The following is a 57,671-nucleotide window of genomic DNA, read 5'->3' on the forward strand; positions in this document are numbered from 1 at the left end:
CCGCGCTCTACATGGATCAGCATGCGGTCACTGTCGATGTCCCGCACCTTCAGGTTGGTCACCTCGGAGGCGCGCAATCCCGCGCCATAGCCAATGCCGAGGGCCGCGCGGTATTTAAGGCCAGGCCCAGGAGCCGCAGACAAAACCGCAGAGACTTCCTCAAAGCTGAGCACGATCGGCAACTTCCGCGGCTCCGTGCGGAACTGCATGTACTTCTTCATATCTTCCCGATTGCAGGTCATGCCGAAGAAGAAGCGCAGTGCTGTGATCCGGGCGTTATACACCGACGGCGTCACATCGGTGTCTGTCATATGAAGCTGATAGGCGCGCAGCTCATCTGGGCTGGCAGAATCCGGTGAACGCCCAAGAAAGGCGGTGAAATTCTTTAGCGCCCGGATATGCGCCTGCTGCGACTTCCCCGCCATACCGCGAATACGCATGTCTTCAATCATCCGCGCACGCAGCGGGCTCATCTTCTCATTTGCCATGGGAACCTCCTGTCCGATTGAGAAACCTCAATCTTCAGGCAGGACAGCTACATCGCAAAATACGCCTATATCTTGTTCGGCTCGCTACCTCAGCAACAAGCGCAATTGCCGCGAGAGCGGCTTAGTCCAAGAGCCCACAGCGGAAGTGTTAAATTCGTGCTGCGCGCGCTCACAGCAGCAGAATTGCCGCGACTGCATCATTTTCAGCGCCGCTGCACGGCGTGGAAGCCAGTCGTTCGCCCTGCTTTACCCTCCGGAAGACACGAGGTCTTCCGAAGAGAAAATCAGGGAAGGCTTCGCCATTGGCGGAACAGGAGGCGCGAGCAGGGATGTTGGAGACACGAAGAAGGAAAGGTTTTGCCATCTAGACATCAATAAGCCATTGATTTTATGCCCGTGGAAAGCCCACACTCGCACCAGTCTTTCACTTTTTCGACTCTTATTTTTTCCTCTGGGTAGGGAACTGAGATCGGTCTTGCTCACATCACTTGCAGTTTGTTCAACCACCGCGAGCAAGATCTTTGTGAGCGTGGCTGAGCGGCCAATTGATAGCATCAACAGGCAGGATATTTCTGCAACACCTGTTCAATGACCAGTCTTACACGGTAACAAATGAAACAGCGGCCGTAACCTCCGGTCCAAGATGCGTAGCATTCCGGAACGCAAAGCATGAAACAACTCAAACGCCATTTGCCGCCTCTGACTTCTCTGCTTGCGTTTGAAGCTGCTGCCCGCCTTGGCAGCTTTACCGCTGCGGCGGAAGAGTTGAATGTCTCCCGAGAGGCTGTCAGCCGGCAGATCCGGACACTGGAGAGCCATCTTGGAATTTCTCTGTTTGAGAGGGACGCAAACCGGGCGCTCATGGGAGCGGCCGGAGCACATTTCTTTGCAACAGTGTCACCCAATCTTACCGCCATTGCAGTTGCGGCGAAAGAACTGGCAGGAGAGGTCAGCAATGTTCCTGAATTGGATAGCGCGGCACCTTCGGGAGATGAAGAGGATCTGCCGTCGATCCTTGTAGTTGATGACACACCGCAAAATATTCACCACCTGCACGGCCTGCTAAGGGACGCTTACCGGATTATTCCGCAAACCTCCGGCAAAGCAGCCCTGTCTTTTCTCGCGGGGGAGCTGGCAGACCTGGTCCTGCTGGATATCCGGATGCCGGATATGGATGGCTACGAGGTGTGCCGGCAAATCAAATCCACGGCAAGCCTTGCTGATGTACCGGTGATATTCCTGACCAGTCTTGATGATCCGATGGATGAAACCAAAGGCCTGGAAATGGGCGCCTGCGATTTTATTACCCGGCCGATTGTGCCCGCTGTTCTGCGTGCCCGGATCCGCAGCCATATTGAACTCCGCCAGGCAAAAACGGCCTTGGAAAAACTGCTGGCACGGCGGGCAGACCGGCTCGGGAAAGCTGAGCAGTTACTGGCCCGGATGTGTTCAGACATCGGACAGTTTCAGTCCTCGTGAAGAGAGCCCGCTAGCTGTTCTACAATTTGATCAGCCGTTTCGAAGTCCAGCACTTTCAAAGCCGTCTTAAGGCTTTGAAGTTTCGCCTTGGCAGTTTCCGGAAGTTCCCCTGATCCCGTATTCTGTACTTCTTCAATGGCCTGAATGTCACGCTTGCTGATAAGTGCCCTAATCCTCTCCAACCTGTCCGGGGTGAACGGCAATTCATCTGCAGAAAGAGGGCTGCGGGCGTCGAACTGCTCAAGCAGCTGGGACATGGCTTGTTCCACTGTTTTGATAGAAGTGCTGCCCTTTTCAGCGCCCGCCGCAAGTTCCGCCAGCCTGTCGGCCCCCACCGTGCCGGCCGCCCCTTTGATGACATGAAGGAGATTGGCCTTGACCGGGCCTTCCGGCCTGTCAGTCAGGGCCGCCAGACCTGCGGACCATTCACGCAAACCGGCATGAAACCGGCGCAGGGAAGCTTCATAGTGCTGCCGGTTGCCGCCTGCATAAAACAGCCCCTTTTCTTGATCTACTCCCGGAAGTTGATTGTTGCCGCAAAGGTCGGCAAGAAGACTGCGCAACTGCGATGGGTCGATTGGCTTAGGGATAAAACCGGAAAAACCGGAAAATTTACAACGTTCGGCTTCTTCCTGCGTGGCGTTGGCCGTGGCAGCAACTACAGGTGCCAAACTTCCCTGAAATCTGCCCTGAAGATTCTCCAGGGCGCGATACCCGTCCATTAAGGGCATATGCAGATCCATTAGGATTACGTCCGGCATCGCCGCAGTCGCCTGTTCGAGTGCCTCAATACCGTTCACCGCAGTGCGCACTTTGGCGCCAAGCGCCTCAACCAGCGAAACAAAGACGTACAGGTTGACGGGGTTATCCTCCACCACCAGCACATCACGGCCTGCGAGAAGTTCATCTTTTTGCAGTTTCGGGCCGGTACCTGTTTTTAATTCTGATAGAGCTGCGGAAAACTCCCTATGCGTGATTGGAAGTGCTAGGTGCCTCCTGCTGACCTTGCCGCTGGAAGACCTGAGAGAGAACGCAGCATGTGCCGTTGTGACTGTGACCATGACAGGCGGTATCGGAGCAGTAGTTGTGGCCAATGCCCGATTTGCCATTACCTGAACCTGCCGGACCGGTCCTTCCGCGCCCTCAACCTTGATAATATCAGTAGTTTCATTTTTTGGGGGGATGGGCTGGATTGGCGGGCGTAAGATCAGTGCAAACTCAGACCCTTTTTCAGGTTCACTGTTCACCTGAAGCTCGCCTTGCATCCTGTCTGCAAGCCTTTGTGCAATTGAAAGCCCGAGACCGGTGCCCCCGTACTGGCGGGTGGTTGAGCTATCGGCTTGTCCAAAAGCTTTGAAAATGCCTTCGATCTGTTCTGGAGAGATGCCAATTCCGGTGTCTCTCACGCCAAGGCGCAAAGCGCCGTTCTGAAATCCAGCTTGTATGCAGATCTCGCCCTCGTTTGTGAATTTCACCGCGTTAGAGGCAAAGTTGACCATGATTTGTCGCAGACGCAGAGGGTCCGCGCAAACCTCTTCGGGCAAATCCGCAGCGTAGTCCCAAGTCAGCAGCACCGGTTTGCCTGCCATCAGCGCTCTTGTCTGTAGCAGCACATCGTCCAGAAGGTCATCCAGCCGGAACCACACTTGCTCCAGCACCAACTCTCCGGCCTCAATTTTGGAGAGATCCAAAATGCTGTCGATGTTCTCTGAAAGCTGCGCAGCAGCGGCGCTAAGATCAGTCAGGTTGCGCGTATTGGAGTTGCCTTTACCTTCCCGCAGAAGCATCCCCGACAACCCGATAATCGCATTAAGAGGTGTACGCAGCTCATGGCTCATGTTGGCAAGAAAGATTGATTTTGCCTGGGAGGCTTCAACTGCTTCGTTGCGCGCGACCAGCAGTTCGCGGGTACGTTCGTCCACAAGCTCCTGAAGATTATCACGGCTGGCCTCAAGTTCAGTCACCGTGCGCCGGAATGCACGGGCCAGACGGGAAATCTCGTCCTGCCTTCTTACATCGAACATTCGTTGGTCGCGCCCCTTCAGCCGGAACGAGTGCCCATCCCGCACCCTGAGGGCAGCCGCCTGTAGCCGCGCAAGTGGGCGAATAACAATCAACTGCACAATCAGAAAAATGACCGCAGTCACTAATAGCGTCTGCAGAATGCTTGAGCCAAGCACGACATAGCTGCGGGCAACCATATCCTTTTCGACAGGACGGAAAGAAAGTTCAAGTGCCAGCCGACCGATCTCACTGCCGTCCCGCGGGTTGGTCAATATGTAGGCAGGTTTCTCCGGTTGGCTAGTGGGCTGAAACAGGATGCTCAGCCACGGCGGCGTAGGCGATGGCTGTCGCGATACGGACAGGTCGATCAAGCCGCTGCTGTCGCGCTGCGCGTCGGTCAGAAGCGGGTCGTCAATACGTGCGCTCAGGATCACCGGATCTTCAAGCAGGCCGTTCAAAATGGCACGGACAGCGGGAACGTCCACCTCCCAATACGCCCCGGCAATCTGTGGCAGTGTCGCCCGAATGATACGGTCGGCATTTAGGCGGGCTGCACCAATTCTGAGGGAATGTTCCGCCAAGAGGGTATACAGCCCCAGTAACAGTCCGGACAAAACCCCTAGCAATGCAGCAGCGAGCGCGATTTTACGTGTGATGCCTGCGGGTTTTAGCTTTAGCCTCATCGCGAGAAGTAATAGCGCAGGTATTCAGGTGGGATATGATTGGCCTGCATCCTTTCCAGTTCGATCTGTAGGCGGCGGGCCATATCATCGCCTTTTGGAGAGCGGTGAAAGCCGATATAGCGGGCGTGCTCCGCCAAAGGGGTCGGCAGAAACTTCAACTTGTCCAGCGCATTCAGTTCGCTGGCCACATAATGCAGTGTCTCGTAGCCGCCGACAATCAGATCAGAACGGCCGAGAAGCAGCTTGCGAAGATTAGTGAAATCATCCAGCGAGGCTTCGCGTTGCAGCGGCTGGTAGTGGTCAAAGCGCGCCTCGTATGTGAAGCCTGAAACCACACCTACAACCAGGCCGTCCAGGTCCGAAAGCGTATGGACATCCTGGATCGGGGAATCTTTCAAAGTCACAAAAACTGTACGCGTCCGGCGCAGGGGGCCGACCATGTTCCATTTCTGAAAACGCTCAGGCGTCGGCGCCAGCTGAAAGACGGCATCAAGCTGGCCGGTCTCGAAATCCAGCAAGGCGCGCTTCCAAGGCAACGGCCTGTGGTCCAGCCTAACCCCGATCCGTTCTGCAGCCTCATTCAGGATCTGCACGTCAATGCCCGAATACTCGCCTTCGATTGAGTAGTTGAAGGGCGCAAAGCCTTCCATGGATCCGACCACCCAGGTTTCTGCCCGGACAGGGTGCATCATGATGCCAAGTAGGCAGATAGCCGTCACGATCTGCAAGAGCCGGTTCATCAGTCATCCACCGCTGGTTACGCGCCAGTGCCAGAGTATCCGTGCGCGCATAGGTCAGGCAAGCAGGCAGCCTGTCAAAAAAGTTCCGGTGACAGGGGAACTTTTTCGTCTCTCACGCTGAACAGTTCCTGGCTGTAAACCATCCGGCAGACGAGAAAGGGAGAGAAACATGAAACACTTGATTGCCACCACAGCCCTGGCCAGCTTTGTTCTGGCACCGATCGCATCCGCTGCCGCGGAATGCACCAATGACACTTGGAACCGTATTCAGGAGCGCGGCAAGATCGTTGTCGGCGTCAAGGCAGACTACAAGCCCTGGGGTTTCCGGGACACCGACGGGTCGATTGTCGGCATGGAAATCGACATGGCTCAGGATGTTGCTGAGACACTTGGCGTTGAACTGGAACTGACCCCAGTTGTCGCTTCGAACCGGATGCAGTTTCTGGAGCAGGGTCAGATTGATCTGATGATTGCCACCATGACCGACCGCGCCGACCGCCGCGAAATCGTCGGCATCGTCGGCCCGAACTACTATACGTCCGGTACGAACATCCTGGCCCCGAAGGCATTGGGGTTCACATCCTGGGGTGAACTGAGCGGCAAACCCGTCTGTGGTGTGCAAGGCGCGTTCTACAATCAGATCGTTGAAGACAAATATGGCGCTCAAATCGTGGCCTTTGGAGGTTCTGCTGAGGCTCGCCAGGCACTGCGTGACAAGAAGTGCGTTGCATTTGTCTATGACGATTCCTCCATCGGCTCGGCAATCGCTTCTGGCGAGTGGGAAGACTTCGAAATGCCGCTGGCATCCGAGGATGACAGCCCTTGGGGCCTGGCGGTTCCAAAGGGCGAAGATAGCTGTGTCTTTGGCCGGTTTATGACCGGTATGCAGTATGGTTGGCACCAGGATGGCAGCCTGATCGAGTGGGAAGCCAAATGGGGCATCAAACCGACGGCCTACCTGCAGGATCTGAACGCCAAGCTGGCGGACCCGGTCGCAGAATAAGCATTAGCCATAGGGGAGACCGTCGGCATGACAGGTTTCGAAGCTTTTTTTGTGCAGCTTGCCGAGGATTTCCCACGCTGGAATTTCATCTGGCTTTATGACGAGAAACAGGCCGGTCGGATATTGTCCGGCCTGTGGATGACGGTGAAGCTCAGCTTTGCCTGTGTGCTGCTCTCACTGCTGATCGGCATAGCAGGAGCCTGGCTGCAAGGGGCAAGCAACCGTATCCTGCGTGCGGGTGTTCAGGGTTACATCCAGTTCTTCCGAAATACACCTCCGCTTGTGCAACTGCTGTTTTTCTACTTCGCATTGGGCCAGTTTACCCCTGTAGTGACCGGCCCTGACGGCTGGACCGAAGTTCCAGTTATCTCAGCTGCGGGCTGGGCTATCATTTCGCTGTCGTTTTTTGCGGGAGCATTCAACGTTGAAATCTTCCGCGCCGGGATCGAAGCTGTACCGCATTCAACCCGTGAAGCTGCGGAAGCGCTGGGGATGAGCCGGACACAGACCTTCACCAATGTGGTCTTCCCTCTGGCATTGCGGGTTTCGATTCCTGCATTGAACAACAACCTTGTGAATCTGGTGAAGACCACCACCCAGGCTTTCGCCATCGCCGTGCCCGAGCTGCTATATGAAAGCGTTTCTGTCTGGAACGATTTTCCATCAGCACAAAACCCGACAATGCTGCTTCTTTTCGTTGTCTATCTGGGCCTCGTTGGAGTGCTGGTCTTTGGCATGAACTCCTGGGAACGCAAGATGAGGATACCGGGCTATGGCCAGTAACAACCTTCCGGGCATCACCGGCCCGGCCCGCACTGATCTGCCGGTTTTGAAACCCTATACTCTGACAGGCGGCACCTATGACGAGATGTTCCTGGTCCGGTGGCTGGGGAACATTCCGCCGCAATTCATACTGGTGCTGCTGGTGGCCTGGCCTGCCTGCGCCTACGCCCAGTCCGCAAGCTACACCATGGGGGATGCCTTTGCCGCATTGTGGCGCTGGATACCTTTCCTGACATTGCAGGGCTTTGTGTTCAACATCGTGATTTCGGTCTTTTCGATGCTGATCGGAACCTTTGCCGGGGCCGCGCTGGGGCTGGGGCAGATTTCGCAGCGCCTTTGGCTGCGGCGGCTGAGCTGGGGCGTCACCCAGCTGTTCCGCAATGCCCCCTGGCTGGTGATCCTGTTCATCGTGCTGCTGGCCTTTCCGTTTGAGATCGAAATCTTCGGCCTGGTGATCCCCGTCCCAGCCTGGATGAAGGCCGTCATCGGATTGTCCCTTCCGATCATGGCGAACATCTCCGAAATTGTGCGCGGAGCTGTCATGTCTGTACCGTCGGCACAATGGGAAGCGGCCGAAGCGCTGTCCTTCTCAAGAACACAGACTCTTTGGCAGATCATCCTGCCGCAATGCTTCAAGCGGATGATCCCGCCCTGGATGAACTGGTACGCCATTTTGACAATGGCAACCCCGTTGTGCTCGCTGCTGGGTGTCGGTGAAATCATCACCTTTTCGCGCCAGGCAATGGAGGCCGAAAACAACCGGCCTGAGCTTCTGGTGCCGTTCTTCGGGTACGCGCTGGTTCTGTTCTTTGCCTATTGCTACCCGATCGCCCGCATCACAATCGCGCTGGAAAAGCGCTATGCCGTCAAACTCTGAAAGGTCCGGACGATGAATACTTGGACATCTGATCAGCCGATAATCTCCATCCGGGATGTGCGCAAATCCTTTGGGCAAATTGAAGTCCTCAAAGGTGTCAGCATGGACATCATGAAAGGAGAGGTGATCTGCATCATCGGCCCGTCCGGGTCCGGCAAGTCGACGCTGATCCGCTGCATCAATGCCCTGAACGACATTCAGGGCGGTTCCATAACTGTTGAAGGCCAGGAAGTGCATGACGCACAGCTCGACCGGCTGCAGCTGCGTAAAAAAGTCGGCATGGTGTTTCAGCAATACAATCTGTTCCCCCACAAAACCGCGTTGGAAAACGTAATGATGGCACCGGTAAAAGTGCTGAAGGAAGACAAGATCAAAGTTGAGGAACGCGCGCGTGCATTGCTGAAAAAGGTGCGCTTGGAAGGCAAGGAACACAGTTATCCGGGCGAGCTGTCGGGTGGCCAGCAGCAGCGGGTTGCCATCGCGCGCAGTCTGGCGATGCGTCCGGATGTGATGCTGTTTGACGAGGTGACCGCAGCGCTGGACCCGGAAACCGTGAAGGAAGTGCTGGTTACTATTAAGGATCTGGCCGCGGATGGGATGACCTGCATCCTGGTAACGCATGAAATGGGGTTTGCCCGTGAAGTGGCTGACCACATCTATTTCACCGATAAAGGGGTGATCGTCGAACACGGCTCGCCTGAAACGTTCTTTGACAACGCCAAAGATCCGCGTACTAGAGAGTTTCTGAGCCAGATCCTATAACTGCTGCATGGCACAGAATGGCCGGACTGGCCTGCTCTGTTCTGAGATCCTTTGAGGAGCGTGTTTCAGAAACCGTTGCCGGTGCTTCAGCAAGGATGATCATTCACGGGGTAGACAGATGAGCCGCAGCAAACCCTCGGACCAGCTTCCGGATTTTTCGCTCCTGCGGAATTTCTGTGTCATTGCCGGTTCAGCCAGTCTCACCGAAGCGGCCGCAAAATGCGACTTATCTCAACCCGCGCTTTCCCAGCAACTGCAGCGGCTCGAAGCAGCTCTGGGTGTTTTGCTGATGGAGCGGAACACCCGGCCGATCCGGCTGACCCGGGCAGGAAAGCGCCTTGCGGAAGGATTGCCCAGCCAGTTGCAGGATTTGGTGAGACTGGTCGAACACGTACGCTCGACACCGAATGTCAGCCGCAAGAAGCTGAGGATTGCTATGCCGGACAGCATGTCCTGCACAATGGGGGCTGAATTCCTTTCAGTCGCGACCTCTCTTGCAGCGTCGGTGGAGTTGAGTGCAGGGATCTCTCCGTGGGCGGATGACGCGCTATTGGGGCGCAGCTTCGATCTTATGGTCGACACCCCGCCCTATGACACGCTTGGCTATGTGAACCCGGCCAAAATCTTCATAGATCCTTATGTCCTGGTCTACCCCGCCTCGCTGCCCCGCAAGCGGCCGGAAGACTTTGTCGTCACCGACCCTCAGATCGCCTATGCGCCGACCACAAAGTTCGGAGTGCGCGCGGCCAGGATTGCACGGCAATTGGGAGCGGATACCGAGCCTGCCTTCAGCTTTGATTCAAGCCAGAGCCTGCTGCGCTTTGTTCAGGTCGGTTATGGCTGGGCCGTAACTTCTGTCCTATGTCTTTATCAGACACCTGCAGCTTTACGTGATCTCTCGATTTTCCCTGCGCCGCCGGAAGCATGCCGCACGCTGATGCTCCTTAGCCGCACTGAAGAAATGCAGGAGCTGTCCCAAGACGTGAACCAACGGCTGGTCAAGGTGTTCAAAGAGCTGGTGGACGGCCCCTGGCAAACAATGTCGCCTGAGGCCGCAAGTTACTTGAGACTGGCGAACCCGGATATCTTTTCTGACCCGGATACGCCGCTGCCAGACGGCTAAGTGGTCAAACCGATAGCGCTTCCTGGCCTGAAACATACTGAATCCAATTTGTCAGTTCCCGGGTCCGGGTACTGATTTCAAAATCATCGACCGAACAGCCCAGCCGATTTGCGGTTTCCAGATCGCTTTCAACCATCAGCAAATCCTCGACAGCAACACCGGTGTTGAAAAACAGGCTGCCGTTCTCACGGATCGCATTGGCCACGATCGAGGGTGAAATTTCAGGATGGTATTGCAGCCCCCAGAAGTCTGCACCGCTTTGGCGCACTGCCATTGCCTGGACAGCGCTATGCGCGTTGAAGGCCAGGCAGTCACCGCCGTCGGGAATGCGGGTGACTTCGTCACGGTGAGCACAAGCAACACTGAAACCTGACCGGCGGCCCTCCATCATCGGGTGTTTCACGCCTTCTTCCGTTAGTTCAACATTCAAAGCAAGCCCGGTTTCTTTGCCCTTTGGGCAGGCGGCGATTTCGCCGCCCAGGCAGACAGTGCCGATCTGCAGACCGTAGCACACACCAAGCACAGGGCGCCCGGTTTCGAAAGCAAGGTCGCATGCTGCCCGAATAGGGCGGGCCAATTCGTCGTCTGCTGGCCACTCGTCGCCGGCCCCAGTCATGACGATGCCGTCCAAGCCTTCAAAATCTGCGCGTGTCATCTCGGTCTTGTAGGGCTCGGCGACACGGATTTTAATACCTGGTATGACTGCTGAGAACACCCGGGCAAAGTTTTGCGGCGCGGCCCGTCCTTGCTGACGTCGGCTGCTGGCAAGATTGGGGGAACTGGATTCTACAATCAGAATTTCGGTCATGTTCTTCCTTGGTCAATTGAATCGGTTTGCTTCTGAGCGCTTCTTGCGCGGTTTGCCTTACTCGGCTGCGACCTTAATCACCGGCTTCATGCGCTCCAGCACATCGTCGCTGAGGTGGCATTTGATCTGGTGGCCGCCGTCCAATGTGCGCACCGGCGGGACGTCCTTCTCGCACAAACCGCTCGGCACTTCGGATTTCCAGCGGCAGCGGGTCTGGAACGGGCAGCCCGGCGGCGGGTTCATCGCCGAGGGGATGTCGCCCTCCAGAACGATGTGCTCTTTCTCCACGGACGTGTCGGCGATCGGCACCGCGCTGAGCAGCGCCTCGGTATAGGGGTGGTAGGGCGGTGCAAACACCTGGTCGGTGGTGCCCAGCTCCACCACATGGCCGAGATACATCACCATCACCCGGTCGGAGAGATAGCGCACGATGCTGAGGTCGTGGGAGATGAACAGGAGCGTCGTCTTCTCCTTGCGCTGAATCTCCATCAGGAGGTCGGTGACAGCGGCCTGCACTGACACATCCAGCGCCGAGACGGGTTCATCCGCCACCACGATGCGCGCGCCGCCGGCAAAGGCGCGGGCGATGCCGACGCGCTGCTTCTGGCCGCCTGACAGCTGCCGCGGCATCCGCTCGGCAAAGGCGCGGGGCAGTTTCACCAGATCAAGAAGCTCCAGCATCCGCTTGCGCCGTTCTGCTTCGGAATTGCCGATGCCGAAGATTTCCAGCGCCCGAATGATCTGGCGGCCGACGGTCATCGAGGGGTTCAGCGTGTCAAACGGGTTCTGGAACACCATCTGCACGTCGGAAACGGTCCTGGTGTCGCGTTCCTCAATCGGGATCTGCTCGATGTTGCGGTTGTCGAGCAGGATCTGGCCCTCGGTGGCGGTTTCCAGCCCCATCAGCACCTTGGCAAAGGTGGACTTGCCGCAGCCGCTCTCGCCGACGATGGCCAGTGTTTCGGACTCGCGGGCCTCGAAGCTCAGGGTTTCATTGGCCTTCACCACCTTGGTGTCGCCGCCGCCGAACAGGGCGTTGGCGGCCACCTCATAATATTTCTTGAGGTTTTCTATCTTCAGGACGACCTGGCCGGGGGCGGCCTTTTCCTTCTGCTCGCCCACCGTGATCGGCGCGTTCCAGTCGATTTCCTGGAACTTCAGGCAGCGGGTTTCGTGCCGGTCGTTGCCGTGCACCGGCGACATCGGAATGACCTGATCGGCGTCGCAGCGGCCCTCTTCGAAATAATCGCAGCGCGGGCCGAAGTTGCAGCCCGGCGGGCGTTCATGGGGCAGCGGGAAGTTGCCGGGGATCGCCACCAGCGGGCGCGCGTTCTTGTCGGCACCGGGCAGCGGGATCGAGCGGAACAGCGCCTGGGTGTAGGGGTGCTGCATCTCGTCAAACACGTCGTGGATCGAGCCGCGCTCGACCGCCTCGCCGGAATACATGACGCAAAGCCGGTCGCAGGTTTCCAGAACCAGGCCGAGGTTGTGGCTGATGAACAGCATCGAGGTGCCGTATTTCTTGCCCAGGTCCTTGACCAGCTCAACCACCGCGGCCTCTACCGTCACGTCGAGCGCGGTGGTGGGCTCGTCCAGGATCAGAAGCGACGGCTTGGACATCAGCGCCATCGCAATCACGATCCGCTGCTGCTGGCCGCCCGACAGCTGGTGCGGGAAGGAGTTCAGCATCCGCTCCGGGTCGGGCAGGCGCACGTCGGTGACCACTTCCAGCGCGCGGGCGTAGGCTTCCTTTTCGCTGACGCCCTCGTGGATCATCGGCACTTCCATCAGTTGCTTGCCGATCCGCATCGCCGGATTGAGCGAGGCCATTGGCTCCTGATAGATCATCGCGATTTCATTGCCGCGGATGTCGCGCAGTTCTTCCGCGCTCATCTCCGCCAGATCGCGGCCCTTGAACTTGATGGTGCCGCCGACGATGCGGCCATTCTTGCCAAGGTCCTGCATGACGCCAAGCGCCACGGTGGATTTGCCGCAGCCGGACTCCCCCACCAGGCCAACGGCCTCGCCGGGCTGCACAGTGACCGAGAAATCCATCACCGCGGGAATTTCGCGCAGGCGGGTGAAGAAGGAGATCGACAGCTTGTTAATCTCGAGGATCGGGCCGTCGTAATCTGCCAGTTTGTTCATATCCGCCTCCATCAGTCTTTCAGGGATTCTTCGCGCAGGGTGTCCCCCAGCAGATTCAGGCCCAGAACAAGGCTCATGAGGGCCAAGGCAGGCGCCAAAGCGGGATGAGTATACAGCGCCAGGAACTTCCGGCCTTCGTTGATGGTAGTGCCCCAGTCCGGGCTTTCCGGGGTCAGGCCGAGACCAAAGAAACCCAAGGCTCCCAATAGGATCGCGGTGTAACCGATGCGCAGGCAGAAATCGACGATCAGCGGCCCGCGCGCGTTGGGCAGGATTTCCCAGAGCATGATGTACCAGGGACGCTCGCCGCGGGTCTGGGCAGCTGCAACAAAATCACGCGTCTTGATGTCCAGAACCTGTCCGCGCACGATACGAAACTTGGCCGGCGCACCAACCACCGCGATGATGGCGAAGATGTTCTTGAGCCCAGGCTCGATCAGGAAAATTCCCGTGGGGTCATAGTCAAAGGCAGTTCCAAGATAAACCCAGGCGCCAATGCCCAGCGTGGTGCCGACCAGCACGTTGCGCAGAACAGGGCGCACATAGAAACGGGAGTGCCAGAACAGGCAGAAGAAGATCATCGGGAAGATGAAGACGATTGCCGCCAGAACATTGGGAACAGATGCCTGCCAGACATGCCCGGCACCAAAGCTGATGGCAGGGCCACCTGCGCGGATTTCCGGTGTTACCAGCAGGTAGAACAGCAGGATGACCGGGAATGCGATAATCAGGTTGGCCGCAAAGGTCAGGGCCGTGTCCATGCGGCCGCCATAGTAGCCAGCGGGCAGGCCCAGAGTGATCCCCACCAGGAACGCAAAGACTGTCGCAATGGGGGAGACGGTCAGCACGATGCGGCTGCCGGAAACCATCCGCGAGAACACGTCCCGCGCCAGATTGTCACCGCCCAGCAGATACCAGCTATAGGTATCTTCATCCGCCCCGGGAATGGCGCTGCCAGGCAGAGCGTTTTTCATGCCGGAGAACTGGCCATAGGGGTCGTGCGTGATTATCTGATTTGCAAAGAGTGCAGTCAGAACCCAGAACAGCACCAGGGAGAAACCAGCGACTCCAATAGGGCTGTCAAAGATCTGGCCATAGAGGCCGGTTTTGCGGCGTGTGGCAATGGATCCGGTCAGGATAACTGCCATGCAGGCCCAGACGGGCAGAAAACGCAGGCTCAGCTGCAGGAGAAGTTCGGGAGTTGTGAGATCAGTCATGGTCCCGGATCCTTAGTTGACGCGGATGCGCGGGTTGAGGAAGACATAGCCGATGTCGGAGATGAGCTGGGTCAGCAGCACCACGATTACCGCAACTACAGAAATGCCCATCAGCAGTTCGATGTCATTGTTGCCTGCGGCCTGAACCAGCGCCCAGCCGAAACCCTTGTAATTGAAGATCGTTTCCACGATCACAACACCGGTCAGCAGCCAGGGAATTTGCAGCATGATCACGGTAAAAGGGGTAATCATTGCATTCCTGAGCGCGTGTTTCAGCACAATCGAACGGAAGCTCACCCCTTTCAGGCGGGCGGTGCGGATGTACTGCGCGGTCATCACCTCGGTCATCGAGGCGCGGGTCATCCGGGCGATGTAGCCCATACCGTAGAATGTCAGCGCCAGGACAGGCAGGGTGAAGTTGGCAAAGGTGATGCCCTTCATCGCCGTGGCGGCAGAGGCTTTGAACAGGGTTGGGCCGTCAATCAGGCCCCAGTCTGCCAGGAGCGGTGAAATCCCGGCATTTTTCGAAGCGAAAAAGGATATCAGCACCACCGCAGATACATACTCCGGGGTGGAGGTGGTAATGATCGAGAACGTGGAGAGCAGCCGGTCGGCCCAAGAACCTTCGTGCATGCCGGCCAGAACTCCGATTAGCAGAGATAGCGGCACCATGACACAGAGCACCGCAAGCATCAGATAACCGGTGGTGCCTAGCCGTTTGGCGATGACGGTGCTGACCTCTTCCTTGAATACCGTGGAGAAGCCGAACTCCCCCTGAAGCACGCCGCAGTACTGCGGAGCCGCTTCCGCAGGACGCACTGGCCTCGAACAGCGGGTGTGCATATCTCCGTCCGCATCGGTCAGCCGTGCGGATGGGATGACCCCAAGCCATTCTCCGTACTTGGAAAAGATGTCCTGTGTATAGCCGCGGTCTGCCAGCCATGAGAGGACTTCGGCGTCGCTCATACGGGCATTGGCCTCAGTCTTGGCCAGCTTCTCAAGATTGGGCATTAGATTGGTCAGGAAGAAGACCACAAAGGTCAGGCAAGCCGCCGTCAAAACCATGACGCCGAACCGCCGCAGAATGAAGTGTCGCATGGTAACTCCGAGTGTTCAGGCAGGCCACGGGGGGAGCACAGGTCCGCAGCCTGCCGTGCCTAAACGCTAGGGTTTAGGCCCAGCCCCACTTGTACAGCTGAGGCAGGAAGGAAATATGCGGCTCGGCGTTCAGGACGCCTTCACGCGACTGACGGAAAAGGGAGCGCCAATAGGGCTGGATGATCACGGCCTCATCCACCATGATCTGTTCCATCTTTGCCGTGATCTCGCTGCGTTTTGCCGGATCAGCTACTGCGACTGCTTGATCGAGGAGCGCATCGAACTCAGCATTGGCAAAGCCGGATTCATTCCATTTCTGACCGCTGCGGTAGCAGATGCCGTAGAGTTGCACCCCCAGCGGGCGGTGGTTCCAATCAGTGATGCTGAACGGATATTTCGTCCAGTCGTTCCAGAAGGTGGAACCCGGCATGATGGTGCGCTTCACCTTGATCCCGGCGTCACGGAGCTGAATGGCAACAACATCAGCAGTGTCTCTGCGGAAGCCGCCATCAATCGAGATCAGTTCATGCTCAAAATCGGCCATGCCAGCCTCGTCCATCAAGGCTTTGGCGCCCGCCGGATCATGCACTGGGTCGCCAATGTTGGCGTATTCCGGATGCACCGGCGCAACATGATGGTTCTGTGCAACCTTGCCGTTGTTGTTGAACCCAAGTTCCAGCACAACGTTATTGTCGACTGCCTTCTGCAGTGCTTTGCGGACCCGGACGTCAGCATAAGGTTTCTGCCCGTTCACCTCGGCCTGCTGGTTGGCGCGGATAACAACCGTAGAGCCCGTTGCGATTTCGGATGTTTGCCAGCCCAACGCTTCGATTAGTTCCAGATACTCGCCCGACGTGTTGTAGGTCACGTCAATCTCATCCGCCTCAACAGCAGAAAGAACCGCAGAGGCGTCGGTGCCGTAGTCGAGGAATTCAATCCGGTCGAGCCAGGCACCGGTACCTTCGCCCCACCAGGTATGATCCGTGTTGCGTTCCACAGCTGCGCGGACGCCAACCTGAAACTCGACCGGTTTGTAAGGACCGGTCCCAACCGGGTTGGTCAGCATTGTTTCCGGCGTATAGCTTTCATGCACTACCAGGGCGGGGTAATCTGCCAAGCCGGGAATGATCGTGATGTCAGAAGAACGGCATTTCAACTTGACGGTTTCACCATTGACGACAGTGATAGCTCCGGCTGCCGCTTTCTTGGTTTCCGGGTCGACCAGGGAATTCATGCGCGACGCCATCGAGTTGCCCTCGACCTCAGCGTCGCACCAGCGTTCGATATTGCGGGCGACGTCTTGCGCGGTGAACGGATCACCATTGTTCCACGTCGCTCCCTTGCGGATTTTCAGCGTATACTCGGTGGCGTCGCTGTTGACTTCCCAGCTTTCCAGCAGCCGCGGCTTGAAAGTTCCGTCGTTGTTGTATTCGACCAGATATTCCAGCCAATTGGAGGCGACCATCGACATCGCCGCGAAATCCATCGTACGGGTGTCCTTCAACGCATGCACGCCTACTTCAAGCCGCAAGGTTCCGCCGCGTTTGGGCGTGGCTGCCTGTGCCGGTGCAGCCATGCCCAGCATGCCATAGGCGGTTGCTGCGGTTGCGCCGAACACGCTGGCCAGTGCCAGAAACTCCCTCCGGTCCATGTCACCGCCTCGACGTGCATGGCCAGCGGCTTTCAGAACATGTTCTGGTAATGGCTTGCCGGTTCGTTCACCAGTTTGATTGTTGGGGCTCATGTCTTCCTCCCGTTGAGCATTCGCTGAAGAAAGGGGAGAACCCCCAGCTACCATTTCCTCCAGACCTAGCCTCCCAGCACATGGAAATTTGGCAATTCTTCAGAACTGCCTAACTGTGGCGGCACTCGATCTTCCAAGCCAGCACAGGCAGCTTCATTGTTGCCGCTGATGAATGACATTGAGAATTTGAATGCTGGGAAGTTGAGGCAGAGGCGTCATCCAGAGCCGTTTACACCTGAAGGATGAGGGTTTCCGCTCCACTATACCGGGTGGAGAAGAACTGTACCCTGCTGCGAATATTAAATTTTGGTAGCCAGGCACAGCGTAGCACTGCGAGGTTTTCGTACGTGCCTACACCGGACTTGAACTGGATGCCGCGCTTCGCCCGTGCAGCATTCTGAACCAGCTCAAAACTGCCGTTGGTCACAGCCTCTCGGCTCAAGGTCGAGAACCGCCCTGCCTCCTCCAACCTCGGAGAAACCCGAGCCTTCATGGATGATGCCAAGCGCATCCTGATCTTCTCCGATGCGGGAGGCACCGGGCGCAGCTATCACGCTGATCTTGGGGCAAAGAACCAGCGCCTCCGGGTGCATTACCTCCTGGAGCCCGGCTGGAAGGCCGACAATGCGATCCAGGGGCTGGGGCGCACCAATCGGACCAACCAATCGCAGCCGCCGCTCTTTCGGCCGGTGGCGACCAATGTGAAAGGCGAGAAGCGGTTTCTCTCCACAATCGCGCGGCGTCTCGACACGCTCGGGGCGATCACGAAAGGCCAACGCGAGACTGGCGGGCAGAACATGTTTCGCGCCGAGGACAATCTCGAAAGCCCCTACGCACGCGCGGCGCTGCGGCAGTTCTTCTACAAGCTGCGTGCCGGCAAGATCGACGCCTGCTCCTATGCCCGCTTTCAGGAGATGACCGGGCTGACGCTCGACGAGGCGGATGGCACCATGAAAGAAAACCTGCCGCCGATCCAGCAGTTCCTGAACCGCTGTCTCGCGCTCCGCATCGACATGCAGGACGCGATCTTCGAGGCTTTCGGTGGGTTTCTTTCGGCGATCATCGAAGATGCGCGCCAGGCAGGCACGCTCGATGTGGGCCTTGAGACGCTCAAGGCCGAGAAATTCGAAATTGTCGATCGTAAGGTGATTTTCGAGCATGAGGCGACGGGGGCGACGGCGACCGCCCTGACCGTCGAGCGGACCGATCGCAACGACCCGCTCACCCTGCCCCGGGTCAAAGGGGACTGTTGCATTATGTGAGCCCTTTGGCGATCTTCTGGCTTTTGAGGACAGTATGCCAGCTAAATCTCCGTTCAAACACCACCGCTTTCCCCGTGAGATCATTCTATGCGCGGTGCGTTGGTACCTTCGTTATCCGCTGTCTTATCAAGATGTCGTGGATCTCTTGGCGGAGCGCAGCATCGCGGTGGATCGATCCACGGTGTTCCGATGGGTACAGAAATTCGGTCCTGAGTTGACGAAGCGAACCGAGAAGCATCTGCGCCGCGCGAGTGTCGATTGGCATGTCGATGAGACTTATATTCGTGTCGGCGGCAAATGGCGATATCTGTGGCGTGCTGTCGATGCAAACGGGCAGATGGTGGATTTCCGTCTGACGGCGCGGCGGGATGCAAAGGCTGCAAGGGCCTTTCTCAACAAGGCGATCGAACGCGTGCGGCTGCACCGACCGGTGACAATCGTGACCGACAAGGCGCATAGCTATCGGCGCGTCATCCGTGAGATCAATCACAGATACGACCCGCACTTCGACAGCATTCGGCATATTGATCGAAAGTGGCGGAACAATCTGATCGAGAGCGACCATGCGGCCATGAAACGGCTGCTCGGATATCGGCAAAGCTTCCGGTCATTGCAAACCGCCAAGGCGACCCTCAGTGGCATCGAAACGATCCGAACCATCAAACGTGGCCACGTCGATCACAAGCAACAAGGCGTCGCGGGGGAGATCCAGTTCATCGCGCAGCTCTTCGGAGCAGCGTGACCCAGCGCAACGAACAGACGCCAACCTGGCAGCAGAAAACTAATGCAACAGTCCCCTTGGTAGGCACTTGCGGGCGTCGCAAGAGGAACTTGGCCCGGAAGCGTCAATGTCGCGGCCATCGCCAGCCGCACGATATGGCGTCTCATGTATCGACTCCCCACAAAACTATTCGCGCGAATACAATACAACACGATTGACAGCAATCGGATTTCTTTGATTGGGATATCCGGCTCGAAGGCTCAGGATCTATGGTTTGGATGCGGCAATTGCTCGGAGAAGCCAGTCAGCGAGACTCAATCACTTGCCTTATGTCTTCTTATACATACATAAAGGTAATAACAAGACCGAGGATAGAAGCATTGCCTGCGTCATACCTTCCGCCCCCCGCAGCCAAGCGGGCGATCCGCAAGCTCGGATCCGATATCCGTGACGCACGTTTGCGCCGCGGCTTGCCGGCGTCTGTTGTCGCCGAGCGGGCGGGTATTGCGCGATCAACCTACCACAAGATCGAAAAAGGTGATGCTGGCGTGTCCATCGGCATCTATGCGGCTGTGCTGCAAGCATTGAACCTGATGGATGGATTTGAAGATCTCGCTGATGCCAGGAACGATCCCCAAGGTGCACATGCAGCTCTTGAGCGCTTGCCGAAACGCGCGGTTCTTGCGCGCAAGAAGTCTGGCTCCAAGGAGAGCAGCTAGGCCATGGCAGAACGGGTCGTCGAAATCGACATTGAGCTCGATGGAGCGATGGTGCCTGTCGGCACCATGCGTTGTGTGCCATCCCGGGCGCGCGAAACCGTCGTTTTCGAATACTCGGACGACTGGCTGAACCGGCCAGAGCGGTTTGCTATTGATCAGGGCGTGCCTCTCTCGCCCGGACCGTTTGTGCCTTCAGGCAACGGAGAGATGTTTCCAGCCCTTGGCGACAGTGCCCCAGACAACTGGGGTCGTGCCTTGATGCGGCGTCGGGAACGGCGCCGCTCTGTGCGGGAGGAACGTCCGGTTCGAACCTTGTTCGAGACGGATTATCTTATGGGTGTCTCCGATGTCAGCCGCATCGGAGCCTTGCGGCTGCGATGGCGTGGCGATGCCGACTATGCAGCACCCATCCAAGATGGCGTTCCAGGGTACATCGCGCTCCAGCGTCTTCTCGACGCAGTCGGGCGTTTCGAAGCTGGCGAGGAACGAGACGAGGACCTCGATCTCATTTTTGCGCCCGGGGCATCGCTTGGCGGTGCACGCCCAAAATGCTCGGTCTATGATGTGCAGGGCAAGCTCTCGATCGCCAAGTTTCCCAAGGCTGACGACGATTACAGCAAGGAACGCTGGGAGGAAGTCGCCGCGCGATTGGCAGATCGGGCCGGCCTGACTATGGCTGACCACTCTCTGGCAAAAATCGGCGATCGGCCGGTCTATCTGAGCGCCCGGTTTGACCGACGCGCAGCAGGCGAACGCATCCCGTATATGTCAGCCATGACCATGACCCAGAACCGGGATGGCGTATCTGGCAGCTATCTCGAGATCGTAGACGCGATCACCAGGACTGGCAGCCAGGCTGCCAGGGATCGTGAAGAACTCTATCGCCGCCTTGTCTTCACTGTTCTGGTGTCGAATACGGACGACCATATGCGCAATCACGGGTTTCTTTGGGATGGGCCAGCTGGATGGCGGCTGTCGCCGGCGTTCGACATCAACCCGACGTCTCAGTTGGAAAAACCGCGTGTCCTGCAGACACGGATCGATTTCGACGACGGGACCTGTGACATTGACCTTGTGTTGGCTGTGGCACCTGAATTCGGCCTCCGCACTCAACACGCCCGGGAAATCGTCGCTGAAGTGGCAAAAGCGACAGCGACGTGGCGCGAAATTGCGCATCAGGTCGGGGCTCCGGCACGCGAGCTCGACTATCTGGAAAGTGCTTTCGAGCACGACGATCTGGAGAAGGCTTTGGCGCTTTAATGTATGCTTATGCAGACATTAAATGCATATAGTGTCTGCTTTCAAAGTCTCCAACATGGAGACTTTGAAGAGTCATTCCAATATCTCGACCAGCCTTCCATAGTCCCGGCTAACCTCCTGTGCCTCGTGAAAGGCGCGTTGGCGCTCGGCGTCCAAGCAGCGGAAGTATTCTTGTATGTCGGCGATGTAGCCCTCGAAATCAGAGCGGAGCAGATCGGCATATTCTCGAATGTCTTCGGACCGCTCAGGCAGGAAGGGCCGTTCCGGTGCGGTACATGCAATGGCGATTTGGCCAATCGACGCGAGTGGCACAACAAGACCAAGCAAACCGTATCGAAATGCACAAAACATGCGCAGGGCAAAACTCCTTTGCCACTTCAAATTCATGGTTTCGTGCGGTAGCTACCTATTGCAGCCAAAGACGGTTCGTCAACTCAAATAAATCGTCTTGCAGTCAATTATGTTGTCTTGTATCGCCCGTGTGGAAATGTCCCCGCGGGCCGATACTCACGATGAGGAGGGCCCAGGGGAGGTCATGATAGAAGAAGCACCGAATGTGGTCACCGAAGACGGACTGCGCGGCTTGCTCGCCGAGGGCTACCTCATTGAGGTGGTCTGCAAGGAGCGAGCGGAGAAGCGCCATAACAGCTGGTACGGCTCGTGGGTCATCCGCGCCGTCGCCACTGATGGGCGTGACGATAAAATGCTCGTCACCAGCCGAAGCGTCCTCAAGCTCCGCGACTTCAAAACCATCGTTGGCCTTGTCAGTTTCCTGGCCGACATGGGCTGTACGACCGCTAGCATCCCACTTGAAGAAGGTGGCCGCGAACGCCACGCCGCGCCTCCGGTCAAAGGCAGCTGACCGCGCGACTGCGCTCATCGTTGCTTTGGGTACAGGCGTTTGTTCCGCGCCCCCGGCCCTGGCCGACGGTTTCATCTTTTCGGTTGGCCCAGACGGCCAATTGATTTCCTCTTCTCAAGAGGCAAACGGGCGCCTTTTTCTCTTCGCAGAACCTCGCGTTCCTGACGCAACGAGCGAGACAGCGATCCCGGCTCGATCCGCCGCCCGCGCCACCCCAGAAATCCTCCATGCGATCGAGACCACGGCTCTACGGTATGCCGGGCATGGTGCGCTGCGTCGCGCCGGGCTTTCAGTAACTGATTGGGCGCTCCTTTACCGGGCCAACATCGAAGTCGAGAGCGCATACAATCCGGCTGCACGCAGCCCTGTCGGTGCCATAGGCCTCGGGCAGCTTATGCCGGATACCGCCCGCGATCTCGGCGTGGACCCACATGACATTGCGCAGAACCTCGACGGATCAGCCCGCTACTTGCTGATGATGCTCGACCAGTTCGGCGAGGGCTCTCTGGCCCTTGCGGCGTACAACGCTGGCCCTGAGGCGGTCACACGCCACGGCGGCATCCCCCCTTTTCGAGAAACCCAAGGGCATGTGGCCCGTGTGACTGCCGTGTTTGAGCGGCTCAGAGGAGATCTTTCATGACATCGAGAAAACGTCAAAGCGTGCTCCGCACGCGGGCGATCGCCGCGCTCGGCGCGATGACCCTTATCGTGCTGGCGGGTCCAGCGCTTGCACAGAGCATCGACCTCTCGCCGGTACAGACCCTGCTTCAAGGCATTGTCGATGCGATCACCGGCCCCTTGGGAATCGTGATCGGAACGCTTGCGCTGATCGGGGTGTTCCTTTCCTGGCTCTTTGGCATCCTCGACTTCCGTCAGGCGCTCTGGGTCGTGGTTGCAATCGCGGGCATCGCCGCAGCACCCACCATCGTCGCCGCCATCTGGACCACCTGAGCTCCGTCCATGGCTGACCAGTCCCGCGTGTTCATCGGCCTTCTCAGGCCACCCAAGCTGATGGGCTTGCCGATCATGTACGCCATGGTCTGGCTCTTCGGCTCGACGCTCCTGTTCCTCTGGGTGCAGAGCTGGGTGGTGACCGTGTTCGCGGGGCTGGCCTGGCCGGCGCTTTGGAAAGCCGCAGACTGGGATCCGAACTTCCTCGACGTCCTGGTGATCACCCTGCAGGAAACCCCGCCGACCACGAACCGCAAGCTGCACGGAGGCGACAGCTATGCCCCGTGATGGACTTGCCAATGACGTCGCAGAGGCGCTCGATCCGCTGACTGCGCTGCCCGCATGGGTCAAGGGCGAGAAGCGGCTCTCGTCGATGCTGCCCTACGTGAGCCTCGTGACCGACCGGACGATCCGGACACGCGGCAACGAACTGATGCAGTGCATCAGGCTCGAAGGGGTGAACAGCACCACGAGCGAGGACGGGCATCTCGACCGGATCGGAGGGTTGCTGGCTGGCATCGTGGCGCAGGTCGGGACCGAGTTCTCATTCTACCTGCACAAGGTCTCGAAAGCGGTCGATGTGACCCTACCGCCCATACCGGGCGAGGGGTTTGCTGCCGCCGTCGACAAACGATGGCACGCGCATCTCGGCCGCGCGGGCTTGCGCGACAAGACGCTGACCCTGACCGTGCTGAAGCCCCGCCTGCTGGCCGCAAGCACCGGCGAGCTTCTGGGCTTCCTCGGTTCACTCAACACAGGCGAGGAGCACCCGCTCTTCCCCCGGTCGCGCCTCGGTGTGATCGCCGAGGACGTAGCCAATACCCGCGTCACCTTCCGCGGCACGACCATCGCCCTCTCTGACGGCGCTGTCGGCAACAAGCTCGGCGCGATCTTTGCGGTGAAGAACTATCCCGCCAAAACTGACAGTCTGATGCTCGACGAGCTGAACCTGCCCGTCGACATGGTGGTCACCCACTCCTTTGTGCCGATCAACGCCAACATCATGGCGGGCCGGATCAAACGGCAGCTGCGCCTGATGCAAGCCGCCAATGACGGGGCCGTCAGCCTCGCTCAGGAACTGGAACTCGCCCAGGACGATCTGGAATCGAAACGCCTGATCTTCGGCGAGCACCACATGACGGTGGCGGTCTATGCGCGCAGCCAAGCCGCGCTCGACGATATCGCGGCCGAGATCCGCAACATCTCCGCGACTTCCGGCATCAACCTGATCTCCGAAGCCTTCGGGGCGCGGGCGCATTTTATGGCGCAGCATCCCGGGAACACTGGGGCGCGCAGCCGCAAGGCTGCGATCACGAACCACAACTTCGCCGATCTCGCTACCTTCCACCGCACCCCGCTCGGAAAGACTGGTAGGGAAGTGCCGTGGGGCGTGCCGATCACACTCTTCCCGACGCCCGAGCGCAGCGGTTTTCGCTTCAACTTCCACGAACAGGGCGCGCCGGATCGCGAACCCACAGGAGGCCACACGCTGATCCTGGGCCGTCCCGGCTCCGGCAAATCCGTCCTGGCGGCTTTCCTGATGACCATGGCACGGCGGGCAGGTGCGCGGGTCTTCGTATTCGACTATCGCGCGGGCATGGAGATGGCCGTCCGCGCGCTCGGCGGCAGCTATTCGACCGTGCGGGCGGGGCGCCCAACGGGCCTCAATCCGCTCCAGACCGAGATCGACGTGCGGGGCCAGGCATGGCTTGCTGATTGGCTCGCGAGCCTCTTGGAGCGGCGCGATCGACCGCTAACCCCGGTTCAGACCAACCGACTGCAGGAAGTCGTGCGCCAGAACGCGAGCGCAGGACATGCGGGCCTACGGAACTGGTCGGATTTCGCCTCGCTGCTGGTCTCGACCGATGACGAGGGCGATCTCTTCGAGCGGATGCAGGAATGGACCGCCGAGGGCCGCTACGGCTGGATCTTCGGGGCGAATGCCGAGGACAGTTTCAGCATCGATGGAGACGTCGCGGGCTTTGACCTCACCGGCATCCTCGATTCCGAGAGCGAGCGGGAACGCATGGCGGTCCTGTCCTACCTCTTCCGCCGGGTCGAGCGGGTGATCGAGGACCGCAAGCCCACCATCATCGTCATTGACGAAGCATGGAAAGCCCTCGACAACGCCTACTTTGCGGAGCGACTCAGCAACTGGCTGGTGACCGCCCGCAAGCAGAACGCCGTCGTCGTGATGATGACGCAATATGCCAGCCAGCTCGAGCGCACGCGCACCGGCAAGACCATCGTGGAAGCGGTGCCGACGCAGGTGCTCTTGCCCAACATTCGTGCTTCCGCCGCTGACTACGCGATGCTCGGCCTGACCGAGAAAGAGCTCGACGTGCTTCTGGGCGTCGGCTCGGCCTCGCGGCTCGCGCTTGTACGCGACGACCGTGGTTCCGCCGTGATCGATGCCGATCTCAGCGCGCTCGGCCCGCTCGTGACCATCCTTGGCGGAATGGAGAAGGGCGAAGCGCTTGTCGGCGCCGATTATCGCGACCGTCCTGATTTCTGGAGAGTGACATGACCCGTACCATCAGTCGCAGCGTCGTGCTGCTTGGCCTTGGCCTGACCCTGACAGCCTGTGCACAGCATAACCCCCCGCAAGCCAACTGCTTCAATTTTCGCGAGGCTCCTGCGCAGGCAGGAACCGCCACCGCCACGATCTCGACCATGGGGGCGGAGGTCACGCGCCGCGACACGGCCTGCGATTTCGTCCTCTTGGGGGCAGGCGGCTGAGCCAATGCGGACCTGGCTTCCTCTCTCGATGATCGGCTTTGCACTGGCAGGTCCCACGGCGGGGCCAGCGGTCGCCCAAGGCGTGCCGACCTTCGATCTGCGCCTCTTCGCAGAGCGGCAGGCCATCCTTGAGCAGACCAATCGGGACCTGGCACTACAGCAGGACCGGCTAAGCCGCGAGGAGGAACTGGCCGAAATCGAGCGCCAGCAACTCGCCTCCCTCGAAGGGCTGATGGATGCCATGTCGCTTGGCGCTGGAGACGTGGCCGGAACCGTGGCGGGGCTCGAGGCGGGGCAGGGGGCGGTTGACGACGTCGAAAGCGCGTCCGCCAGTCTTTATGCGCCCGAGGACACCAATCCAGCGGCTGCACGGATGTTCGGCGATGCCCGGGAGGGGATCGAGGAGCTGATCATCCGCGCAGCACGCGACACCCATAGTCTGTCCGGGGTCGGCCCCGCGCGGGTCTTTCGCTCGTGCAATGGCGCTGTCTCTTACAGGCGCTGATCTGGCAGGAAAGCCGTTTCCAGATTGGGGCACGCTCACCCGTGGGGGCCTTCGGACTTACCCAGATCATGCCCGGTACCGCGGGCGATCTCGGGATCTACCCGGCCTATTACGACGATCCCTATCTGCAGGTCACCGGCGGTGCGCGATACCTCGCACAAATGCTGAACATGTTCGATGGCAACATTATCCATGCGCTCGCCGCCTATAACGCCGGGCCGGGCAATGTGCAGGATTATGGCGGTGTGCCACCCTTCGCGGAAACCCAGCATTATGTCGTGGTGATCCCGCAGCAGTACAACAGCTACCTCGCGGCCGTAGGGGGCATCGACGCGCTCGGCACCATCGACCCTGTGCTGCTCGCCAACGCGAGTTTCAGCCTCTCGGCCCACGGCGCAGGGGTCTATGGCGACTATTCGCTGGTCTCGGTCCGCGCCGCCGCCCTGCGGGTTCAGGACATCATCACCCGCATTGGTGAGACCGAGGATCTCTACGAGGCCATCGCGCTCAACACCTATGCCCGGGCAGAACTTGCCCGACTGGTCGCAATCCGAACCCGGATCAAGGCCGCCCGAACCGAGCCACTCAGCGCCGAGCAGATCGCCTTGGCGGCGGCCCAGGCTGCCGAGCGGCAATTCATGGATTTCAGTCAGGAGGATTTGCGTTGAACCTGCGCCTGCCCCGCTCCCTTTTCGCCGGTAGCATCGCTCTCGCGCTTGCCCTCAATGTCACCGGACCTGTCGCGGCACAGGGTGTGCCCACGGTGGACACTCAGAACATTGCTCAGGAAATCCGCCAGCTTCAACAGATGCTGCAGGATTTCGGGATCCAGACGGATCTTCTGGACAATGCGTTGGAGCAACTGGACATGCTGCAAAGCCAACTCGATCAGCTGAACGAGATGTATGCCTCGCTCACCGGGCCGCGCAGCATCCTCGGACTTGCCATGGGCGGGGACCTCGACACCTTGCTTGAGGCCAACTTCGAAGACATCCCCGGCCTGATCCGAGGCATCCAGGCGGGCGATTGGAGCGCTCTCATCGGGCCCAATGCCGGGCCCATGCGCACGCAGATGGAACAGGCGCTGGCAAGCGCCGGGTTCGACGAGGATTCACTCCGCGAGATCGCCACCAGCGGCAATCCGGGCGCTGAAGGCGTGGCCACGCGGGCAACCACAGGTGCTGTGATGTCGGCGGCGGCGCAGAACAGCCACGCAGAGGCGGAACAGTCTCTCGAACGGGTGGAACGTCTGGTCGAGATGATCCCGGACATGGAAGATCTCAAAGCCTCGATGGATCATAACACACGCGTCACGGCGGAACTCGCCATCGCCATGACCCGGATGTGGGAACTGGAAGCGATCCAAACCCTAGGCGCTGGCAATGCAGGCGTGGTTGACGCCGCCACCGTTGCTGAAGAACGCCGCTACATGGACTTCACTTTGCCGGATCTTGAGCCGTGAGTGGGGTAGGAGTGATGTCTTCGCGCGAGCTCGTGGAAGAGGAACTTGTCTACGGTGCCCTGCGCCGGGAACAGCTTTGGCGGATGATCGGCATTTCCGGGGCAGGCTTTGGCGTATTCGGCTGTTTGACGGCTGCGGCTGTCGCGCTGATGGTCGAGACGCCGCCTCCCGTGGTTGTGCCCTACGATCCCGCGACCGGGATGGCGCTCCCCAATGCCACGGTTGAAACCGTGTCGCTCGCCGAACGCCCTGCCGTGATCGAAGCGCAAATCTACCGCTACATTCTCGACCGCGAAACCTACAACCAGCTCGACAACGATCTTCGTGTCCGCCGTGTCCTCGCACAGTCTTCCGGATCGGCCGAGGCCAACATGCGCGCGATGTGGACATCGGGGCAGGAGAGCTATCCGCCGACGCGTTACGGGGCTGCGGCCGAGATGGCCGTTGAGATCGCATCGATCACCCTTATTGGCGAGAACCGCGCCCAGGTGCGGCTCAGAAAGCGCCTGACAAGCCCGCAGGGGGTACAGGATGGATCGTTCACTGCCACGTTGATGTTCGAATTCCGGCCAGAGCGGACCCGCGCGATCGACGATGTCTGGCAAAACCCTTTCGGTTTCACCGTCACCCAATATGCCATCCGATCGGACCGCTCCGAATGACTCGCACTCCAATCTCTGCGCTGCTGGCCGCCAGTATTCTCGCGTTCGCGGGAACAACTGCCTTGGCCGAAACCACGCCCCGCCCAGGTTCTCATGACAATCGCGTGCGCGTGGCGACCTGGACTGAAGGCCAGGTCTACCGTGTCGTCACGACTCTGACCCGCGTAACCACAGTCGAATTCGGTGAGGGTGAAACCATCCGCTCGATCATCGCCGGCGATACGGTCGGGTTTCAATTCGACGGTGTCCCGGGTGGCCGTGCCTTCGCCATCAAGCCGACAGCATCTGGCGTCGCCACCAACATCACCGTCTACACCAACCGTCGCTCCTACTACTTCCATGTCGTCGAAGCCCGGGAGACGCCGCATTATGTCGTGCAGTTCCGCTATCCTGAAAACCGCGTGCAACCCACCAGGGCGGTTGCAGCCGATGCGCCGAACGCGAACTATGCGGTCAGTGCCCGAGAAGAGTTCACGCCGACGGCCATCTGGGATGATGGTACCTTCACCTATTTCCGGTTCGCACGGAATGCGCCGGTGCCCGCCATCTTCCGATATTCGAACGGCAGGGAACGCGCGGTGAACAGCCAGGCCTTGAGTGACGGCGTCATCCGCGTGTCCGGCGTCAACCGACAATGGGTCCTTCGCCTTGGCGAAGAGGTGATTTGCGTCCAGGACGCAGGACAGGCCACATCATGACCGAAGGTACGGAAGACCTCGCCGCGCGCCTCGCGGCTCTCGAAGGTTCGACAGGCAAAGCGAAGGCAAACAAGCGGCCTGCACCGCTTGCCGCGATCCTTGGGGTCGTCGGCATCGCGGCAGCAGGCGGTCTGGCATGGGCTGCCCTACAGCCGTCGGCAGAAGCACCAATGGCGACCGCCGCGCCGGAGGAGTTCCAGAGCAGCGGCCCCGGATTCGGAGATCTGGCGCCGATTTCTGCCCCGGAGCCCAGCCAAGCCCCGCCTGCGGACACAGGTCCGAGCGAGTCTGAACTCGCGCTGATGGAAAGTCTTGCGACATTGAGAGCGGAACTCGAGGACCTGCGCGTAAGACCGGCCGAGGCCGCGGATAGCGGGGCGGAGCAGGCGATTGCGGACCTGACGGCACACATTGCCACCTTACAGGAAGCATCCGCCGAGGCTCAGCGTGCCCTCGAGCGGCAGCTGACCGAGCGGGATCGCGAATTGGATCAGCTCCGCATGGACTTGGAGCTTGCACGGCTTACCCCACCAGAGCCGACCTCATTGGGACCAAGTGAAGAAGAATTGCGGCTGGCCGAACTCGAAAGGCGGCGCGCAGCCGAAGCTGAGGCCCGTGCAGAGCGCATCGCGTCTCCTATGATCGCCTTCTCCGGGATGGGCGCGGGTGCGGATAGGGAGAACACGCTGGAAGCCGCACGTTTGAATGCAGATGAAGCCTTTGTTCGTTCGGGCGCACAACCTGCGCAGGTGACACGTGCCGAAGTGATCGCGAACCCATCGAACACGGTTGTTCAGGGCACCATGATTCAGGCTGTGACAGAGACGGCCCTCGACAGCACACTGCCCGGCGCGATCCGCGCCATCGTCTCGGAAGACGTCCATTCTTTCGATGGAACGCGTATCCTGATCCCGCGCGGCGCGCGGCTGATCGGGCGCTACCGCTCCGATGTCGCACTTGCCCAATCGCGCGTCATGGTGGCATGGGACCGGATCATCTTGCCCGATAATCAGACCGTGCAGATCAGCGCCTTCGGTGGAGACGAACTCGGCCGTACTGGCACCACCGGGTTTGTCGACACCCGTTTCGCGCAACGCTTCGGCTCCGCCGCGCTGATCTCCTTGATCGGCGCCCTGCCTGCGGCTGCAGCGGGTCAAATCGACAGCGAGGCGGCGGCCGATGTTGCGAGTGATGCCGGCACCGACCTGCGCGATAGTACGCAAAGCGTGATGCAGGACTATCTGGCGATCCGGCCAGTGATACATGTCGATCAGGGTACACGGATCACGGTCATGGTTGATCGTGACCTCGAGATTTTCTGACATGGCTGCAAGTTATCTGGAAGCGTCGCTCGACCGTTTCGGCCCCGAAGTCCTGCGCGACGACACGATCGAGATCTGCATCAATCCCGACGGACAAGTCTGGGGCGAATTCCAGGGCGATCACTTCATGCGAGGTCTCGGCAGCCCGCTGAGCCAGACCGAGATCAAGGACCTCGGCAACCAGATCGCCTCGGCCGCCTCGACGACGCTCAGCACGAAGAAGCCCATTGTCTCGGTCTCGATCCTATATCGAAATCGCCCGATCCGCGCTCAGGTGATCCAGCCGCCGGCAGTCGAGGGCGGGTTTTCAATATCGTTGCGGTTCTTCTCCTCCCTGCCGCTGGAGGCAATCCGGCTCGGCTTCCTCTATGGAAAGGAGCGCAGCCTCGAAGGTCTGCGGCGCGAACGAAACGCCGCGCTGCGCAATGTGGTTGCCTCCGGCGACATCGACGCCGCGCTGCGCTTCTGCGTCGAGAACAAGCTCAACATGATCGTTTCGGGCGGTACATCGACCGGCAAGACGGTCGCGGCGCGCAAGATCCTTTCGCTGATTCCGCCCGAAGAGCGGATCATCACCATCGAGGAGGCGGCCGAGCTGCGCCCCGAGCAGCCCAATGCCGTGACGTTGATCGCGGACCGGGACACGGATGCCCGCAGTGCCGATGTGCTCTTGGCCTCAACGCTTCGCATGCGACCCGACCGGATTGTCCTAGGCGAAGTCCGCGGTCGCGAGGCGATGACATTTCTCGAGGCAATCAACACCGGCCACGGTGGATCGCTGACCACGCTGCATGCCGAGACCCCACAACTTGCTGTTCGCCGCCTCGCCATCGCCGCCCTGAAAACCGATGTGCCGATGACCTATGCCGACATGATCGATTATATCGAGGGCTCAATCGACGTGATCATTCAGGCAGGCCGCCATGAAGGCGCGCGCGGAATCACCGAGTTCTTCCTGCCGGGTCAAACCACAGATTTGAACCTCGACACGGTCGACGGCAGAGGCAACAAGAGCCCCTCCGTTGCCACTGAGTAAAAAAGGAACCCCCCAGATGCGAAAACCAATTCTCGCACTCATGCTTGCCGCCTTGGCGGGCCCCCTTGTGGCGCAGACTTCGCCTCAGGTTTCAAACGATCTCACAGTCGATACGTCGCCTCAAAAGTACCGGATTTGCAACGATCGTCCGGCGCGACCGACTTGGATGGACGAAATAAATCCGCGTGAAGCCTACAAGGCAGCAGCTTTGATGGAGTTGTACGAAATTCGGGCCTGGGAGGAGATTGCAGAATCTGGCGACTGCGGCTGTGAAACCCGCTTTCCTGCTTGGGATAGCTCCGATGGCGAATATCATGAAAGGTATGCAGGCCTTAGCCAAGCCGAGCATTCAGCGTTTCGCCGCACCTGGATTGAAGTAAGGAAGCAACTCGAGCCGAGAGTGCGTACAATCTGCGAAGCTCAAGGCAACTGGTAATGGGCGTCGTCAGCTGGATGGTCGGAACGGTAGACGCGTTCCTTGTCGATGCGGCTGAGTCCCAGTTCGGGGCCGTGGCAAGCAATACCGGCACGATCGTCCTACTGATGGTTACGCTTTCGCTAATCGGCGTCTGCATCAACATGGCATTCCAGTTCCGCAGCATGGATGGGGCCAGCTTCTTTTGGTACCTGATCAAGCTGACCCTTATCGGTCTGTTCGCCTTCAACTGGGCCAACTTCAATGCAGTAGCAAACGCCGTCATTGGAGGCTTGGACTACGTCGCTGGCGCACTGGTGTCTTCGGTTGGCGGCGGAGGAGCCGGAGCCACACACTTTGCCGGCGAATTCGACATCCTGATCGAAAAATTCAGCCAGTACCTGAATGCCATCGGCAGCAACCTGAACTGGATGACGGGCGCGATCCTAGGCGGCATCGGGCTTATTCTTTTGAGCCTCCTTGGCTTCATGACCGGAATCGTCCTCATATTCGCCAAGATGATGCTGACCCTCATGCTCGGCCTTGCTCCGATCATGATCGCACTGTCGCTTTTCGATGCGACGAAGGATTTCTTCCACAGATGGGTCTCGACGACAGTCAGCTATGCCTTCTACCCCATCGTCATCGCAGCCATGTTTTCGACCGTCGTCGGCATGGCGAATTCGCTGCTCGCCCAACTCGGTGATCCGAACTCGGCCACCAACATCGGATCGCTCGTGCCGTTCTTCGTCATGGTGTTCCTGGCCAAGGGATTCGTTGCCGCAACACCTCTGATTGTTCGCGGCATCTCTGGAAACCTGATGGTGGCGGCCGCGCCCGCTGTCGTTGCGGGATCGGCCGGGATCATGCGGGGGGTCTTCAATACCGACGGCGTGAAGGGCCGAGCGCGGATCGGTGCGCTCACGACAGGCGAAGTGATCGGGCGAGGCGCGGTGCAGACGCCGGCCGCTGTGCGGAGCGCCGCGGCAACGGCAAGCGCGCAGGTGGTCAGAATGGCGGAACGGGCAAAACGTTTGCGAGAGTAGAAATGAGAAAGCAGCCTTTCGCCGCACCATGCTTGAACTCGAAAGATGCGGACATTGCCGCCTTTTGCCCACGCCGCTTTTGCTGACGCAGAAACCCTACTCATCTGCAGCACGCCATTTGTGGCGCCGCAGAGGATTTCCCTATTGCGGTCATTCATCTATGAAAATTTGGCTACTTCCAAAACGCCTTTTCGGTTGACACAGTAATTGCTGCAATCAGGATATCACGATGACATTGCCTTGATCGAAAATGGCTGGTGGTCAGGCTGAACGATGAAAGGGACGCTGTGGGAAGACTGAGCGTCGACGACCGGGTGGACGTTGATCCTGAACAGGCGATGGCACTGGCATGTGCCCTGTTTGAGGCCGCCGGCGCTGCTCCGGATATCGCTCATGAAGTGGCAGGTCACCTCGTGGAGGCTGAACAGTGCGGAACTGAATCCCACGGCGTAATGCGCATCCTGCAATACACGCGAGAGATGCTGGATGGCGCTTTGAAGCCTCGGGCAAGGCCTGAAATCCACCGGCATGACACGTGCCGCCTGTCTGTCCAGGCAAACGGTGGTATTGGAATTCCAGCGATGCGTATCGCCCATGAAATCGCGGCGGAAACTGCCGTTGAAACCGGTATTGCCGCTGTTGAGCTGTTGGGGGCCGGACATACCGGACGCCTTGGGGCATTCGGTGAGATAGCTGCGGAAAAGGGATGTCTTTCCATCGCGCTCGGTGGTGGAAACCGTAAGCGCTGGCGCATGGTTGCTCCGTATGGCGCATGCAACGCAGTGTTGCCCACCAACCCCTATTGCATCGCCATTCCAGGTGGTGACCGAGGGCCCGTCGTAATTGATATCGCCACATCGCAGGCGGCCGGGGGGTGGATCTATGCCGCCCGCGCCGCTGGCGTCAAACTGCCCGAAGGTTTGATCGTGGATAACAAAGGCAAGCCATCACGCGATCCCGAGGATTACTTCGACGGCGGGGCGATCCTGCCAAAGGGCGGACCATTGGGATATGGTCTGGCGCTGGTCGCTGAGCTGGTCGGTGAGGCCATGCTGGGCCCGGTGCTGGCAGGCGAGATCAACTGGCTCGTTCTGGCGCTTGATTGTCGCCGATACAACACCGCCCCGCACATGCGGACCGCCGCCGAGGAAATCCTGTCTGAAATCCGTGCATCGACCCCAGCCGAAGGCCACAATGCGGTGCTGGTGCCCGGCGAGCGCGAACGGGATCTGTACACAGCGGCGCAAGGGAAGCCTCTGAGGATACCGCGACAAACCTGGAACGCGATCGAAGACCTGGCCCGAGAGCTTGGAGTGGTACCCAAATAGAGCATGGTGCGACCACCATGGGGTTAAGCGTTTCGGGGATTTTCATCCCTGTTCGTCGGCTTAGACCATCGGTAAGGCCACGATCTGTCCCGTGCGCGTTTCGCCGTCCGGTGTTTCGATCCGGACATCCTGCCCGATATCCCAGAAACCGCGATCTATCATCGACAGGCCGATATTTGCATTAAGACGCGGAGACCAGATGCCAGACGTGATTTGGCCGACCTGCTTATTCCCGGCAAAGACCGGCCACGGAACCGAGCAGGTCGGAACGCGGGTGCCTCCGAATTTCAGGCCCCGTATTTCCCGGGATACACCGTCGTTCTGAATCTTCTGCAACGCTTTCAGGCCAACGAAATTAACGCTTCCATCCAGTTTGCAGAACTTGCCCAACCCCAGTTCCAGCGGATTGTTTTCACGGGTCATTTCGTTACCAAAGGAAAACAGCCCGCCTTCGATCCGCTCGATCAGATTTGGGCAGCCGGGAGTGATATTGAAGGCCTGCCCGGCCTCCCAGATCGTATCCCACAGCGCGGGGCCAAGAGAGCTGCCATTCAGATAAATTTCAAAGCCTCCCTGACGTGAATAGCCTGAACGGGCGATCACCTGGCTGGTGCCCTCGAACTCGAAACGAGCGTATTTGAAGAAACCAATGTCGCAAATTTCATCGCCAAATATGGTGGACAGCAGTGCTTCGGCCTTTGGGCCCTGCACCGCAAGCGGTGAGACATCGGGCTCGTCAATTTCGGCGTCCAGCTCCATCCCAATAGCCAGACCCATGGCGTAGAGCAGGACGTCACTGTCGGCAATCGACAGCCAAAAGCAATCATCGGCAATTTTCAACATGACCGGATCGTTGATCATGCCGCCCCGATGATCGACTATCGGAATGTAATAGCAATCGCCCACTTTCGCCGTGACAATATTGCGGGGCGTCATCAGTTGCACCAGCCGTTCCGCGTCCGGCCCGGAAATTTGCACCTGCCGTTGGCAGGATACATCCCAGATCTGCGCGTGTTCGCGCAGGTGCCAGTAATCCTCTTCAACCGATGGCTGGAACGCCTTGGGAAGAAGCATGTGATTGACCACCGAAAACCCGCGCACACCGGCCTGCTCCACACGGTCGGTATAGGGCGTACGGCGAATGCGGCGTGACATGTTGAGACCATCGGCCATAATCGTTCTTTCTGTTTTAGCTGGACGCCCAGGTAGAGTAGCTGTTGGGGTTGAGGATGACCGGCATATGGTACTTGCCGCCCGGATCCGGCATTGAAAACCGCAGCACGATCTCGCCGATGATCCGTTCATCCCCCTGGGGCAGGCCGCGCGCGGCCCAATAGGGCGCGGTCTGAAACGTCAGTTCGTAGATGGTGTTCTGATCCGCCGCAGACAGATCGACCTCTTGCGACAGGCGCCCGCCGTCATCCATCCGGGTGGAAAAAAGAGGGGTTTCGTCGCCCATTCGTGTCAGGCGCACTGCGATACCGCCGGCATGAGTGCCGTCGGTGCCGTTCAGAGTATGAGAGCTGATCAATGCCATTATTCGATCGACGCCTTGTCGCGCTTGTCCGCGGTGGCCGCCACGATCGGGCTGATCACGCCCCGTGCCTTGACGTTGACGCAGGCAGTCTTGCCGCTGGCGATGGCGCGTTGGATGGCGCCCGAGAGGTCTTCGCGCTTTGTAACCAGTTCGCCATGGCCGCCCATGCCTTCGAACATGGCGTGAAATGGAATGTCCCGAAAATCGGTGGCATAATGCTGTCCGTTCGAAAACAGTTTTTCCTGCTGCTGGCTGATGCAATCCAGACCGCCATTGTTGTCGATGACAACGACAATGGGGCGGTTTTCCTGAAAACAGGCCTCGATTGACAGGCCACCTGACAGGAAGGCCCCGTCGCCCGAGACCAGAACCACCGTCTTGTCCGGATGCACATTCTTGGCCGAGAGTGCAAAGGACACACCGACACCCAACAGGCTGTAGTTTCCCGGATGCATGATGCCGCCCAGTTTCAGACCGCGGGAGGCGGCGATATTGGTGGCGATCTCGTTCCAGAAATGGGTGTTGCCGCCGTCAAAGACCAGCCAGTCGCCATCCTTCATTTCGGCCTGAACATCGACACCCAGTTGCAGCGGGTGCATCTTGCGCCCCTCGGACAGATCGATTGCGGCTTCGGCTTCCAGATGATCGCTCCATTCCTGCACCCAGTCCTTGCGACGCTGGATCTGCAGGTCAAACCAGTTGCCCCAGGTCTTGCCGATACCGGACAATGCATCCAGAAACGCGCCCGGGTCCGACAGAAGCTGTATGTCGGCGCCGAAGTTATATTCCAGCTCCTCATGGCTGCCATTCACGCAGATCAGTTTGGTGCGTTCAGGAATGAACGGTGGGTTGCCGAAATTCATCTGGTTGTCCAGGCGGCACCCGACCATGACCACCACGTCGGCCTCATGGATTGCAGGTTTCGATGGGTGGTATTGGTGGAAATCCGCAAGCCCCATATAGCATTCCGAGGCCTCGCCCAGGTTTTTGGTGTGATAGGGAACGTTATAGACCGGCATCCGCAGCGCGGTTCCGGCCGCATCGAGCTTCGCTTCTGATCTCGACCACCAGACGCCGTGGCCTGCAATGATCAGGGGGCGTTTGGCGTTTTTGATCGTGTCCAGAACGGTCGCAAGCGCTGTGGGATCAGGCCAGGCACGTGGCACCGCGCGGTCCGAGCGATCGAACGGGCGTTCCTGACGCCCCGCGTCTTCCTCGAACGATGAAAACATGATGTCCACAGGCAGCGCCAGATGCACCGGACCCGGATAACCGGTTGTGGCAGCTGTCCAGGCGCGATCGACAAATTCGCTGATCCGTTCTCCATCCACGATCTGTTCGGAGTATTTGCAAAGCGGTGCTGCGATCGCAACGTCGTCGATCTCCTTGAACCCGCCGGATCCCTGACGTTTGAGAGTGGAGGAACCGGTGACAAAGATCACGGGCGAGCGTTCGCCCCAGGCTTCCAGCATCGCTGGGACGGCATTGGCAAACCCTTCCGGCCCGACCAGACAGAGCGATGGTTTGCGGGTGATCCGCGTATGACCGTCCGCCAGATGGCCTGCCACCTGCTCATGCGGGCAATTGATCACCGGCATCTGGCATTCCATGAACCCCTCAAGCGCCGGGTTGCAGAAGCCGCCCGCAAGGGTGAAAGCGTGCTCGACACCTTTTTCCTTGAATGCGCGCGCCAATATGGCGCCGCCTCTGATTTTTGATTGTGCATTCATCGCTGGTTTGGCCTCCTCAGGCTTTCGAAGTTTTATGTTACTGATTTTATCCGGGGGACTTGTTCATTCCCGTTACCGGGATCGCTGCTGTAGAGAATACTTCCCGACACCGCATTAATATCGTTCAGGCCGGTTTGCGCGAGCGTCAAGCTGGCGTCTTGGGCAAGGATTTTGATGATGGAGTTCAAACCCCTGGCACCATCCGCCCCCAGTGCATACAGCATTGGCCGACCGATCATGACAAAGTCGGCCCCCATCGCCAGCGCCTTGACAATATCCTCGCCGTTGCGGACGCCGCTGTCGAACAGAAGCGGATAGTCCGGCCCCACAGCGTTGCGGATAACCGGGAGCAGATCAATCGCCGCCGGAGCACTGTCTAACTGCCGGCCGCCGTGGTTGGACACGTGGATCGCGTCCACCCCGATCAGCTTTATGCGCAAGGCATCCTCTGCAGATGTGACACCCTTAACGATCAGTTTTCCGGCCCATCTGTTCCGCAACCGGTCAAGGAATTCCCAATCCGCCCCGGCTCGGCTGGCACTGCGGTCAAATCTGTTGCCATTTTTGCCCGACGCAAAATTCTTCGGTTCCGGCACTCCGTTCCAGAGCGTGGACAAGGACCACACAGGATGGCTGGCAAAGTCCCAAAATAGTTTCGGGCCGATGCGAAACGGCATGGCAAATCCGTTTCTCAGATCCCGTACCCGGCGCGAAACTTCCGGTACATCCACGGTCAGGATCAGTTTGTTGTAGCCAGCGGCCCGCGCGCGCTCCACCATCTCGAATGCCTGTTCGACTGGGCCACCCACGTAGAGCTGGAACCAGGCATTCTCTCCGGCCCAGTCGCGCATGTCTTCGATCGAGCTTGAAGCCGCCGAAGACAAGCACACAGGAATATTGAAAATATTAGCCGCTTGGGCGATCGCGCGGTCAGCTCCTGGCCACGACAAGTCACACATTCCCATGGGGGCAATCCCGAAAGGAAGGTCGAATTTCTGCCCAAGAAATGGTTTTCCCAGGCGCCGGTCCCCGACATTTTCCATGACCCTTGGCTGAAGCGTTATTTCGTCAAAACGCGACTGGTTACGGGACGTTGCCACTTCTCTTCCGGCAGCACCTTCGATGAAGTCGAAGATGACTTTCGGCTGCCGCCGTGCCGCCAGGAATCTCGCGTCCTCCGTCGAGAAAATACGCCTGCTGAGGCACGGATTTATGTCGGTATTCTGCGAAATCGGTCTATCCTTGAGGGCTAGGGCGCAACGTGTGGCCATTGTATTCTGAACGAAGATTCAGTCTCCAATCGAAATTGATCCGCCATCCATTTGGAAATGCTATGAGACGCCGGGGTTCTTCCGGTTTGTGAAGCTCTGACCTAGGCACTTATTGTCTCTTTCATGAGATCGTCGCGCTGCATTTTTTCGAGTTGTTCCAGAGTGATATGACAACGGATGGCATGGCTGTTTTCTTTTTGCTGCCAGGGGGGTGTGTCAGTATGGCAAATCGCTCCGAGTTTATGCGGACAGCGGCGCTGAAACGGGCATCCCTGCGCGGGCGGAGCCAGTTCGACAACATCATCGGCGCTCAGTTTTGGCCTGACATCGGGGTCCGGTTCCAGAACGGCGCCCAGCAATACCTCGGTGTAAGGGTGCGATGGCATTGCGTAGACATCCGCTGCCGGGCCAATTTCGCACAAACGCCCCTGATAAAGCACCGCAACCCGGTCCGACAGGGCGCGCACGACTGCAAGATCATGGGAGACAAAGATATATGTCGTACCCTGGTCCTGCTTCAGATCATTCAGAAGGTCCAGAACCGCCGCCTGAACCGAAACATCCAGTGCCGAAGTGACCTCGTCACAAAGCACCAGCTCCGGCTCGGCCGCAAAGGCACGTGCAACGGCAACACGCTGCTTTTCGCCCCCTGACAATTGGCTGGGCAAGCGATCAAGATAATGCGCGCCAAGCCGAACGCGCTCCAGCAACTCGGCACTGCGATCATGGAGCGCCTGACCCGTGAGGCCGAAATAAAGCTTCAGCGGTTGTTCAAGTATCTCGGCAATGGTGTGGCGCGGATTCAGGCTTTCATCTGGGTTCTGGAAGATTAGCTGAATGCGACGCAGGTGATCGGAGCCGCGCTTTTCGACCTCCGGCGGAAGCGCGTCACCATCGCCAAATTCGAGTGCACCTTCTGCAGGGGGCAACAACCCCGCAACGGTTTTCAGGATCGTTGATTTGCCACTGCCGCTTTCCCCCACAAGTCCAAGCGTTTCGCCCTTCCTGAGTGATATTGAAATGTCATCCACGGTAGCGGGTTTGCCATGGGCACGTCCACGCCAGCGATCAAAGAGCCCCGGTTTATCATAGCGGATCGCGACATCGCCCAAGCGCAATACCGGGTCCGCATCCGGATCGGCGGCGCTGGACGCCTTGCCGCCCGACATCATCGACAGCTTGTGCGACTGGTCGGCGTGATGGCATCTGACCAAGGCCCCGCCGGGCCCCTCGTCAAGCGATGGGCGGGCGGTTCGGCACAAGTCACTGGCAATGCCACAGCGATCGACGAAGGCACAACCGCTTCCGGCACCCCCAGGTGCGGGCGGACGACCGTGCAGCGCGGTCGGCAGATGCGGATCGCTCAGTTTGGGGATTGAGCTAAGCAAGCCACGGGCATAGGGGTGGGTCGGTGTCTTCAGCACCTGCCGGGTTGTTCCTTCCAGCGCAACCTCGCCGGCATACATCACGACCACGCGGTCACAAACCTGGGCGATGGCACCCAGATCGTGGCTGACATAAACCATCGCCATACCGGTGTCGGCGGCCAGATCCCGCAACAATTCCAGGATATGCGCCTGCGTTGTTACATCCAGTCCGGTCGTCGGTTCGTCCAGCAGCAATGCTGCGGGTTCTCCGGCCAGGGCCATTGCGATGGCAGCGCGTTGTTGTTGGCCGCCCGATAGCTCATGCGGGTAGCGGGTGAAAATTGCTTCCGGGTCTGGCAGGCGTACCTGTGCCAGCAATTGCAGGACCCGGTCACGGTGGGCCGTTGGATCAACTTTGCTGTGCAGCCGCAGGGCTTCTGTCAACTGCGTGCCAATCCGCAAAGTCGGGGTCAAAGATTGCCCGGAATTCTGCGGGACAAGGCCCAGCTTGCCACCACGCAACCCTTCAAGTTCGGTTCGGTTGAGCGTGAACAGGTCGCGGTCCTCAAAATGGCAGTTGCCGCCCAGCACGCGCAGACCCCGTTTGAGGTATCCCATGGCCGCAAGCGCCAATGTGCTCTTGCCCGATCCGCTCTCGCCGACCAATCCCACGGTTTCGCCGGGCCGCACCGACAGATCAATATTCCGCAATACCGGAAGCGTTTGCCCGGAACGGCCGGTGAAGCCGATCGAAAGATCGCTGATTTTGATGATAGGAGTGTGTGTCATCTTACACCGGAGCTTTCTGTGTGCGGTCTATACCAAGTGCCTTTGCGAGCGCGTCCGCCGTTAGATTGATGCCGATGATGAGCGAAGAGAGCGCGATGACCGGCCCCAGCACACCCCAGGGCGCAAAGGACATGAAACCCCGGGCATCTGCGATCATCAGCCCCCAGTCGGGGGTCGGGGGAGAGACGCCAAATCCAAGAAACGAGAGGGACGAAAAGGCCAGCAGCATCCAGGACCAGCGCATGGCGCCCTCGACCATCAGGCTGTCCAGAACGTTGGGCAAGATCTCTTTGCGCATGATGGTCAAACGCGTCTGGCCACGCGCGCGTGCGGCCGAAACGAAATCGCGCGCAACCACATCGTGGGTTGCTGCGCGGGCAATGCGGATGACGGGGATGCCGTAAAAAAACGCCAATGTCGGGATCAGGACCTCGATACCAGTACCAAAGGTCACAATTAGTACCAGCATTTTCAGGATCCACGGCAAGGACAGGAACGCATCCACAACCCGCATCAGGACTTCATCCGTGCGCCCCCCGATCAGCCCGAAAAAAATGCCCAGCATTCCGCCCCAGAGCACGGCAACCGGCGTCGCGATGCTGGTCACAAGCATCGCTTCGCGCCCGCCCTGGATCGTGCGGCTAAAGACATCGCGGCCCAGATGGTCGGTTCCCAGCCAGTGGCTGGCCTCTGGTCCGGTCAGCATCATCGTCGAATTCATTTCCTTAAAATCATAAGGTGCGATGTAGGGGCTTGTCAGGGCAAGCACGACATGAAAGACAACCAGAAACAGACCGACCGCGCCGGACGGGCGCGAGAGCACATCGCGCAGCACGCTGCGAAATCGCCCCATGGCGGTATTTTGAGGGATTGCGGTTGTGACGGTCACGAAACTTATTTCCTTGTATACATTGTACGCAGGCGCGGGTTGGCGATCATGGTGAGAATGTCAGCTGACAGGTTCACGCCGACATAGACAGAGGCCACGATCAGCGCGAGCGCCTGTACTACAGGCAGGTCGCGGTCAGAGATCGAATCGATCATCATCCGGCCCAGCCCGGGGAAATTGAAAACGACCTCGATCACGACTACACCGCCCAAAAGCCAGGCGATCGTCAAAGCAACGACATTGATTGCGGGCAGTAGCGCATTGGGCAATGCGTGCCGAAAGATCATATGCCAGAATGGTACACCCTTGAGCGTGGCCATTTGAATGTAGTCGCTGCTCATGACGTCGATCACGGACGAGCGGACCATGCGCAGGATATGCGCGGTCATGACCATCGAGAGCACGATCACCGGCAGGATGATTTCGGGGAAAAAGGCGCTGGCGGGTGCGCTTGCGGAAACGAGCACGATCCCCGGCAGCCAGCCCAGCCAGGCCGAGAAGATCAGGATCAGAACTGTGGCGGACACAAATTCGGGGATCGTCATGGCGAAAATCGCAGATGTCGAGACAAAAAGATCTATCGGCTTGTCCCGCGTGAGGCCAGCAATGACCCCCAGAATGATGGCCAACGGCACACCAACACCCAGGGCGCAGAAGGCCAGCAAAAGCGAATTCCCAAGACGAGCGCCGACCAGCTGAGCGATACTGTCCTTGCCATTGGCTGAAATGCCCAGGTCTCCCTGTAGAGCATTCAGCGACCAGTCAAGATAGCGCTCGATCGCGGGCCGGTTCAGACCCAGATCTTCGCGGCAATTCTCAAGCAATTTGCCATGAGCCTCGCGTTCCAGAAACGCAGTGCAGGCATCGCCGGGCAGGATTTCAACACCGGCAAAGATGATCATCGACACGATGGCCACGGTGATACCGCCTAGAAACAACCGTCTTAAGAGCATGCCCAGCATCGGGAAAGACCTCGTGGAATGGGAATGCCCTGCCTAGACCAGCGCCAGGCAGAGCACCTGGGAGGTGGACTTGTGTTATTCGACGGTGATCAGGTGCCAGCGCACCGCGTCGTTTTTCACGTTGTCCAGGTTCTTGACACGCGATCCGACGCCAACGGTGCGGGTCACATGGTAAGGGATGAGCGTCCCGCCGTTTTCCTGCAGGTATTCCTGCGCGGCGACGTAGAGTGCACGGCGCTTTTCGAAGTCCAGTTCGCGCCGGGCGTCCGCCAGCATCTGATCGAAGGCGGCATCCTTGAAATAGGATTCGTTCCACTTTGCGGTGCTCAGATAGACCTCATGAAGGACCTGATCGGCGGGACGCTCGTTCCAGCGAGTGGCATAGATATCCTTCTGCATCCAGACCTGGCTCCAATATCCATCGGTTGGCGTCTGCACCACGTTAACCCGGATACCTGCCTCGGCGGCCTGTGCCTGATAGGCCACCGCCAAAGTGGGCCATGTCGGCTCCAGCGTGGCGACATGTACATCAATTTCCAGCCCGTCGGGATAGCCCGCTTCGGCCAGCAGCGCCTTGGCCCCCTCGATATCCTGCTCGCAGGTAAGATCTGCGCGATACTGGTCGTTGGGTTCGACCGGCGCGTCACAGGCAACAACACCTCCGCCCCCCAGGACCAGATCCACCAGCGCCTGTCTGTCTGCCACCATCCTCAGCGCCTTGCGCACGCGCGGGTCGCTATAAGGCTCGACATCGGTACGGAACACGAGGCCGCGCCAGTTGCCGGTCGGAATTTCCTGGACATTGAACTTTTCACTGCCGGACAGCATTACCTTCTGTTGTGCGGTAATGCCGCGTTCCATGTCGATCTGGCCACCCAGAAGTGCCTGAAGGCGTGCCTGACCATCCGGAATGCCGATAACCTCCATCCGAGCGACACCGGGTTCGCCTTCCCAGTAATCGGCGTTGGCGACCAGTACCGTGGTGCCTTCGGCATCGAAGGTTTCAACTTTGAACGGGCCGGTGCCGATGCCAGTGGCTGCAATATCGTCGCCAGAACCTTCCGGGATCATGCGCAACCGGTAATCCATCAGTTGCAGCGGCATGTCGGCAAAGGGCGTATCCAGGTTGAGTTTCACGGTCATGTCGTCGATCATCTCGACCGTTTGCACCATTTTGACCGCCGAACGGGCGGGCGATTCCAGCTCCGGATCAAGGACACGGTTCAGTGAATAAAGCACATCTGCAGCGTCAAAGGCGCTGCCATCGTGAAACGACACACCTTCGCGCAGAGTGAACGTCCATTCAGTCGCATCATCATTCGACGACCAGCTGACGGCAAGATCGGGCGATGGCTTGCCATCCAGCCCAGGCCGCACCAGCCGGTTCATGATTTTCTCGGTGATCTGGAACACCCGGCCTTTTGAAATCGGGTCCAGGCTAGATTGCGCTCCAAACCCGTATTCATGCGCTTGGCGGAACGTTCCGCTTGGCTCGGCGCTTGCGACAGAAGCGGCAAGCAGTGCCGCTACCGTCAGTCCAAACGTTTTCTTCATAGCTGCCTCCCTTGGGTTGACTATCGTCTCTTTCGAACGAGACGTGATTTTTTGCCCGGGTCGGTCAATGCTGATTACCGGCCTTCTTGCAGGCTTATTCAGTTCAGTATTTCCGAAGATCTTGAGGCCGAACAAATACCAATTGCTTAGCCACTCATTCTGAAATCAAATGAGTCAGATTTTATCGTAGAGATTGGCTATGAGAGATGGCGACGCCGAGAGGTTGCTTAGCGCATAAAATTTTCTACCGCGGCGACCCGCCTCGAGAGGCGCTCGGACAGGATAGAGACCAACTCAAGAGCATAGCGCGACAGGTGTTCCCGCCCCGGTGACACAAGCGATATATAGTAGGTCAGATCCTGCTGAATTGGGCGAAAAGCAACGCCGCCGATACGCACAGCCTGTTCTGCGGTAAACGGATCGGCAACGGCAAACACACCGATTTCCCTGACCATTGCAGCGGCAACATGCATATTGGTTGCCGACAGTCTGGACGCTTCCTGAAGCCGCTGCGACAAGGTGCTGTCGATCGACATCATGTCATCCGGAAACGCACCGCCAAAGGTGACAAAGGTTTCCGTCTCGGCCAGTTCTTCCAGATCGACGGCACCGGGCTGGCCGACCAGCGGGTGCTCTTCCGGCATCAGGCAGACATAGGGTGCCGCCGCCTGATACATCGTCTCCACGCCCTCGTAAGGCGGTTGCCGGCCGACGATGCCGAGATCCAGCTGGCGCATTTGAATCTCGTCCAGAATTGCAGGCGTGTTTCGCGTATGTACCATGAACCGGATATCATCATAACGCTGATAAAGTGTGTTTATGGCCTTCGGTAATTCAAATGTTGAAACGGACTGAATGGTCCCGATCGAGATAACCCCGCCACCGGATGTCCGGATTGAGTTTGCCAGTTTCTGTAGCCGGTCAACCCCGATAAACATGCCCTCGACGCCGTGATAGAATGTATTTGCTTCAACCGTTGGTGTCAGACCCCGCCCGACCCGCAAGAAAAGTGGAAAGCCCACGGATCGCTCAAGATCCGAGATCAGCCGGCTGACACTGGGCTGAGAGATATGCATCATCTCGGCGGCTTCCGTGATCGACCCCGACCGCATCGTCGCGCGAAAGGCTTCAAGCTGGCGTAAATTCAAACGGTTTTCCCCGTTTCTCGTGCGCCTAAAGATTAGCACCGGCTAGATCGAACTCAACCGGAATTTCTATGAAGTCCCGCCACTCATTTCATTTTCAAATGAATTGCAGATCAAATTGAATTTGTTGTGCCATCAATGGCTGGCTAGCTTTTCCGCAAACCACAGGATCAATGAGTGTTCCCCAATGCCACAACTGGACTTGCCATCGTCACCCTGGATGGATGAAGAACTGACAATGCTGGCAGATGCCTGCGCCCAGTTCTACGAACGGGAATGTTTGCCGCATTACGAGGCATGGGAAGCGAGAGGATCTTTTCCGCGCGACTTGTGGCTGAAGGCGGGTGAAATGGGCTTGCTGGGTGCGGAAGTGCCTGAACAATATGGCGGCTTGGGCGGCAGCTTCGCACATGATGCGGTGATCGCCTATCAGGGTAACCTGGCCGGGATTGATGGCTGGGGTAGCGGGCTGCACAACTCGATCGTGATCCCTTATCTCATTCACTACGGTTCCGAGGATCAGAAAACGCGCCTCCTCCCGCGCATGATCTCGGGCGATCTGATCGGCGCCATCGCGATGACCGAACCTGGCGCCGGATCAGATCTGCAAAACATCAAGACCACAGCAGTCAAAGAGGGGAGCGGCTACAAGATTTCCGGGTCCAAGACCTTCATCACCAATGGCACTCTGGCCAACCTTGTCATCGTTGCCGCCAAAACGGACCCGAAAGCGGGCGGGCGGGGTATTTCGCTGTTCCTGGTCGAGACCGACGGGCTGGAAGGGTTCCGGCGCGGGCGCAACCTGGACAAGCTGGGAATGAAATCGAACGACACATCAGAGCTTTTCTTTGATGAAATGCGCGTGCCTGCCTCGGCCCTTCTGGGCACGGAGGAAGGTCAGGGGTTTGTGCAGATGATGCGGGAACTTCCGCAGGAACGTCTGTTGATCGGCGTCTATGCGGTGGCGCGGATTGAGCGCGCCCTGCGGGTCTCCCTGGATTACGTTGCCGAGCGATCGGCTTTTGGAAAAAAACTCGCCGACTTCCAAAACACCCAGTTCGTTCTGGCCGAATGCGCGACCGAGGCCACGATTGCCAAAACCTTCCTTGACGCCTGCATTGCCGAACATCTCGAAGGCAAACTCAGCACGGAAAAAGCCTCGATGGCGAAATACTGGCTGACCGATCTGCAAGGAAAGATCATCGACCGCTGCCTTCAGCTGTTCGGCGGCTATGGGGTGATGGCAGAATACCCGCTTGAGCGGATGTATCGCGACAACCGGATCGAGCGAATCTACGCGGGCACAAACGAGATCATGAAGCTGGTGATCGCGCGTGGATTGTTGAGGGACTGATCATGGAATTTGGAAGCGACATCTTGCTTTGCGAAACCTCCGACAAGGTTGCGCGGGTGACAATGAACAGACCCGGAGCGCGTAACAGCTTGTCCATGGCAATGCTGGAACGGTTGCATAGTGCAATATACGCACTCGGCGCCGATGATAACATTCATGCCATCGTTATTGCAGGCAACGGGCCCGCCTTTTGTGCGGGTCATGATCTGAAAGAATTGACGGCGGCCAGAGCCTTTGACGATGGAGGGCAGGTGTTCTTTGAAAAGACAATGAACGCCTGTTCGCTTCTGATGCAGGCCATCGTGACCTGTCCGAAACCGGTGATTGCTCAGGTTCATGGCATCGCAACCGCTGCTGGCTGTCAACTTGTCGCAAGTTGCGATCTGGCCGTTGCGGCAAGTGATACGCGTTTTGCCACACCTGGTGTGAATATCGGCCTCTTCTGTTCAACGCCGATGGTCGCGCTCAGCCGCAATGTGTCGCGCAAGCGCGCGATGGAAATGCTGTTGACCGGCGACTTGATCTCCGCAGGCCAGGCTGCCGAATTTGGATTGTTGAACAAAATTGTAGAACCTGCCGTGCTTGCAGCCGAAGTTAACGCCCTGGCCCAAAAGATCGCCTCGAAATCCCCAGTAACCCTGCGGATCGGGAAAGAGGCCTTTTACAAACAGGCCGAGATGACGCTGCAAGACGCCTACGGCTACGCGTCGCAGGTCATGGTCGCCAATATGATGAAACCGGATGCCGCAGAGGGCATCAGCGCATTTATCGAAAAACGCCCGCCGCATTGGCGCGCATTGGGAGGATAGGAAATGGACTGTTGCGGACCGGGCTATGCGTCGCCAGCGGAGGCGATCAGGGCCCCGCGCGAGAAGCTGCTCTATACGATCGCGATCTATACGGGCACGGGCATTCAGCAGCCCGACTATCTGGCGACGGTCGATGTGGACCCCGAGAGCCCGACCTATTCTCAGGTCATTCACCGGCTGGAAATGCCCGGCATCGGGGATGAGCTGCACCATATGGGCTGGAATGCCTGTTCAAGCTGCCATGACGACAGCTCGATGGCGCGCAAATACCTGATCCTGCCCGGCGTGCGCTCGAACAACCTGCATATCGTCGACACCGCCACCGACCCGCGCGCGCCGCGGCTGCACAAGATCGTCGACGGGGCCGAGATAAAGGCCAAGGCTAACCTCAGCGGCCCGCATACGGTGCATTGCCTGGGCTCCGAGATCATCATCTCCTTCCTCGGCGACGCCAGGGGCGAGGCGCCCGGTGGCTATCTGCACCTGAACAAGGATTTCGAGATTGTCGGCCGCTGGGAAAACTCCATGGGCGACATCAAGTTTGGCTATGATTTCTGGTACCAGCCGCGTCATAATGTGATGGTAAGCTCGGAATGGGCCGCCCCTAACACCTTCATGCCCGGGTTCGATCTGGAAGAGGTGGGCCACCTCAAATACGGGCGCGAGCTGCACTTCTGGGATTTCGAGAAACGCGAGCCGATCGAGAGCATGTATCTGGGCGAAGACGGGCTCATCCCGCTCGAGGTCAAGTTCCATCACGACCCAGACAGCACCCACGGCTTCTGCGGCGCCGCGCTCAGTTCCAACGTCATCCACTGGTGGAAGGACGATGCCGGCAAATGGCAGTGGGAAAAGATCATCGATGTGGAAAACGAACCGCATCCCGAATGGCCGATCCCGGTGCCCGGCGTGATGTCGGCCATTCTGGTGTCGATGGATGACAAATACCTCTATCTCAACAACTGGCTGCACGGCGACATGCGCCAATACGATATCTCGGACCCGCATAACCCGAAACTCACCGGTCAGGTCTGGATGGGCGGGCTTCTGGGCCGCGCGCCGGTGGTCAACGGCGTGACGATGGCGGGCGGGCCGCAGATGTTCCAGCTCAGCCTCGACGGGCGCAGGCTTTACGTGACCACCAGTCTGTTTTCCACATGGGACAATCAGTTCTACCCCGAGATCCGCGAAAAGGGTGGCGTGATGGTGATGATCGACTGCGATCCGGAAAACGGCGGCATGAAGATCAACGAGGAGTTCATCGTCGATTTCGGCCAGGAACCGGGCGGCCCCGCGCGCTGCCACGAAATGCGCTATCCCGGTGGCGACTGCACATCGGATATCTGGCTGTGAGGCGGACACGGGAAACCCCCGCCCCGGGCCTGACCCGGGGCCTCTGCCCGAGGGTGACAGGAGGTCCCGGACCAAACCCGGGACGCGTTGGAAAATGACCACGCATACTGTCACCATCGCCAACCGCGACAACGCAACATACGTGGTCGACGCCCGCCGCCCGCTCCTGGACTCCTTACGCGATCAGGGGGTCGATCTGCCTTATGGCTGCAAATACGGCGGCTGCATCACCTGTGCGGCCAAGCTGACCACGGGCGAGGTCGATCAGCGCCGCCAGGTTGCCCTCAACAACCGGCAGATCGCCAATGGCTACGTGATCCTCTGCGTCGCCCGGCCCATATCCGACATCACGCTGGAAATCGGTGTCGAAAGCCATGACAGGCTCTACCGCAATCCGTTCCTCGACCCGCTCAAACCCCACGAACTCAAGGCGGATATCGCTACACCGAAGGAAGGCTAGAACCCATGCCCGCAACCGCCCTCGACGATCTTTACGACTATGACCCGGCCTATCTGGCCGGGATCCTGAAATCGGTGAAATCCATCGCCATGGTGGGCGCCAGCGCTGACAAGACCAAGTTCAGCTATGGGGTGCTGCGCGTCCTGCACGAAACCGGCTATGACATGATCCCGGTCAACCCCAACCCGAAGGTCACAGAGATCAGGGGGATCAGGGTCTACCACTCCTTGCAGGAGATTGACCGCCCCGTCGACATGGTCGAGGTCTTCCGCCCCAAGGAAGAGCTTTACGGCATCGCCGAACAGGCCATCGCCATCGGCGCCAAGGTTCTGTGGGGCCAGATCGGCGTCTACGACGACGCGGCCGCGCGCCTTGCCGAGAATGCCGGCCTAAAAGTCGTCATGAACCGCTGCCCCAAGATCGAGCTGTTCCGACCCTTCTGGAAACCAAGGCTGGACCTGAAAATATGACGGAACGCCCGCTGCACGGCTGCTGCTGCGCCGGGGCAATGCCGGTCGACTGGCCACTGGAGGCGTTGCTTGGAACGCTGCGCCGGTTCCTGAAACGAGAGGATGAGACAATGGGTCAAACCATCACGAAAAACGCAAAGGATATCGTCCGGGAGGCGCTGGCCGCCGTGCCCGCCATCAGCGTCGAAGTGGCGCTGCCGCTGGTGACCAGCGAGACCCATGTCTTCGTCGACCTGCGCGACGGAACCGAACAGGCGAAAACCGGGCGCATCCCCGGCGCCGTCGCTTCGTCCCGCGGCATGATGGAATTCCACATCGACCCGGAAAGCCCCGCCCACAAGCCGGAATTCAACCAGGACAAGACCTATGTCTTCTACTGCGCCTCCGGCGGACGATCCGCGATGGCAGCGCAGGTGGCGATGGACATGGGCCTCACGCCGGTCCTCAACCTCAGCGGCGGCATCGCCGCCTGGACAAAAGCTGGCGGCCCGCTGAGCAGGACCGATACATGAGAGATGTAGTCATTTGTTCAGGCGTCCGCACAGCCATTGGCAGCTTTGGCGGAGCGCTCGCCGAAACCCCACCTTGCGAACTGGCCACATCGGTCGCGCGTGAGGCGATCCTACGCGCAGGCGTTGCACCTTCGTCGGTGGAACAGTCTGTCTTCGGACATGTGATCCACACGGAACCGCGCGACATGTACCTGTCACGCGTCGCTGCAATCGGCTCTGGTGTGCCCGAGACCGCGCCTGCGCTCACACTGAACCGGCTTTGCGGCAGTGGATTGCAGGCGGTGGTCTCTGGCGCTGAACAGATCATGCTGGGCCATGCCAATGTGGTTCTGACCGGAGGCGCAGAAAACATGAGCCGCGTCGGGCATATGATGCACGCGGCACGCTTTGGCGCCAGGATGGGAGACACCAGCGCAACCGACATGATGACCGGCGCCCTGACCGACCCGTTTGGAAACGGGCACATGGGGATGACGGCTGAAAACGTGGCACAAGCAAGCGATATCACCCGCGTAATGCAGGATAGGCTTGCTCTGCAAAGCCACCAGCGCGCATCTGCTGCAGTCGAAGCGGGCCGCTTCGAGGATCAGATCTTGCCGATCCGGGTCAAACAGGGCCGCAAGGACATCAAATTCGATACTGATGAGCATGTCCGCCGTGATGTGGTGTTGGCGGATCTCGAAAAGCTGCGCCCCGCATTCAAAAAGGACGGCTCGGTTACGCCCGGTAATGCGTCGGGCATCAATGACGGGGCAGCCGCCCTTGTACTGGCGGCAGAGGAACATGCAAACGCAAGAGGGCTAACTAAACTGGCGATCATTCGCGCCACGGCCCTTGGTGGCGTCGCACCCAGAGTTATGGGCATGGGGCCGGTGCCAGCCGTCACCACCGCGTTGACGCGCGCCGGGCTGCGCATCGCTGACATGGCCTGTATTGAGTCAAACGAAGCATTTGCTGCGCAAGCGTGTGCCGTGTCGGCAGAATTGGGGTTCCCACCTGACATCACCAACCCGAACGGGGGCGCTATCGCGCTTGGCCATCCGATAGGCGCATCCGGCGCAATCATCCTGATCAAGCTGATTTACGAGTTGCGCCGTATTGGTGGGCACTACGGCCTGGCCACGATGTGTATCGGCGGAGGGCAAGGAATTGCCATGATCATCGAAAACCCGGAGGCCGATAGATGAGTCATATCAAACGCATCGCCGTTATCGGTGCCGGCACGATGGGGGGTGGAATTGCTATCTCGGCCATCTGTAGCGGTGTTGACGTGATCCTGGTCGATACGTCTCAGCTTTCACTGAACAATGCCCTGGCGCGCGTTCGGAAATACCTGACCCGTCAGGTTGAAAAGCAGAAGATGACCGAGAAAGCGGCCTCTGCTGCCCTGGGCCGTCTGGCCACCTCCACTGCCCTGCAGGAAGCTGCGGGATCTGATCTGGTGATCGAAGCGGTGTTCGAGGATCTAGATGTCAAGCAATCCGTCTTTGCCGAGATCGAACAGGCCGTCGCCCCGACGACATTCCTCGCCACCAATACCTCTGCCCTGAAGGTCGCCGATATCGGATCCGAAATGGCGCATCCCGAACGACTTTGTGGCATGCACTACTTCAGCCCCGCCGAGGTCAACCCGGTTGTCGAAGTTATCAGGGCCGAATACACCGTGCCCGATACCGTGGCCGCAGTTTTGCCCTTCCTGACGCAGTGCAAAAAAGAGGCGATCAAATGCAAGGATCACCATGGCTTTGCCCTCAACCGGTTCTTCTGCCCCTACACGAATGAAGCTGCGCGTTGCCTGGATGATGGGCTCGGATCGCCCGCCCAGATTGACGCGGTCGCAAAAGAGGTTTTTGGCGTGCCTGTAGGGCCCTTCTTCGTCATGAACATTGTCAAACCCAGAATCAACCTCGCAGCGGTGCGCAGCCTGGCCTCACTCGGCCCATTCTATGCACCAGCGGTCAGCCTGCAGAGATGCGGTGATGGTGACCAATACTGGGATCTGTCCGATTGCGGCACGCCTCTGTCCGAGACCGCGTGCAGGCAAATTTCCGACCGCCTCAAAGGCGCGGTGTTTCTGGCCGTGCAAGAGGAACTGAACGAGGAAATCGCAGAGCCTGAAGCAATTGATCTTGGAGCGCGGAAGGCTTTCGCTTTCGCAAAAGGCCCCGTTGAAATGATGAGGACATTGGATGAGCACGCGTTAAAACGACTCTTCGACCTGGTGCGCCGAAGCGACGGCGTGGCGCATTGAAATCTATCCAATTCCTGTTGATGCATTTGGCGCTTTGCAATGCGCAGATGACGCTTATTATCAAATTTCACTTGCCAGAAATTCTGAACGACGGACAGTCTTCAGTTCACACGCGTGCAATGCGACAGTTTGATTGAAATTGCGCTGGCTTTACCTTCTATCCACCGGCTGTTTGAAACCAGGATGAAGCGACCCACACGAAAGACAGATCTGGTGAAGTTGTCTTTGGCACAGCAGCCTCGATTCTGTGACCACGATAGCTTTCAATGATAGCAGCATACATAAAGTCCAAGTTCGGATTTGACTCGCACTGTGTAAATACGAGGTTTCAGGTTTGCTGCGGACTGCATGAAGGGTCGGTTTTTCGCCGCAACACGGCACAAAACTTTGTGCTTGTGCAGAAAAATCAGTGCTGCGTGCGCGCGCAGCGAGAAATGCAATGGCTGCCTTGGGCTCGGAACCGTTATTCGCCACGCCTTGCGCGAAGGTCCGCTGTAGAGAATTTAACGGTGTTCGGCGATGATCGCCCTCGTGGTCTGAACTGCCGAAGCCAGCATCGTTCGGTCCGCGCTCGTGATCCCCAATCCTTCAAAATTCAGCGCCAGTTGACCTTGGCCACCTCCGCTTGCAGCTGCGCGGCCGCGGGCCTTCGCTGCGCTGACAGGGTCAGTTTTCGATGCGTTAGGCGCATTGTGGCCGACTTCCCGCGGTCCCGCAGCCGCCCGCACTTCCTGGAGTTCTTGCTTCAACCTCTCCACCGTTTCCCGGGTCTCAGACATCTGCCGATCCCGCCGCAGCCCGTCCTCGTCGGGATATGGGAAGCTTCCTGATTGGCCGGCGTGCAGCACCTTCAGGGCAGGGTCCTCGAAATACTTCACCCTTCTTGCCCGGATCGGCATCTGCGCGTCGATCACGAGGATGACCTCGTCTAGGTCCATGCGCCGGGCCTCATCCTCGGTCAGGAGCGGGGTATCTTCTGTCCTCTCCGAGACGCTGCGCCCTTCGAATGGATTGCGTCCAACAGCACGGGAGCGGGTCACCACACGCTTGGTGGTCTTGCCGACAGCCTGGCTCAATTCCTCGATGGTCTTCTGCTCGGACGGGGTGAGGTAGAGCTTTACCCCGGCGCCGCCCTGCAGCGACCTGCGGGTGTTTTCTCCATAGATCTCGTCCAGCGCGGGGATGGTCTGGGTCACGATGCCGAGGTTACCGCCGAAGGAACGCAGCGTCTTGATGCTCTCGGCGACGATCGGCATTTTGCCTAGCCGGTCGAACTCGTCGAGCATGATCATGACCGGCCAAGGCTCGTCATCGCCGGGTTCCTGCGCCTGCATCGAGGCAATCAGGTCCGAGAAAAAGAGACGGATCAGCGGAGCCAGCGGGCGGATCATCTCTGACTCCACTACAAGATAGATCGCATGCGGGCGGCGGCGGATATCCCGGAAGGAGAAGTCAGAGGTCGCGGTGGCCGCGTCGATCGCGCGGTTGTCCCAAGTGTCGAGACCCGATGTCATCAGGAGGGAGAGGTAGGAAGTGAGGGTGTCGTTGTTGGTCGATGCCATACGCTCGAAGATCAGTTTGGCCGAGGTGTTCTTCACTTCCTGCGAACGCTTCAGATATTCCTTCTGCTTGTCGCCCCCCGAGGCTGTGATGCGATAGATCTCGCCGATGGTCGGCACGCCGCGCTCGAAGGCCAGAAGGCCGGCCGCCACGAAGAGATCGATACCCCCGGCCAAAAGCCCGCTCAGCTTTTCATTGTCGGTCTGCAGGAAGAGCTTCGCGGTGAGTTTAAGCTCCATCTGCTGCCGGTCGGGGTTGGTCATGGCAGCAATGCGCGCCAGCGGATTATAGCGATGTGTCGGTCGGTCCCAGTCGGTCGGCGCGAAGCGGAAAACCTTGTCCCCCATGCTGGCGCGGAAGCGCGAGGTCTCGCGGAAGTTCTCGCCTTTCACGTCGAGCACCACGGCGGAGCCCTTGTAGGTCAGCAGGTTCGGGATCACGAACCCCACGCCCTTGCCCCGGCCTGTCGGCGCCACGATCAGCGCGTGGGGGAAGGTTTTTGAGACTAGGAACGGGCGCTTGGATTTCGGGGAGCCGAGCTTGCCCAGAAGGAAGCCGCCGCCGGGCTTGGCAAAGAAACCGTTCCTCTTCATCTCGCTGCGAGTCTGCCAATGCGTCGTCCCGAAGCGGGTCAATGCATCCCCCAGAAGCGTGACGCTCAGCATCAGCGATGCCAGGCCGAAGCCGCCCAGGATGAGGTTCACCCAGAGGAAGTCTTTCGGTGCAGACTGAGACAGACCCCGATATTCGCGGGCAAGCAGGGTGACGTCGAAATGCTTGGGTGAAAGCCCATAGCGAAACATGACAAAGCCGGTCGCCACAACATAGCCCATGGCGAGGCCGACCAGCACGAGGCTCAACACACCGATGGCGATCTTGCCTTTATCCATGGGTGATCCCCTTCTCGCCATCTGCCGCAGCGTGGCGTGCGCGCTGCGCCTCTATCTGTTCTTCCGCCAATGCATCGAGAACGCGCTCCATGGCCGGGCCATGCGCAGTGACCTCGCTGCTCTGGAGATAGGTCTTGGCAAGTTCCAGCTGTCGCAGCGGATCCTCGGTGAATTTGTCGAGGACGTCCGCGTTACCGGCCCGCAGTGCGTCGATTGCGTCGGGGCTTAGCCGTTCGTTGACCTGCCGGACGATGTCATGTCGCTCTGCTTCGGATATCGGATCCCCGGCGTCGGCGTTGCGCACAAAGGCGATGACGGTTGGCGCTGTCTCTTCCAGATACCGGCGCTCGGCGTAGTCTTGTCGCGCCTGGTCCTCGATCTCGAAACTGCGCTCGCTGATATAGGTACGCGACGCGCCGAGCGAACGAAGGTGGTTGATTTCGTCCTGGACGGCCTTCCCGAATTCATCATCCGGCATCTCCGTGCGATAGCGGGTGAGGGTGTGGAGCTCTTCGGTGATCGGACCGAGATGATCCGAAGGATCCCGCAAGGCGAGGTCCATGTCGCCAGCATGAAGCGTGCGGTCCTGCTCCGATACCGCATATTGCGGCGGCATTCGACTGTCGGTGATCTGTTCCCAGGCCATTGAGGCCAGTTCGGCATGTTGCGGCGATTTCTGCGCGTAGGCGTCGAACGCGGCGCGGGCCTCTTCAACCTCCACGGCGCCTGCCCGCCGGACGGACGGGTCGTCGGAGAACGGATGATCGAAATCTGTCCGGCGGAACTGCGCCACCAGCGCTCTGAACGCCTGCCGCTCCGATGGGGCAAAGTTGTCGGACCCATCTTGCGCGAGATCACTCCCAGATGTCGTCAACCGCTCATCAAGCGCTGCCTCAGCGTTATCCACCTCGTCGACCTCGGTTGGCGCGCGCAGGACGCGTACATCGGTCAAAACATCGCCTAGCCGAACATGCACGGCTTCCAGCCGGTCGAGCGCTTCTTCCCGGTCCGCAGATTTCTCCAGATCGAGGTCGCTTGCTTTGGCAATCCCCTGCAGATCCTGTGCCAGCCACTGGCGCTCCAATGCGGCATTGCCTGCCCCCTCCCGCAGGCGCGCGGCCACAGCCTCGGCATCAATGCCCGTGCCTTGCAACGCCTCGGCCAGCTTTGGTGCCACCTCTCCATCGTCAAGACGCGCGAGGTGTTCTTCACTTAAGTTCGGCCTTGCATAGATGCCGTCCCGGGATGGGGCATCGACCAGGGCGGCGGAGCGATCCCCGAGTGGGTTCAAATGCGCGACCGAGGCCAGAACGTCGGTCAGCTTGCGCTCGATCACCGGCCTCTCGGCCGCCGGCGCCCTGTCGATCGCCGCCTCGATCTGGCGAATGTTCTGAGAAAACTCGGTGATCAGCGTGTCGAACGCTGCTTCGTCTTGGGACATGTAGATGGCTCCGTCAGATTGAATCTGACCGCCACTGGCAAGGATGGTGCTGGCCCTCTCGAGCGCCTCGGACACGTCTTCGAAATTCGAGCGTGACGCCTCCGCCGCGAGCCCGCGGTATATCAACGCGTTGTGCCTGACGGTTTCCAGAGCGGCCGCCAGGTCAGCGCCGGTTCGCTGGCGCTCGACTGGGGGCCGACCTTCGTCGCGAGCCTTGTAGATTTCATCAATCTCGGCGCGGTAGGTCGTGACGCCGCGATCCAGACGGCGCGTCGCCTCAAGGCGGATCCCATGAACTTGGGCCGCCTCGACCATCGCCTCGCGAAAGGCGTCGTAGTTGAAGTGATGATCCTTCCCGAGAAAGAACATTTCGCCATCCTTGCTGCGGCGGTTCAGAACGATATGCGCATGTGGATGCGCGCGATCTTGGTGTATTGCAGCAATATAGTCGAATTGCGATCCCTCACCTTGAAAGAACTTCTCGCAGACCGCCTGGGTGATATCGCGCACCTCCTCGCCGCTGGTTCCAACCGTGAATGCCATCAGCAGATGCGACGTATGGCCAAGCTTGGGGCTGTAGCGCTCGTTCCACTGGTTCTCGAATCGCCGCGCCACTCGGTTGATCTCGGCTTCCGAGAGCTGCTTCTTCCCGTCATGGGTGCCGCGACTGTCGAGGATATGGGTCGACTTTGTCGTGAGATATGTGAGCTGCGCCCGTAGCTGCGCCCCGGTGTGGCAGCCCCCTTTCGAGATAGCCTTGAAGATCGCTGGCGAATAGCCGCGCGCGGCCCGAACCATCTGCGCGCCCCTGGAAGCCCCTGCCAGGATCCCGAAACTCGGCTCCAGCCGCGGTCAAATAGCGCCGGGTCGATGCCACGGATCCGGTCACTCCGCGCCATTCTCATTCCTCTCAGCGAGGCCCGCCAGGGCAGAGCTGATCTCAAGATCCAGCACGCTGCGCCGCGCACGCGACATCTCCTGAACCTGGTCGGCCAGATCGAAGACCAGACCGGCAAGGGCGCGGACGTCACGGTGACTTGAGGCCGGGTAGGACTGTCTCTCGCCCCGCACCTTAGCCTCGTTCAGACGTCGCGCGATCTGGTTCACGTTGTTGCCGACCCGGTTGAGCGCGGCGCCGAGGCTGCGCAACTCGTCACACATCTCGTCGTCGGGCAAGAAGACACCTTCGGCCGCCAGCATCAGGCGGCGCATGGCATCCGAGCGGTGCGCAATCCCGCGCCGCGACAGCGCCGCGTCGAACCGGCGCAGGTCGTCGTCCGAGACCCGGATCCCCACAACCCGCGATCGGCTGCCGTTCGCTGTCTGACAGCTCATCCCGGTGGTTCACCACGTTGTAGATCGTCTTAAGGCTAACATCGTAG

At 59.1% G+C, this 57,671-nt stretch carries 53 protein-coding genes and 2 pseudogenes; 33 read left to right on the plus strand and 22 right to left on the minus strand.

Annotated features, from left to right (window positions below; all coding sequences use genetic code 11):
- Window positions 1-488 (minus strand): tyrosine-type recombinase/integrase (locus VWY60_RS04500; protein ID WP_416539733.1); only part of this gene is annotated, 488 nt, incomplete at its 3' end.
- Between the two features lie 169 nt (window positions 489-657).
- On the minus strand, window positions 658-852 hold the full coding sequence (locus VWY60_RS04505) for a hypothetical protein (RefSeq protein WP_416539732.1): 195 nt from the start codon (window positions 850-852) through the stop codon (window positions 658-660).
- Window positions 853-1,157: 305 nt separating this feature from the next.
- On the opposite strand from VWY60_RS04505, the gene VWY60_RS04510 reads away from it, so the two are divergent.
- Window positions 1,158-1,967, plus strand: a complete 810-nt coding sequence (locus VWY60_RS04510) for a response regulator (RefSeq protein WP_416535667.1) — start codon at window positions 1,158-1,160, stop codon at window positions 1,965-1,967.
- Here the strand turns inward: VWY60_RS04510 and VWY60_RS04515 are convergent.
- Window positions 1,955-4,654 (minus strand): ATP-binding protein, encoded by a 2,700-nt coding sequence (locus VWY60_RS04515; protein WP_416592466.1) that lies wholly within the window; start codon window positions 4,652-4,654, stop codon window positions 1,955-1,957. The two genes, VWY60_RS04510 and VWY60_RS04515, sit on opposite strands and share 13 nt — an antisense overlap.
- Entirely contained in the window at window positions 4,651-5,394 is a 744-nt protein-coding gene (locus tag VWY60_RS04520) for a substrate-binding periplasmic protein (RefSeq protein WP_416535669.1), read from the minus strand. Before VWY60_RS04520 ends, VWY60_RS04515 begins: the two co-directional genes overlap by 4 nt.
- A gap of 169 nt (window positions 5,395-5,563) precedes the next feature.
- Between VWY60_RS04520 and VWY60_RS04525 the strand changes: the two genes are divergently transcribed.
- The 5 genes from VWY60_RS04525 (at window position 5,564) to VWY60_RS04545 (ending at window position 9,942) form a co-directional block, all read left to right on the plus strand.
- Entirely contained in the window at window positions 5,564-6,397 is an 834-nt protein-coding gene (locus VWY60_RS04525; protein WP_416535670.1) for a transporter substrate-binding domain-containing protein, read from the plus strand.
- Between the two features lie 27 nt (window positions 6,398-6,424).
- Window positions 6,425-7,180, plus strand: a complete 756-nt coding sequence (locus VWY60_RS04530) for an amino acid ABC transporter permease (protein WP_416535671.1) — start codon at window positions 6,425-6,427, stop codon at window positions 7,178-7,180.
- Entirely contained in the window at window positions 7,170-8,057 is an 888-nt protein-coding gene (locus VWY60_RS04535) for an amino acid ABC transporter permease (protein ID WP_416535672.1), read from the plus strand. Before VWY60_RS04530 ends, VWY60_RS04535 begins: the two co-directional genes overlap by 11 nt.
- Before the next feature lie 12 nt (window positions 8,058-8,069).
- Window positions 8,070-8,819 carry an amino acid ABC transporter ATP-binding protein gene (locus VWY60_RS04540; protein ID WP_416535673.1) on the plus strand — a complete coding sequence of 250 codons (750 nt, stop codon included), beginning with the start codon at window positions 8,070-8,072 and terminating at the stop codon, window positions 8,817-8,819.
- A gap of 118 nt (window positions 8,820-8,937) precedes the next feature.
- Window positions 8,938-9,942: a LysR family transcriptional regulator gene (locus tag VWY60_RS04545; RefSeq protein ID WP_416535674.1), complete on the plus strand. Its 1,005-nt coding sequence runs from the start codon at window positions 8,938-8,940 to the stop codon at window positions 9,940-9,942.
- A gap of 4 nt (window positions 9,943-9,946) precedes the next feature.
- On the opposite strand, the gene VWY60_RS04550 is transcribed toward VWY60_RS04545, so the two are convergent.
- The 5 genes from VWY60_RS04550 to VWY60_RS04570 form a co-directional block, all read right to left on the minus strand.
- On the minus strand, window positions 9,947-10,750 hold the full coding sequence (locus VWY60_RS04550; RefSeq protein ID WP_416538251.1) for a type 1 glutamine amidotransferase: 804 nt from the start codon (window positions 10,748-10,750) through the stop codon (window positions 9,947-9,949).
- A 57-nt stretch (window positions 10,751-10,807) separates the two neighbouring features.
- Window positions 10,808-12,898 carry a dipeptide ABC transporter ATP-binding protein gene (locus tag VWY60_RS04555; RefSeq protein WP_416539730.1) on the minus strand — a complete coding sequence of 697 codons (2,091 nt, stop codon included), beginning with the start codon at window positions 12,896-12,898 and terminating at the stop codon, window positions 10,808-10,810.
- Window positions 12,899-12,909: 11 nt separating this feature from the next.
- On the minus strand, window positions 12,910-14,115 hold the full coding sequence (locus VWY60_RS04560) for an ABC transporter permease (RefSeq protein ID WP_416539729.1): 1,206 nt from the start codon (window positions 14,113-14,115) through the stop codon (window positions 12,910-12,912).
- Window positions 14,116-14,127: 12 nt separating this feature from the next.
- Window positions 14,128-15,213: an ABC transporter permease gene (locus tag VWY60_RS04565; RefSeq protein WP_416535678.1), complete on the minus strand. Its 1,086-nt coding sequence runs from the start codon at window positions 15,211-15,213 to the stop codon at window positions 14,128-14,130.
- A 73-nt stretch (window positions 15,214-15,286) separates the two neighbouring features.
- The gene (locus VWY60_RS04570; protein ID WP_416539728.1) at window positions 15,287-16,957 is read right to left on the minus strand and encodes an ABC transporter substrate-binding protein; all 1,671 of its coding nucleotides are present in this window, start codon (window positions 16,955-16,957) and stop codon (window positions 15,287-15,289) included.
- Between the two features lie 434 nt (window positions 16,958-17,391).
- Here VWY60_RS04570 and VWY60_RS04575 point away from each other — a divergent pair.
- The 4 genes and pseudogenes from VWY60_RS04575 to VWY60_RS04590 form a co-directional block, all read left to right on the plus strand.
- Window positions 17,392-18,207 (plus strand): annotated as a pseudogene (locus tag VWY60_RS04575) (strawberry notch C-terminal domain-containing protein); the annotation flags it as partial.
- Window positions 18,208-18,253: 46 nt separating this feature from the next.
- Window positions 18,254-18,961, plus strand: coding sequence for an IS6 family transposase (locus tag VWY60_RS04580; protein ID WP_416539727.1), 708 nt, complete (start codon window positions 18,254-18,256; stop codon window positions 18,959-18,961).
- A 308-nt stretch (window positions 18,962-19,269) separates the two neighbouring features.
- Window positions 19,270-19,659 carry a helix-turn-helix domain-containing protein gene (locus VWY60_RS04585; protein WP_416592467.1) on the plus strand — a complete coding sequence of 130 codons (390 nt, stop codon included), beginning with the start codon at window positions 19,270-19,272 and terminating at the stop codon, window positions 19,657-19,659.
- Between the two features lie 3 nt (window positions 19,660-19,662).
- Entirely contained in the window at window positions 19,663-20,919 is a 1,257-nt protein-coding gene (locus tag VWY60_RS04590) for a type II toxin-antitoxin system HipA family toxin (protein WP_416537837.1), read from the plus strand.
- Between the two features lie 72 nt (window positions 20,920-20,991).
- Here VWY60_RS04590 and VWY60_RS04595 read toward each other — a convergent pair whose 3' ends face one another.
- Complete coding sequence (locus VWY60_RS04595; RefSeq protein WP_416535614.1) at window positions 20,992-21,270, minus strand: hypothetical protein; 279 nt, start codon at window positions 21,268-21,270, stop codon at window positions 20,992-20,994.
- A 184-nt stretch (window positions 21,271-21,454) separates the two neighbouring features.
- Between VWY60_RS04595 and VWY60_RS04600 the strand changes: the two genes are divergently transcribed.
- From VWY60_RS04600 to VWY60_RS04670, 15 genes and pseudogenes are all read left to right on the plus strand, one after another.
- Window positions 21,455-21,781 (plus strand): hypothetical protein, encoded by a 327-nt coding sequence (locus VWY60_RS04600; protein ID WP_010138156.1) that lies wholly within the window; start codon window positions 21,455-21,457, stop codon window positions 21,779-21,781.
- The gene (locus VWY60_RS04605; RefSeq protein ID WP_416535685.1) at window positions 21,738-22,421 is read left to right on the plus strand and encodes a lytic transglycosylase domain-containing protein; all 684 of its coding nucleotides are present in this window, start codon (window positions 21,738-21,740) and stop codon (window positions 22,419-22,421) included. The genes VWY60_RS04600 and VWY60_RS04605 overlap by 44 nt, the downstream gene beginning before the upstream one ends.
- On the plus strand, window positions 22,418-22,732 hold the full coding sequence (locus VWY60_RS04610; protein WP_071676062.1) for a TrbC/VirB2 family protein: 315 nt from the start codon (window positions 22,418-22,420) through the stop codon (window positions 22,730-22,732). Before VWY60_RS04605 ends, VWY60_RS04610 begins: the two co-directional genes overlap by 4 nt.
- A 9-nt stretch (window positions 22,733-22,741) precedes the next feature.
- The gene (locus VWY60_RS04615) at window positions 22,742-23,020 is read left to right on the plus strand and encodes a type IV secretion system protein VirB3 (RefSeq protein WP_416535615.1); all 279 of its coding nucleotides are present in this window, start codon (window positions 22,742-22,744) and stop codon (window positions 23,018-23,020) included.
- Window positions 23,010-25,259, plus strand: a complete 2,250-nt coding sequence (locus tag VWY60_RS04620; RefSeq protein ID WP_416539725.1) for a VirB4 family type IV secretion system protein — start codon at window positions 23,010-23,012, stop codon at window positions 25,257-25,259. The genes VWY60_RS04615 and VWY60_RS04620 overlap by 11 nt, the downstream gene beginning before the upstream one ends.
- Complete coding sequence (locus tag VWY60_RS04625; RefSeq protein ID WP_416535617.1) at window positions 25,256-25,471, plus strand: hypothetical protein; 216 nt, start codon at window positions 25,256-25,258, stop codon at window positions 25,469-25,471. The genes VWY60_RS04620 and VWY60_RS04625 overlap by 4 nt, the downstream gene beginning before the upstream one ends.
- 4 nt (window positions 25,472-25,475) lie before the next feature.
- Window positions 25,476-26,644 (plus strand): annotated as a pseudogene (locus VWY60_RS04630) (lytic transglycosylase domain-containing protein).
- A complete protein-coding gene (locus tag VWY60_RS04635; RefSeq protein ID WP_028095516.1) occupies window positions 26,641-27,438 on the plus strand; it encodes a type IV secretion system protein in 798 nt (265 codons plus the stop codon). The pseudogene VWY60_RS04630 and the gene VWY60_RS04635 overlap by 4 nt, the downstream one beginning before the upstream one ends.
- Before the next feature lie 14 nt (window positions 27,439-27,452).
- Entirely contained in the window at window positions 27,453-28,100 is a 648-nt protein-coding gene (locus VWY60_RS04640; protein ID WP_416541064.1) for a virB8 family protein, read from the plus strand.
- On the plus strand, window positions 28,097-28,798 hold the full coding sequence (locus tag VWY60_RS04645; RefSeq protein WP_009574160.1) for a TrbG/VirB9 family P-type conjugative transfer protein: 702 nt from the start codon (window positions 28,097-28,099) through the stop codon (window positions 28,796-28,798). The genes VWY60_RS04640 and VWY60_RS04645 overlap by 4 nt, the downstream gene beginning before the upstream one ends.
- Window positions 28,795-30,120, plus strand: a complete 1,326-nt coding sequence (locus tag VWY60_RS04650; protein WP_416541536.1) for a TrbI/VirB10 family protein — start codon at window positions 28,795-28,797, stop codon at window positions 30,118-30,120. Before VWY60_RS04645 ends, VWY60_RS04650 begins: the two co-directional genes overlap by 4 nt.
- 1 nt (window position 30,121) lies before the next feature.
- Window positions 30,122-31,156: an ATPase, T2SS/T4P/T4SS family gene (locus VWY60_RS04655; protein ID WP_416541537.1), complete on the plus strand. Its 1,035-nt coding sequence runs from the start codon at window positions 30,122-30,124 to the stop codon at window positions 31,154-31,156.
- A gap of 16 nt (window positions 31,157-31,172) precedes the next feature.
- On the plus strand, window positions 31,173-31,592 hold the full coding sequence (locus VWY60_RS04660; RefSeq protein ID WP_416541538.1) for a hypothetical protein: 420 nt from the start codon (window positions 31,173-31,175) through the stop codon (window positions 31,590-31,592).
- Window positions 31,592-32,617, plus strand: a complete 1,026-nt coding sequence (locus VWY60_RS04665; RefSeq protein ID WP_416541539.1) for a type IV secretion system protein — start codon at window positions 31,592-31,594, stop codon at window positions 32,615-32,617. Before VWY60_RS04660 ends, VWY60_RS04665 begins: the two co-directional genes overlap by 1 nt.
- 257 nt (window positions 32,618-32,874) lie before the next feature.
- Complete coding sequence (locus tag VWY60_RS04670; RefSeq protein ID WP_416541540.1) at window positions 32,875-33,945, plus strand: Ldh family oxidoreductase; 1,071 nt, start codon at window positions 32,875-32,877, stop codon at window positions 33,943-33,945.
- 60 nt (window positions 33,946-34,005) lie between these two features.
- On the opposite strand, the gene VWY60_RS04675 is transcribed toward VWY60_RS04670, so the two are convergent.
- From VWY60_RS04675 to VWY60_RS04715, 9 genes are all read right to left on the minus strand, one after another.
- Window positions 34,006-35,118: a dimethylsulfoniopropionate demethylase gene (locus VWY60_RS04675; protein WP_416541573.1), complete on the minus strand. Its 1,113-nt coding sequence runs from the start codon at window positions 35,116-35,118 to the stop codon at window positions 34,006-34,008.
- Between the two features lie 16 nt (window positions 35,119-35,134).
- Complete coding sequence (locus VWY60_RS04680) at window positions 35,135-35,482, minus strand: hydroxyisourate hydrolase (protein WP_416541541.1); 348 nt, start codon at window positions 35,480-35,482, stop codon at window positions 35,135-35,137.
- Window positions 35,482-37,212 carry a thiamine pyrophosphate-binding protein gene (locus VWY60_RS04685; protein ID WP_416541542.1) on the minus strand — a complete coding sequence of 577 codons (1,731 nt, stop codon included), beginning with the start codon at window positions 37,210-37,212 and terminating at the stop codon, window positions 35,482-35,484. The genes VWY60_RS04680 and VWY60_RS04685 overlap by 1 nt, the downstream gene beginning before the upstream one ends.
- A gap of 32 nt (window positions 37,213-37,244) precedes the next feature.
- Window positions 37,245-38,483: an alpha-hydroxy acid oxidase gene (locus tag VWY60_RS04690; RefSeq protein ID WP_416541543.1), complete on the minus strand. Its 1,239-nt coding sequence runs from the start codon at window positions 38,481-38,483 to the stop codon at window positions 37,245-37,247.
- A gap of 101 nt (window positions 38,484-38,584) precedes the next feature.
- A complete protein-coding gene (locus VWY60_RS04695) occupies window positions 38,585-40,639 on the minus strand; it encodes a dipeptide ABC transporter ATP-binding protein (RefSeq protein ID WP_416541544.1) in 2,055 nt (684 codons plus the stop codon).
- A gap of 1 nt (window position 40,640) precedes the next feature.
- Window positions 40,641-41,528, minus strand: a complete 888-nt coding sequence (locus VWY60_RS04700; protein ID WP_416541545.1) for an ABC transporter permease — start codon at window positions 41,526-41,528, stop codon at window positions 40,641-40,643.
- Between the two features lie 5 nt (window positions 41,529-41,533).
- Window positions 41,534-42,490 (minus strand): ABC transporter permease, encoded by a 957-nt coding sequence (locus VWY60_RS04705; RefSeq protein WP_416541546.1) that lies wholly within the window; start codon window positions 42,488-42,490, stop codon window positions 41,534-41,536.
- A gap of 75 nt (window positions 42,491-42,565) precedes the next feature.
- Window positions 42,566-44,044 (minus strand): ABC transporter substrate-binding protein, encoded by a 1,479-nt coding sequence (locus VWY60_RS04710; RefSeq protein WP_416541547.1) that lies wholly within the window; start codon window positions 44,042-44,044, stop codon window positions 42,566-42,568.
- Window positions 44,045-44,271: 227 nt separating this feature from the next.
- Window positions 44,272-45,231, minus strand: coding sequence for a LysR family transcriptional regulator (locus VWY60_RS04715; RefSeq protein ID WP_416541548.1), 960 nt, complete (start codon window positions 45,229-45,231; stop codon window positions 44,272-44,274).
- Window positions 45,232-45,376: 145 nt separating this feature from the next.
- On the opposite strand from VWY60_RS04715, the gene VWY60_RS04720 reads away from it, so the two are divergent.
- The 8 genes from VWY60_RS04720 (at window position 45,377) to VWY60_RS04755 (ending at window position 52,398) form a co-directional block, all read left to right on the plus strand.
- On the plus strand, window positions 45,377-46,543 hold the full coding sequence (locus VWY60_RS04720; protein ID WP_416541549.1) for an acyl-CoA dehydrogenase family protein: 1,167 nt from the start codon (window positions 45,377-45,379) through the stop codon (window positions 46,541-46,543).
- 2 nt (window positions 46,544-46,545) lie between these two features.
- A complete protein-coding gene (locus VWY60_RS04725; protein WP_416541550.1) occupies window positions 46,546-47,352 on the plus strand; it encodes an enoyl-CoA hydratase in 807 nt (268 codons plus the stop codon).
- Between the two features lie 3 nt (window positions 47,353-47,355).
- A complete protein-coding gene (locus VWY60_RS04730; RefSeq protein ID WP_416541551.1) occupies window positions 47,356-48,705 on the plus strand; it encodes a selenium-binding family protein in 1,350 nt (449 codons plus the stop codon).
- Between the two features lie 94 nt (window positions 48,706-48,799).
- Complete coding sequence (locus VWY60_RS04735; protein ID WP_416541552.1) at window positions 48,800-49,165, plus strand: 2Fe-2S iron-sulfur cluster-binding protein; 366 nt, start codon at window positions 48,800-48,802, stop codon at window positions 49,163-49,165.
- Window positions 49,166-49,170: 5 nt separating this feature from the next.
- A complete protein-coding gene (locus VWY60_RS04740; RefSeq protein ID WP_416541553.1) occupies window positions 49,171-49,635 on the plus strand; it encodes a CoA-binding protein in 465 nt (154 codons plus the stop codon).
- On the plus strand, window positions 49,632-50,147 hold the full coding sequence (locus tag VWY60_RS04745; RefSeq protein ID WP_416541554.1) for a rhodanese-like domain-containing protein: 516 nt from the start codon (window positions 49,632-49,634) through the stop codon (window positions 50,145-50,147). The genes VWY60_RS04740 and VWY60_RS04745 overlap by 4 nt, the downstream gene beginning before the upstream one ends.
- Window positions 50,144-51,334, plus strand: a complete 1,191-nt coding sequence (bktB, locus tag VWY60_RS04750) for a beta-ketothiolase BktB (RefSeq protein WP_416541555.1) — start codon at window positions 50,144-50,146, stop codon at window positions 51,332-51,334. Before VWY60_RS04745 ends, bktB begins: the two co-directional genes overlap by 4 nt.
- The gene (locus tag VWY60_RS04755; RefSeq protein ID WP_416541556.1) at window positions 51,331-52,398 is read left to right on the plus strand and encodes a 3-hydroxyacyl-CoA dehydrogenase family protein; all 1,068 of its coding nucleotides are present in this window, start codon (window positions 51,331-51,333) and stop codon (window positions 52,396-52,398) included. Before bktB ends, VWY60_RS04755 begins: the two co-directional genes overlap by 4 nt.
- A 503-nt stretch (window positions 52,399-52,901) precedes the next feature.
- On the opposite strand, the gene VWY60_RS04760 is transcribed toward VWY60_RS04755, so the two are convergent.
- From VWY60_RS04760 to mobC, 3 genes are all read right to left on the minus strand, one after another.
- Entirely contained in the window at window positions 52,902-54,848 is a 1,947-nt protein-coding gene (locus VWY60_RS04760; protein ID WP_416541557.1) for a type IV secretory system conjugative DNA transfer family protein, read from the minus strand.
- Window positions 54,841-57,087: a relaxase/mobilization nuclease domain-containing protein gene (locus tag VWY60_RS04765; RefSeq protein ID WP_416541558.1), complete on the minus strand. Its 2,247-nt coding sequence runs from the start codon at window positions 57,085-57,087 to the stop codon at window positions 54,841-54,843. Before VWY60_RS04765 ends, VWY60_RS04760 begins: the two co-directional genes overlap by 8 nt.
- Before the next feature lie 87 nt (window positions 57,088-57,174).
- The gene (gene mobC / locus VWY60_RS04770) at window positions 57,175-57,624 is read right to left on the minus strand and encodes a plasmid mobilization relaxosome protein MobC (RefSeq protein ID WP_416541559.1); all 450 of its coding nucleotides are present in this window, start codon (window positions 57,622-57,624) and stop codon (window positions 57,175-57,177) included.
- Window positions 57,625-57,671: the final 47 nt, after the last annotated feature.

Source organism: Phaeobacter sp. JH20_26 (genome assembly GCF_048056275.1).
GTDB lineage: Bacteria > Pseudomonadota > Alphaproteobacteria > Rhodobacterales > Rhodobacteraceae > Phaeobacter > Phaeobacter bryozoorum.

Coding starts and splice junctions, on each gene's coding strand:
- VWY60_RS04505 (WP_416539732.1), bottom strand. CDS start 852: ATGGCAAAACCTTTCCTTCTTCGTGTCTCCAACATCCCTGCTCGCGCC.
- VWY60_RS04510 (WP_416535667.1), top strand. CDS start 1,158: ATGAAACAACTCAAACGCCATTTGCCGCCTCTGACTTCTCTGCTTGCG.
- VWY60_RS04515 (WP_416592466.1), bottom strand. CDS start 4,654: ATGAGGCTAAAGCTAAAACCCGCAGGCATCACACGTAAAATCGCGCTC.
- VWY60_RS04520 (WP_416535669.1), bottom strand. CDS start 5,394: ATGAACCGGCTCTTGCAGATCGTGACGGCTATCTGCCTACTTGGCATC.
- VWY60_RS04525 (WP_416535670.1), top strand. CDS start 5,564: ATGAAACACTTGATTGCCACCACAGCCCTGGCCAGCTTTGTTCTGGCA.
- VWY60_RS04530 (WP_416535671.1), top strand. CDS start 6,425: ATGACAGGTTTCGAAGCTTTTTTTGTGCAGCTTGCCGAGGATTTCCCA.
- VWY60_RS04535 (WP_416535672.1), top strand. CDS start 7,170: ATGGCCAGTAACAACCTTCCGGGCATCACCGGCCCGGCCCGCACTGAT.
- VWY60_RS04540 (WP_416535673.1), top strand. CDS start 8,070: ATGAATACTTGGACATCTGATCAGCCGATAATCTCCATCCGGGATGTG.
- VWY60_RS04545 (WP_416535674.1), top strand. CDS start 8,938: ATGAGCCGCAGCAAACCCTCGGACCAGCTTCCGGATTTTTCGCTCCTG.
- VWY60_RS04550 (WP_416538251.1), bottom strand. CDS start 10,750: ATGACCGAAATTCTGATTGTAGAATCCAGTTCCCCCAATCTTGCCAGC.
- VWY60_RS04555 (WP_416539730.1), bottom strand. CDS start 12,898: ATGAACAAACTGGCAGATTACGACGGCCCGATCCTCGAGATTAACAAG.
- VWY60_RS04560 (WP_416539729.1), bottom strand. CDS start 14,115: ATGACTGATCTCACAACTCCCGAACTTCTCCTGCAGCTGAGCCTGCGT.
- VWY60_RS04565 (WP_416535678.1), bottom strand. CDS start 15,213: ATGCGACACTTCATTCTGCGGCGGTTCGGCGTCATGGTTTTGACGGCG.
- VWY60_RS04570 (WP_416539728.1), bottom strand. CDS start 16,957: ATGAGCCCCAACAATCAAACTGGTGAACGAACCGGCAAGCCATTACCA.
- VWY60_RS04580 (WP_416539727.1), top strand. CDS start 18,254: ATGCCAGCTAAATCTCCGTTCAAACACCACCGCTTTCCCCGTGAGATC.
- VWY60_RS04585 (WP_416592467.1), top strand. CDS start 19,270: ATGTCTTCTTATACATACATAAAGGTAATAACAAGACCGAGGATAGAA.
- VWY60_RS04590 (WP_416537837.1), top strand. CDS start 19,663: ATGGCAGAACGGGTCGTCGAAATCGACATTGAGCTCGATGGAGCGATG.
- VWY60_RS04595 (WP_416535614.1), bottom strand. CDS start 21,270: ATGTTTTGTGCATTTCGATACGGTTTGCTTGGTCTTGTTGTGCCACTC.
- VWY60_RS04600 (WP_010138156.1), top strand. CDS start 21,455: ATGATAGAAGAAGCACCGAATGTGGTCACCGAAGACGGACTGCGCGGC.
- VWY60_RS04610 (WP_071676062.1), top strand. CDS start 22,418: ATGACATCGAGAAAACGTCAAAGCGTGCTCCGCACGCGGGCGATCGCC.
- VWY60_RS04615 (WP_416535615.1), top strand. CDS start 22,742: ATGGCTGACCAGTCCCGCGTGTTCATCGGCCTTCTCAGGCCACCCAAG.
- VWY60_RS04620 (WP_416539725.1), top strand. CDS start 23,010: ATGCCCCGTGATGGACTTGCCAATGACGTCGCAGAGGCGCTCGATCCG.
- VWY60_RS04625 (WP_416535617.1), top strand. CDS start 25,256: ATGACCCGTACCATCAGTCGCAGCGTCGTGCTGCTTGGCCTTGGCCTG.
- VWY60_RS04640 (WP_416541064.1), top strand. CDS start 27,453: ATGTCTTCGCGCGAGCTCGTGGAAGAGGAACTTGTCTACGGTGCCCTG.
- VWY60_RS04645 (WP_009574160.1), top strand. CDS start 28,097: ATGACTCGCACTCCAATCTCTGCGCTGCTGGCCGCCAGTATTCTCGCG.
- VWY60_RS04650 (WP_416541536.1), top strand. CDS start 28,795: ATGACCGAAGGTACGGAAGACCTCGCCGCGCGCCTCGCGGCTCTCGAA.
- VWY60_RS04655 (WP_416541537.1), top strand. CDS start 30,122: ATGGCTGCAAGTTATCTGGAAGCGTCGCTCGACCGTTTCGGCCCCGAA.
- VWY60_RS04660 (WP_416541538.1), top strand. CDS start 31,173: ATGCGAAAACCAATTCTCGCACTCATGCTTGCCGCCTTGGCGGGCCCC.
- VWY60_RS04665 (WP_416541539.1), top strand. CDS start 31,592: ATGGGCGTCGTCAGCTGGATGGTCGGAACGGTAGACGCGTTCCTTGTC.
- VWY60_RS04675 (WP_416541573.1), bottom strand. CDS start 35,118: ATGGCCGATGGTCTCAACATGTCACGCCGCATTCGCCGTACGCCCTAT.
- VWY60_RS04680 (WP_416541541.1), bottom strand. CDS start 35,482: ATGGCATTGATCAGCTCTCATACTCTGAACGGCACCGACGGCACTCAT.
- VWY60_RS04685 (WP_416541542.1), bottom strand. CDS start 37,212: ATGAATGCACAATCAAAAATCAGAGGCGGCGCCATATTGGCGCGCGCA.
- VWY60_RS04690 (WP_416541543.1), bottom strand. CDS start 38,483: ATGGCCACACGTTGCGCCCTAGCCCTCAAGGATAGACCGATTTCGCAG.
- VWY60_RS04695 (WP_416541544.1), bottom strand. CDS start 40,639: ATGACACACACTCCTATCATCAAAATCAGCGATCTTTCGATCGGCTTC.
- VWY60_RS04705 (WP_416541546.1), bottom strand. CDS start 42,490: ATGCTGGGCATGCTCTTAAGACGGTTGTTTCTAGGCGGTATCACCGTG.
- VWY60_RS04710 (WP_416541547.1), bottom strand. CDS start 44,044: ATGAAGAAAACGTTTGGACTGACGGTAGCGGCACTGCTTGCCGCTTCT.
- VWY60_RS04720 (WP_416541549.1), top strand. CDS start 45,377: ATGCCACAACTGGACTTGCCATCGTCACCCTGGATGGATGAAGAACTG.
- VWY60_RS04725 (WP_416541550.1), top strand. CDS start 46,546: ATGGAATTTGGAAGCGACATCTTGCTTTGCGAAACCTCCGACAAGGTT.
- VWY60_RS04730 (WP_416541551.1), top strand. CDS start 47,356: ATGGACTGTTGCGGACCGGGCTATGCGTCGCCAGCGGAGGCGATCAGG.
- VWY60_RS04735 (WP_416541552.1), top strand. CDS start 48,800: ATGACCACGCATACTGTCACCATCGCCAACCGCGACAACGCAACATAC.
- VWY60_RS04740 (WP_416541553.1), top strand. CDS start 49,171: ATGCCCGCAACCGCCCTCGACGATCTTTACGACTATGACCCGGCCTAT.
- VWY60_RS04745 (WP_416541554.1), top strand. CDS start 49,632: ATGACGGAACGCCCGCTGCACGGCTGCTGCTGCGCCGGGGCAATGCCG.
- bktB (WP_416541555.1), top strand. CDS start 50,144: ATGAGAGATGTAGTCATTTGTTCAGGCGTCCGCACAGCCATTGGCAGC.
- VWY60_RS04755 (WP_416541556.1), top strand. CDS start 51,331: ATGAGTCATATCAAACGCATCGCCGTTATCGGTGCCGGCACGATGGGG.
- VWY60_RS04760 (WP_416541557.1), bottom strand. CDS start 54,848: ATGGATAAAGGCAAGATCGCCATCGGTGTGTTGAGCCTCGTGCTGGTC.
- VWY60_RS04765 (WP_416541558.1), bottom strand. CDS start 57,087: ATGGTTCGGGCCGCGCGCGGCTATTCGCCAGCGATCTTCAAGGCTATC.
- mobC (WP_416541559.1), bottom strand. CDS start 57,624: ATGAGCTGTCAGACAGCGAACGGCAGCCGATCGCGGGTTGTGGGGATC.